Source organism: Microlunatus antarcticus, from assembly GCF_014193425.1.
Taxonomy (GTDB): domain Bacteria; phylum Actinomycetota; class Actinomycetes; order Propionibacteriales; family Propionibacteriaceae; genus Microlunatus; species Microlunatus antarcticus.
The window spans coordinates 1,881,109-1,937,220 of record NZ_JACHZG010000001.1 but is presented as its reverse complement, the minus strand read 5'-3'; the positions used below and the strand labels follow the sequence as shown (position 1 = coordinate 1,937,220).

Below are 56,112 nucleotides of genomic sequence, written 5' to 3'. Positions count from 1 at the left end.
GTGTCCAACCACCTGCTGCACCACCTCGACCCCGTCGCGCTGCAGGCGCTGCTGGCCGACAGCGAACGGCTGGCCGGCCGCCTCGCGCTCCACAGCGACCTGAGCCGGTCGCGGCTGGCCCACCGGGCGTACGGCGTGGTCACCCGGCCGCTGGCCCGCTCCTCGTTCCTCCACGACGACGGCCTGCTCTCGATCCGGCGCAGCTATCGGCCCGCCGAGCTGGCCGACGTGCGCCCGGGCTGGTCGGCCCGTGCGCTCGGCCCGTTCCGGCTGCTGCTGCGGCACGACGCCCAGCAGGACGGCCGGTCCGCCGGGTGAGGCCCCCGCGCCCGGCCACGCTCTTCGCGGCCGCCACCACCGCGTACGCGCTGAACGTCGGCCTCGGCACCGCCGTCGCCCTCCGCCTCGTTGACACGCGACGGTTCCGCTGGGTGCACCACGCCCTCTACGTCGGCACCAGCACCCTCGCCGCCTCGGCCGCCAGCACGCTGCTGTGGAGCGACAGCCGCGCGGGCTGGCGGCTGCTGCCGGCCGCGCTGCCCCTCGTCGTGGTCTCGCAGGTCAGCGCCCGTTCCCGGCGCCACCCGGTCGTCGCGCTGAGCGCCGCGCCCTTCTTCGCCAGCAGCCTCGCCCGAGCCATCCAGGAGCAGCAGCATGGAGTTTCTTGACGTCGTCCGGCGCCGCAAGACCACGAACGGCCCGTTCCGCCCGGACCCGGTCAGCGAGGAGCACCAGCGCCTGCTCATGGAGGTCGCGGGCCGCGCGCCCTCGCAGCTCAACAGCCAGCCGTGGCGCTTCGTGATCATCGACTCGCCCAAGATCATCGAGCAGGTCGCGGAGATCAGCGGCGAGAGCATGACGACGGCCATGTCCAACGGCACGTTCTTCGAGCGCTACCGGCCGTACTTCCGCTTCTCCGCCGACGAGATGGCCGAGAAGCGGAGCGGCATGCTCTTCGACCGGCTGCCCGCGCTGCTGCGGCCGTTCACCAAGCAGGTGTTCACGGCCCGCGGCCAGCAGGTGATGAACCGGCTGCGCGTCCCCCAGTCCTTGGGCGCCGAGAACCGCCGCCTCGTCGCCGGCTCCCCGCTGCTGCTGGCAGTGATGCTCGACCGTGCGGAGTACCGGCCCGGCGAGCTGTCCGGCTTCTACTCCGTCTTCAGCATGGGCGCGGCGATGGAAAACGTCTGGCTGACCACCGTCGAGATCGGCATGGGCATCCAGTTCGTGTCGTTCCCGATGGAGGTCGAGGGCCAGTGGGACCGGCTCGCGCAGCTCTTCGCGGTGCCCGACGACCTCGAGCTGATGGCGGTCTACCGGCTCGGCTACCTCCCCGAGTCGGCGGTGCGTCCGGCCATCGACTGGTCGAGCCACGAGCGCCGGCTGCCGTCGCAGTACGTGTTCCGCGACTCGTGCCGGACGCCCCAGGAGGGCTGGGACTGAGCGCCCACACCTGACGCCGGACGGACAACACCTGGGCCTCGAAACTGTCGGACCCGGCGAACAGAATCGTTCGTATGTTCGATCCGACGGTGACGGTGGCGACCGCCTCCCAGCTTGCCGACCGGATCGCCGCGACCCACGCGCTGCTCCGCGAGACGGAGTGCGAGGAGCTCGTCCTCGCCGCGGCGTGGGCCGACGTGCACTACCTCGACACCGGCGCCGAGGACTACATGCCGCTGGTCCAGCGTGCGCGGGCGTGGGGTGGTGACGGGTGCCCGCAGGTGGCGGAGCACTGCGCGCACGAGCTCGGCGCGCTGCGCGGGACGGGCGTGGTGGCGGCGCGGATGCTGATCGCGGACGCCCTCGATCTGCGTCACCGGCTGCCCCGGCTCTGGGTGCTGGTCACCACAGGCGTGGTGCGCGCGTGGCAGGCGCGTGCGGTGGCGCAGGCGACGCACGCGCTGTCGTGGGAGGCGTGCGCCGAGGTCGACCAGACGTTGAGCAGCTTCCTGCCGATGCTGGCCTGGCCCCGCTTCCAGCGTCTCCTGGCCGCGGCCGTGCTGGAGGCGGACCCCGAGGCCCGTCGGGCGCGGGAGGAGGCGGCGCGGGTCGAGCGGGGGGTGTGGTCGTACGCCGGGGAGGACGGGCTGCGCACGATCGTGGCGAAGGCAGCGTCGGGTGACGTGCGCTGGTTCATGGCCGCGGTGGACCGGCTGGCCGAGGTGCTGCGCCTGGAGGGCGATCTCGACCTGGTCGACGCGCGGCGGGCGAAGGCGGTCGGTCTGCTCGCCCAACCCGCCCGCGCCCTCGAGCTCCTCGCCCGCCACGCCGACGACCCCGACCCGCAGGACCAGCAGGAGTCCGCGACCGACACCCCGGGCGACGAGCCCGGTGCGGAGGAGCCCGGACGGTCCCTCGACCTCACCGTCCCCGACGGACTGACGGCGGCCGACCTGCGCCGGCTGCGTCCGCGGGTCGTGCTGCACCTGCACCTGACCGACGGCGCACTCCGCGCCGGGGACGGGCTCGTCCGGCCCGAGCACGGCGACCCGCTCACCCTCGACCAGGCCCGGGAATGGCTCACCGACACCGGCTGCCACGTCACGGTGCGACCCGTTGTCGACCCCGTCGAGACCGCGCCGGTCGACGCGTACGAGATCCCCTACCGGCTGCGCGACGCCCTGTTCCTGCGCAACCCGGTCGACGTCTTCCCCTTCGGCCAGGCGACCAGTCGGACCCTCGACCTCGACCACACCGTCCCGTACGTGCCCCTCGCCCGCGGTGGTCCACCGGGCCAGACCAGCGTGGACAACCTCGGTCCCCTGACCCGCAGCCACCACCGTGCGGTGACGTTCGGCCGGTGGCGACGACGACAACCCGACCCGGGGACGTACGTCTTCCGATCGCCGAACGGGCACGTGTTCGTCGTGACGAACCAGGGCACCCTCAACCTGGGTCGCACGCCGTTCTCGCACGCCCTGTGGGACGTGTGCTCACGCACCGATCTCCGGAGCTGCGTCGCGCCCGACGCTGCGTGATCAGCAGGGCGGCGAAGGCTCTTCCGGTCGTGGTCCCGTCGCCCTAGGCTCGGGCCACCGTCTCCGGGAGGACATCCCATGGCCGTCGTGACCAGCCGTCGCCTGCTGAGCCGCGCCCTGGTCGCCGCCGTGGTGACGGCGGTCTTCTTCGCGCTGAAGGACTCGACGATCGCCGCCGGCCGCGACGCCTTCGACGACCCTCTGGTCAACGGCTTCTTCTACGTCGGTGCGGTCGCCCTGGCCGTGACCTTCGCCCTGGCGGGAGCCGCCCTCGCCCGTCGCCCTGGACGGCGTGGCCGGCTGCGGGGCGCGGCCCTCGGGCTCGCCGTCGGGGTCGTCGGGGGTGTGGTGATCGCCGCCGTCTTCACCGCCCTGCTGCCGGCGGACGAGAGCTGGGTCTACGGGGAGGTCAACCTCTGGGCGATCGCGGTGCTCACCCTCGTCACGCTCCTCGTCCTGCGCTCCCGCGCGAGCGCACCCCGCCGCGCCGCCTGACCCCGGACCCGTCGCGCGCCAGTTACGTCCCGAGTTCACCGACTGGTGGCCGACCGTTCTTCTCCGGACGGGAACGATGACAGGACCAGCCGCTTCGATCCTGGTGACGCCAGCGCGGGCCGCACCTCCGACGGCCCCGGCGACGACGAAGAGGAGCACCGTGGTCCGAGCACGACGCCGAGTGGCGGGGCTGGTCACCACCGCCCTGCTGGCCGCAGGACTGGCCGGAGCGGGTGGGGTGCCGGCGGCGCAGGCCGCACCTGCCGAGCCGAAGAGCCGCCCCAGCCCGAGCCGGCTGGTCAAGACCCCGACCCTCGAGGCCCGCGCCACGCTGTCGGCCGACTACCAGGCCCCCGGCCCGGCCTCCGGCGCGCTGGCGACACCGAACGGCGCGGTCAACGGCCGTACCGGCCCGTTCCCGGGGCAGGTCGTCCCGGGCTTCTCCGGGGTCGTGGCCAACAAGAACGGCACCTACTGGGCGATGCCGGACAACGGCTTCGGCACGAAAGCGAACTCGGCCGACTTCCTGCTCCGCGTCTACCTCGTGAAGCCCTCGTTCGAGACGTCCGACGGCGGCAGCGGGGCGATCAAGGTCGAGCGGTTCATCTCGCTGCGCGACCCGCAGAAGAAGATCAGGTACCCGATCGTCAACGGAGACACCAAGGAACGGCTGCTGACCGGCGCCGACTTCGACATCGAGTCGATCGTGCAGCAGCCGGACGGCACCTTCTGGGTCGGCGAGGAGTTCGGGCCCTTCCTGCTGCACGTCGATCGCAGCGGCATGCTGCTGTCGGCCCCGGTCCCCTTCGTCGACGGCAAGTCGCCGGACAACCCGACCCTGGCCGCGGGCGAGACCCCGACGATCGGCAGCAGCCGTGGCTTCGAGGCCATGGCCGGGTCCAAGGACGGGCGCTACCTCTACCCGATCCTCGAGGGGGCGTTCACCGCTGACGCGGACCAGCGTCGTCGCGTCGTCTACGAGTTCGACACCAGGAAGGCCCGCTACACGAAGAAGACGTGGGCGTACGAGACCGACACCGACGCCGACTTCGTGGGCGACGCGCACCTGGTGGGCAAGAACAAGCTCGTCGTGCTCGAGCGGGACAACTTCGACGGCCCGCAGGCCGTCGTCAAGCGCGTCTACACCGTCGAGCTGAACCGCACGGAGAACGGCTTCGCGCGCAAGCGCCTCCTGCTGGACCTGCTCAAGATCGCCAACCCGCAGCGGATCGGCACCAAGGCGTCGCCGGGCGCGTACGGGGTGGGGTCGACCTTCTCCTTCGCGTTCCAGTCGACCGAGACCGTGGTCCCGCTGAGCGGCGGGCGCTACCTCTTCGCCAACGACAACAACTACCCGAACAACTCGGCCCGCTACCCGGGCAAGCCGGACGACACCGAGATGATCATCGTCGGCCTCCCGAAGGTCCGCACCGACGCGCCCACCGCGCGCCTGGTCGGCCACCGCGGCGCCAGCGGCTACCGGCCGGAGCACACGCTGGCCAGCTACGAGCTGGCGATCCAGCAGTGCGCGGACTACATCGAGCCCGACGTCGTCCCCACCAAGGACGGCAAGCTCGTCGCCCGGCACGAGCCCAACATCACCGAGACGACGAACGTGTCGACGCACCCCGAGTTCGCCGACCGCAAGACCACCAAGGTCGTCGACGGCACCAGCCAGACCGGCTGGTTCACCGAGGACTTCACCCTCGCCGAGCTCCGCACGCTGCGGGCGAAGGAGCGGCTGCCGCTGGTCCGGCCGGGCAACACGGCCTTCGACGGCCTGTACCCGATCCCCACGCTCGACGAGGTCTTCGACCTGGCCCTGCACTCCCGCACCTGCAGCGGCAAGCCGGTCGGCGTGGCCCCCGAGACGAAGCACCCGACGTACTTCGCCTCGATCGGGCTGCCGACCGACGCGAAGGTGGTGGCCGAGCTCAAGGCCCACGGCTGGACGAAGAAGAGCTCCCCGGTCGTGATCCAGAGCTTCGAGACCGGGAACCTCAAGGCGCTGGCCAAGAAGACGAAGGTGCCGCTGATCCAGCTCGTCGACTGCTCCGGCGCCCCGTACGACCTCAAGGCCGCCGGCCGCACGACGACGTACGCGGACCTCGTGACCCCGCAGGGCCTGAAGGGGATCAAGCGCTACGCCGACCAGGTCGCGCTGTGCAAGGACGTGATGATCCCGCGGGACGCCGACGGACGGCTGCTCGCCCCGACGCCGGTGATCCGCGACGCCCACCGGGCCGGGCTCACGATCACGGGCTGGACGTTCCGCCGCGAGAACCAGTTCCTGCCGCTGCAGTTCCGCAGCAGCACCGTGCCGGCCGAGGTGGGCGACCTGAACGGCGAGATCGAGACGTTCCTCGACGCCGGGATGGACAACTTCTTCACCGACAACCCCGACATCGGGCAGGAGGCCCGGACCTAGGGGTTCGTCCGACGCTCTGAGTCGAAGGGCCGCGTGGTGGTCGGCGAGAACGCTGACTGCTGCGTGGCCCTTCGACGGGCTGGGAGCGTTCTCTACTGATTGCTTATGCAGAGTTGACAATCTATTCATCCCGTTGGCAGCCTGCCGGGATGAGCGACGCACTGCTGCTGGCGATCGACCAGGGCACGAGTGCGACGAAGGCGGTCGTCGTCGACCTCGGGGGTCGGGTGGTCGCGCGGGCCTCGGTGCCGGTCGCGCAGGTCTTCCCGCAGCCCGGCTGGGCCGAGCAGGACGCCCTGGAGATCTGGCGCTCCGTGCAGGAGTCCGTCCGCCTCGCCCTGTCCGAGGTCGACCCGACCCGGGTCGCCGCCGTCGGGCTCAGCACCCAGCGCGAGTCGATGGTGCTGTGGGACCGGGCGACCGGCGAGCCGCTGGGCCCGCTGCTCGGCTGGCAGGACACCCGCGGCGCCGCCCTCTGCGCCCGGCTGCGGGACGAAGGACGTTCCGACAGGGTGCGGGCCCTGACCGGCCTGCCGCTGGACGCGATGTTCTCGGCCTCCAAGGCCTCGGCCCTGCTCGACGTCTTCGACCCGGAACGTGCCCGGAGCCGACGGGGCGAGCTGTGCCTGGGTACGGTCGACTCCTGGCTGCTGTGGCGCATCGGCGGCGAGCACCTGATCGAGGCGGGCAACGCCTCGCGCACGCAGCTCCTCGACATCACCACCCGCACCTGGGACCCCACGCTGCTCGCGCTGTTCGACGTGCCCGTCGAGGCGCTGCCCCGCGTGGTCGCCTCTGCCGGAGCCGACGTCGCGTGCCGGGACCTGGCGCCGCTGTCCCCCGACGTCGGAGTCACCGGTGTCCTCGGCGACAGCCACGCCGCCCTGTTCGCCCACGCCGGCTGGCGGCCCGGGCAGGTCAAGGTCACGTACGGGACCGGCTCGTCGGTCATGGCCGTCACGCATCGCCCGGCCAGCGCCGACACCGGCGTCGCGCGGACGATCGCCTGGGAGCTGGACGAGCCCGCGTACGCCCTCGAGGGCAACATCCGGTCCAGCGGCGCCACCCTGACCTGGCTGGGTGCGCTCTTCGGCCGTACGCCGGCCGAGGTCGCGGCGGCCGCGGGACCGACCAGCGACGGGGTCGTGCTGGTCCCCGCCTTCACCGGGCTCGGCGCCCCCTGGTGGGACGACCAGGTCCGGGCGACCATCACCGGTGTCAGCGCGGGCACGCGTCTCGAGCACCTCGCCCGTGCCGGGCTGGAGGCGATCGCCTTCCAGATCGAGGACGTCGTCGCCGCGGCCGAGGCCGCCGGGGACGCGATCGGGACGATCCTCGCCGACGGCGGTCCCACGACCAACGCCGACCTGATGCAGCTCCAGGCCGACACCTCCGGGCGCCACGTCGCCGCCTCCCACGTCGCCGAGCTCTCGGCGCTCGGTGCGGCCCACGTCGCCGGACTCGGCGCCGGGCTGTGGACGCTCGCCGACCTCGAGGCGCTGCCCCGCCCGAGCACCGCGTACGCGCCGCGGTCCGACGACCCCGGGCGCACCGAGCGGCGGCACCGGTGGCACGCTGCCGTCTCCTCGGCCCTGAGCAGCACCCACCCCCAGGACGGCACCCCGTGACCACCACCCGTTTCGTCGACCAGGTCGTCGTCGTCACCGGCGCGGGTCGCGGCCTCGGCCTGGGGATCGCGTCGCGGTTCGCCGGCGAGGGCGCCTCGGTCGTCCTGCTCGACCGCGACGCCGGCGTCGTCGAGGTCGCGGCGGAGCTCGACGGGCGCAGCGCGGGCGCAGTGCACGGGGCCGTCTGCGACGTGACCGACGAGGCGCAGGTCGCGGCATGCTTCGCCGACGTGGACGACCGGCACGGCCGGGTGGACGTGCTGGTGAACAACGCCGGCACGATCACCATCTCGACCTTCGAGGAGCTCACCCTCGAGGCCTGGAACCAGGTGCTCAGCGTGAACACGACCGGTGCGTTCCTGTGCGCGAAGGCCGCGCTGCCCCTGCTGCGCCGCAGCGCCAGCGGTCGGATCCTCAACGCCGCGTCCGGCCAGGCCCGGCAGGGCTTCATCTACACGCCGCACTACGCGGCCAGCAAGTTCGGCGTCGTCGGGCTGACCCAGAGCCTGGCCAAGGAGCTGGCCAAGGACGGGATCACGGTCAACGCCTACTGCCCCGGCATCGTCGACACCGACATGTGGGACTACAACGACCGGGAGTGGGGCCGGCTGCTCGGCGACTACGCCCCGGGCGAGCTGATGGCGGAGTGGGTCGCCGCGATCCCGCTCGGCCGGGCGGGCACCAGCGACGACGTCGCCGACCTGCTGCTGTTCCTGGCCTCGCGCCAGGCCGGCTACATCACCGGGCAGTCGATCAACGTCGACGGCGGCATGTTCATGAGCTGACCGGTTCGCGCCCGGTCCGCCCCCACCCCAGCGAAAGGCCCTCATGACCCTCCCGGACTTCCGGCTCGACGACCGGGTGGCCCTGGTCACCGGCGCCGCGAGCGGCATCGGCCGTGGCATCGCCCTCGGGCTCGCCGCGAGCGGCGCCGACGTCGCCTGCTTCGACCTCGCCGGACCCGCGCTGGCGGCGGTCGTCGCCGAGATCGAGGAGACCGGCCGTCGGGCGGTCGCGGTGCCCGGGGACGTGACCGACCCCGCGAGCCTGGCCGACGCGGTCGCGCGTACGGAGTCCGACCTCGGGCCGCTGGTGCTCGCCGTGAACAGCGCCGGCATCGCCGATGCCGCACCGGCGGAGGAGATGTCGCTGCGGCAGTGGCAGCGGGTGGTCGACGTCGACTACACCGGGGTGTTCCTGTCCTGCCAGGCCGAGGCCCGCGTGATGCTGCCCCGGGGTCGCGGCGCCATCGTCAACATCGCCTCGATGTCGGGCTCGATCGTCAACCGCGGCCTGCTGCAGGCCCACTACAACTCGGCGAAGGCCGGGGTCGTGCACCTGACCCGCAGCCTGGCGATGGAGTGGGCCGCGCGGGGCATCCGTGTGAACGCGATCAGCCCCGGCTACACCGCCACCCCGATGAACACCCGGCCCGAGGTCGCCGAGCAGGTCGTGCAGTTCGAGGCCGACACCCCGCTCGGGCGGATGGCGAGCGTCGACGAGCTCGTCGGCCCGGCCGTCTTCCTGCTCAGCGACGCGGCGACCTTCTGCACCGGCGTCGACCTGCTCGTCGACGGCGGCTTCACCTGCTGGTGAGCCGGTTCCCGGGGTGAGCTCCGGTCAGGACACCAGGGCGACGTCGTGCGCCAGCGGCGTCGGCAGGTGCTCGACGTTCACCCGGACGGCGGACGGCGCGAGCCCGCGCACCAGGTCGCCGACGTCGGCACGCTCGGAGCGGACGGTGAGGTAGGCGAGGTGGTGGCGCACCCCCGCCCGCGTGGTCAGACCCTCCCGCTGGAGGCTGCGCGCGGCGGCGCAGGCGGCGGCGTGGTCGGGCAGGCGGAAGATCTGCAGCACGGTCGTGACCGTAGGCACCGCGGATGAACGTCCCGGGTCCGCGCGGTGAACGGCCGGGCCAGACCTCGAGACGATGCGTGCAAGAATCTGCGTATGCAGGCAGATAGCAGGATGGCAGTCGCGGAACCGCTCGACGACGAGCTCGTCGAGCTGGCGGTCGAGGTGTTCTCGATGCTGGCCGACCCCACCCGCGTCCGGATCGTGCTGGCTCTACGGGGCGGCGAGCTCTCGGTCAACACGCTGGCCGACGTGGTCGACAAGAGCAACGCCGCGGTCTCCCAGCACCTGGCCAAGATGCGGCTCAGCCGCCTGGTCACCACGCGCCGCGACGGCAACCGGATCTTCTACCGCCTCGCCAACGAGCACGTCGCACAGCTCGTCACCGACGCCCTCTTCCAGGCCGAGCACAGCGTGGTCGACCAGCCCCGGCACCACCACCAGGACGAGAGGACCGATGACTGAGCCGCACCCGCACCCGCACCCGCACGCGGATCACGAGCCGCACGGGCACGCCCACCCGGCCGGGGTCCGGGGCTTCCTCCAGAACCTCTTCGTGCCGCACAGCCACGACGCCTCGGACTCCATCGACGACGCGCTCGAGGCGTCGACGGCCGGCATCCGGGCGCTCAGGACCAGCCTCGTGGTCCTCGCCGTCACCGCGGTCCTGCAGATCGTCGTCGTCGCGTTCAGCGGCTCGGTCGCGCTGCTGGCGGACACGGTCCACAACTTCTCCGACGCGCTGACTGCGGTGCCGCTGTGGGTGGCGTTCGCGCTGAGCCGGCGCGCGGCCACCCGTCGCTACACGTACGGCTACGGCCGCGTCGAGGACCTGGCGGGGCTGTTCGTCGTGGCCATGATCGCGCTCTCCGCGGTGGTCGCCGCCGTCGAGGCCGTGCGTCGGTTCGTCGACCCTCAGCCGATGGATCACCTGGTCTGGGTCCTGGTTGCCGGGCTCGTCGGCTTCGCCGGGAACGAGCTCGTCGCGGTCTACCGCATCCGGGTCGGCCGCCAGATCGGCTCGGCGGCCCTCGTCGCCGACGGGATCCACGCCCGCACCGACGGGTTCACGTCGCTGGCCGTCGTGGTGGGCGTCGTCGGGGTCTGGCTCGGCTTCCCGCTGGCCGACCCGGTCGTCGGCCTGCTGATCAGCCTCGCGATCTTCGTGCTGCTCGTCGGCACCGCCCGGGACATCGGGCGGCGTCTCCTCGACGGGGTCGACCCGTCGCTGACCGACCGGGCCGAGCACGCGATCGCCGAGGTGCCGGGCGTGACCCACGTCGACGACACCCGGGTCCGCTGGGTGGGCCACCGCCTGCACGTCGAGGCCACGGTCGCCAGCGACCCCGCGCTCCCCGTCGGCGAGTTCCACCAGCTCGAGCACCTGGCCGACGCGGCCGTCCGGGGATCGCTCTCGGGGGTGGGCGTCGTCCGGCTCAACCCGTCGGTCCACCCGAGTCGGTAGTCTGGAGCTTCACGCCGAGACGACTCCCCATGCCTGAGCGGGAGCCGGACGTGTCAGGTCAGGATGCTTCGCCGTGTGGTTCGAATGGCTGATGGTCGGCGTCGGCCTGATCTTGACCGTGGGCACGGGGCTCTTCGTCGCCTCCGAGTTCGCCCTGGTCAACCTGGACCGGCACGAGCTGGAGAACCGTCGAGACGACGGCGAGAAGCGCCTCGACACGACGATCGACGCCCTGCGGATCACCTCGACCCACCTGTCGGGCGCGCAGCTGGGCATCACCCTCACCACCCTGCTGACGGGCTTCACCTTCGAGCCGGCCGTCAGCGCCCTGCTCGCCGGCCCGCTCGAGGCCGTGGGACTGCCGCCGGGCGTCGTGCCCGCCGTCGGGACCGTCGTCGGCGTCGCGCTGGCGACCCTGTTCTCGATGGTGGTCGGCGAGCTCGTGCCCAAGAACTTCGCCCTCGCGCTCCCCCTGCCCACCGCCCGGCTGGTGCTGCCGTTCCAGACGGTCTTCACCATGGTCTTCCGGCCGCTGATCGCCCTGTTCAACAACACCGCGAACGCGATCGTGCGCAGCTTCGGCATCGAGCCGAAGGAGGAGCTGTCCGGTGCACGGAGCGCCGAGGAGCTCAGCTCCCTGGTCCGCCGCTCCGCCCTCGAGGGCAGCCTCGACGCCGACCACGCGACGCTGATCAGCCGGACGCTCCGCTTCGGCGACCGGACCGCCGGTGACGTGATGACCCCGCGCGTACGGATGGACAAGCTCCGCCTGGACGACACGGCCGACGACGTGCTCGACCTGTCCCGCCGGACCGGGCGCTCCCGGTTCCCGGTGATCGGGGAGGACGCGGACGACATCCGTGGCGTCGTGCACATCAAGCAGGCCTTCGCGCTCAGCCAGGAGGACCGGCGCCGCGTGCTGGCCTCCTCGCTGGCCGTCGAACCGCCCCGGGTGCCGGAGTCGATGACCACCGAGACGCTGCTCGGGCTGCTGCGCCACCAGAGCTTCCAGCTGGCCGTCGTCTCCGACGAGTACGGCGGCACCGCGGGCCTCGTCACGCTCGAGGACCTGGTCGAGGAGCTCGTCGGCGAGCTCACCGACGAGCACGACCGGGCCCGGGTCGACCTGGTCCGCCAGGGCGACTCCTTCACCTTCGACGCGGCGCTGCGACCCGACGAGCTCCACGACCGGACCGGCGTCGCCGTCCCCGAGGACGAGGAGTACGAGACCGTGGGCGGCTTCGTCACCGACCGGCTCGACCGACTGCCCGACGTGGGCGACGAGGTCGGCATCGACGCGGGCACGCTGCGCGTCGAGCGGATCGACGGGAGCCGGGTCGACCGGGTCCGCTTCACCCCGGCGGAGCCCGACCCCGAGGAGCTGGCCGAGGAGGCCGCCGACGCGGAACGTCGCCAGACGCGGCAGGAGCGCCGGCACGACCGCGAGCAGCGCGAGGCCCAGCAGCAGGCGGAGGTGGAGCGGTGAGCGACGTCGTCCCGGGCCTCGTCTGGCTCGTCGTGCTGCTGGCCGCGAACGCGTTCTTCGTCGGCGCGGAGTTCGCCGTCATCTCCGCCCGTCGCTCGCAGGTGGAGCCGCTGGCCGACGGGGGCAGCCGCGCCGCGAAGACGACGCTGTGGGCGATGGAGCACGCGACGCTGATGCTGGCGACCTCCCAGCTCGGCATCACCATCTGCTCGCTGCTCATCCTCAACGTCTCCGAGCCCGCGATCCACCACCTCTTCGAGCTGGGGCTCGGCCCGACCGGCCTCTCCGAGGACACCATCGACCTGGTGTCGTTCGTCGTCGCGCTGCTGCTCGTCACGTTCCTGCACGTGGTGCTCGGGGAGATGGTGCCCAAGAACCTGTCCTTCTCCGTGCCCACCCGGGCGGCGCTGCTGCTCGCCCCGCCGCTGGTCATGGTGTCGCGGGTCCTGCGCCCGATCATCTGGTCGCTGAACGCGCTGGCCAACGGCGCCGTACGGCTGTTCGGCGTCGAGCCCAAGGACGAGGCGTCCAGCGCCTTCACCCTCGACGAGGTGGCCGGCATCGTGGAGCAGTCGACACGGGAGGGCATGCTCTCCGACCGCTCGGGCACCCTGTCGAACACCTTCGAGTTCACCGAGGCCAAGGTCGGCGACGTCGAGGTCGGGATCGACCAGCTCGTCTGCCTCCCGCCTCGGGCGACCCCGGCCGACGTCCAGCGCGCCGTGGAGGAGGGCGGGTTCTCCCGCTACCCCGTGCAGGACGCGGCCGGCGAGCCCGTCGGCTACGTCCACCTCAAGGACGTGCTCGACCTCGTCGACGGGCCGGCCTCGCGCCTGCCGATCCCGCGGTCGCGCATCCGGCACCTTCGCGCGACCACGCGCTCCGCCGACCTCGAGGACGCGCTGGCGGGCATGCGGCGCGACGGCCTGCACCTCGTCCGCTCGGTCGACGACGACGGCGTCACGACGGGCGTGCTCTTCCTCGAGGACGTGATCGAGGTCCTCGTCGGCGAGGTCGAGGACGCGACCTCGCGCCACGCGCCGGCCTGAGCCGCCCGGGCCCACGGTCTGACCCGGTCGCGACCGTGGACCGGTGCGGACGGCTCGGGGCTCTCCTAGCGTCGTCGCCATGATCACGAACCGGGTCTCCACGGCGCTGGGCGTCGTGGCGACGCTGCTGCTCGTCGCCTCCGTCGCGCTGCTCGTGAGCCGCTACGTCCCGTACGGGGTGCTCCCCCTCGCCGACGACACCTGGGCGATGGCGACCGCCTTCACCGACCTCGCCGCGCCGGGCGCGTTCCTGGCCCTCGTGGTGGCGGGCGTCGCGCTGGTCCTCCGGCGCCGACGTGCAGGGGTCGTGCTCGTGGCGCTGTGCGGGCTGGCCGTCCTGGCGCAGGGCCTGCTCCTGGCCCCGCGCTGGGTCGCGGGACCCCCGCCGGTCTCCGGGACGACGCTCACCGTGCTGGCGCTCAACAGCCGGCTGGGCCAGGCGGACCCGAAGGGCCTCGTCGACGCGGCGCGGACGGCCGACGTCGTCGTGCTGACCGAGGCGACCGCCCCTCAGCTGCGGGCGCTCGCCGGCCTCGGGATGACCGACCGGCTCCCCCACCGCTGCGCCGGGCGGCTCCCCTCCGGGGGCGCGGCGGGCACGGCCGTCCTGTCGAGGTTCCCGGTCACCCGGGCGGTGCCGCTCTCGGCCGACCTGGCCAACCAGAGCCGGGTCTGCTCGGTCGCCGTGCCCGGGACGGCGTCACCGCTCACCGTCGTCGCGGTCCACCCGGGCCGACCACGCCTGGGCGGGACGGGGTGGCTGGGCGAGCAGGAGGACCTCCGGGCCGCGCTGCCGACGTCCGGCCCCCGGGTGCTCGCCGGGGACTTCAACGCCGTCGCCTCGCACCCGACGCAGCGCGCCCTCGTCGAGGACGGCTGGGCGTCGGCGGTCGACGAGGCCGGTGCCGGTTGGGTGCCGACCTACCCGGCCGGCTCGACGCGGGTCCCGCCCCTGATCGACATCGACCACGTCTACGTCGGCGGCGGCGTACGCACGACGAGCGCGCGGGCGGTGACCGTGCCCGGCACCGACCACCGCGGGCTCCTCGTCACCGTCGCCCTGCCCGGCCCCGGCTGAGCCGGAACTTCAGCGAGTGCGCGCGTCCAGGTCGGCGGCGACGACGCGCAGCCAGCCGGAGAAGAGCGGCAGGTCGGCCGACGCGACCAGCTCGAGGCTGGCGATCAGCGAACGCTGGGCCGCGGCGGCCAGCTCCTCCCCGCGGACGGTCAGCCGGATCGTCGTGCGGCGTCGGTCGGTGGGGTGCCGGACCCGCTGGGCCGCGCCGTGCCGCTCGAGCCGGTCCACGAGCGCGGTGGCTGCGCTGCTGGTGAGATTGAGGTCGCGCGCGAGCTCGGACTGACCACGATCCCCGTGCACCGCGAGGTAGGAGATCGCGGAGCTCTCCGTCGCGCCGAGACCGACGGAGCCGGCCGCCGTCAGGCGGTAGCGCTCACCGGCCATGATGAGGGCGCGGAGGTTGCGGACGGCCTCGGCCATCGCGTCGGCGTCCAGCGCGGCGAGACCGTCGCCGTCGGGGGAAGTCGGCAGCAGGTCGTCGACGGAGCGTTGGTCAGCGGCTCGTTCGTCGGTGGGATACAGCATCGGGACTCCTTCCCTCGGGTGTTCGGGGACCGACCTCGTACGGTCGTTGAAGACAGAATCACACAGATCGAGTTCGTTTCTCAGGAAAACGCCAGGTTTGTCGGAGTTGTGACATTGCACTCAGATGGGCTGCGATGTCCATGAGGGCAGCGATCCCGTCGGAAATCAGCCGCACTCACCGGAAGAAGGAGGCCATATGAGCCCGACCGAGCTGACCGCGTTCCTGAACGGGGCGACGATCGACGAGACCGTCGTGGCGCTCCGGCCCGACTACCGCGCGCTGCTGCTGGCCGTCGACGGTCTGGAGCCCGAGGCGGCCGGCGCCGCGACCGACCCGCTCGGCGAGGCGCTGCTCGTCCGCGCCGAGGCCGCCGCCGCCCGGGCGCTCGCGGGACGTCCGGTCGAGGACCTCCCCCACGTGGCCGCGTGGCGGGAGGCCTACCGCGCGTTCGGCGCCAAGCCGCAGCGGACGCGCAACAGCCTGGAGGCGCTCCTGCGCCGGGCCGGTTCCGGGCTGCCGCGGGTGAACCGGCTGACCGACGTCTACAACGCGATCTCGGTGATCCACCAGGTGCCGCTCGGCGGCGAGGACGTGCGGGCGTACGAGGGCCCGCCCCGGCTGGTCCGGGCGGACGGCACCGAGCCCTTTCCCACCACGGCCGACGGGGTCGAGACGGTGGAGCACCCCGAGGTCGGCGAGGTGGTGTGGCGCGACGACGCCGCGGTCACGTGCCGCCGCTGGAACTGGCGCCAGGCCCCACGGACCGCGCTCCGGCCCTCCACCACGACGGCGCTGTTCGTCCTCGACGCCCTACACCCGCTCACCGACGACCAGCTCGACGCGGCCGGGAACGAGCTGGCCGGGCACCTCGCGCACCTGGGTCCGGACGTCACGGTCGTCCGCCGCCGGATCGGCGGGCCTTCCGGCGGGGTGCACTAACGTCGTCCCGGCGACCCCGTCGTGAGGAGAAGACACCTGTGACCGGCTCCACCCAGGCCACCACCGTCCCTGGGAACCGTCTGTCGACGTTCCTGGGCGGGCTGGACCGGGCCGACCGCCGCTCGCTGGTCGGCATGGCCGTCGTCGTCGTCGCGCTCCACGTGGCCGGCTTCGGGATCCTGCTGGGGCTCGTCGTGCCGGCGCACCACCAGCTCGGCGGCGCCACGCCGGTGTTCGGCGTCGGGGTCGGCGTCCTCGCGTACACCTTCGGGCTGCGGCACGCCTTCGACGCCGACCACATCGCGGCGGTGGACAACACCACCCGCAAGCTCCTCGGCGACCGCTCGGTGAGCGGCACGGGCCGGCTCCCGCTGTCGGTGGGCTTCTGGTTCTCCCTCGGGCACTCGACGATCGTCTTCGCCCTCGCGTTCGGGCTCTCGCTCGGCGTCAAGGCCCTGGCCGGGCAGGTCCAGGACGACGGCTCGGCGCTCCGCTCGGTCGCCGGGGTGGTCGGCGCGTCCGTGTCGGGGCTGTTCCTGTGGGTGCTGGGGATCGCCAACCTCGTCGTGCTGGTCGGGATCGTCCGGGTGTTCCGCCGGATGCGCCACGGCGACTTCGACGAGCAGGAGCTGGAGGCCCAGCTCGCCCGCCGCGGGTTCATGAACCGCCTCCTCGGCGGGCTGACCCGGGCCGTGCGCAAGCCGTGGCACATCTACCCGGTCGGCGTGCTCTTCGGCCTCGGCTTCGACACCGCGACCGAGGTCGGCCTGCTCGTGCTCGCCGGCGGTGCCGCGGCCTTCGAGCTGCCGTTCTACGCGATCCTCGTGCTCCCGGTGCTGTTCGCGGCGGGCATGTGCCTGATGGACACGGCCGACGGCGTGCTGATGACCGGGGCGTACGGCTGGGCCACCCGCCGCCCGGTGCGGAAGGTCTACTACAACCTGACGATCACCTCGATCTCGGTGGCCGTGGCCCTGGTCATCGGCACCGTCGAGCTGGTCGGGGTCCTCGCGGAGCAGGTCGGCATCGAGCGGGGTCCGCTGGCCGCGATCGCCGCGATCCCCCTCGACGACGCGGGCTACGCCGTCGTCGGGCTGTTCGTCGTGGTGTGGGTCGCCGCCCTGGTGATCTGGCGCTACGGCCACGTCGAGGAGAGATGGTCGAGGGGCACGGGCAGCCTGCCGGGACGGTGACGCTCTGGGAGGAGCCGCGCAACCGGTGGTGGCCCACGACCCCGGTGCTCTACGCCGCCGGCGGCACCGCCCTCACCGCGCTGCTGGCCGGCACGACGCGGCTGAATCCCTGGTCGTTGCTGGCGATGCTGTTCGTGCCGTACGGGCTGGCCGCGGTCGTCCCGGCGCGGGCCCGCGTCCGGCTCACTCCGGAGGGGGTGGAGGTGCGCGGGCTACGGACGCGGGTGCTGCCGTACGGCGACATCGCGTCCGTCGAGGTCGCGCCGGAGTGGGACGGCGGGCGGGCGGTGTGGATCCGGCTCCGCAGCAGCGTCCCGCAGGCGGAGCCCGAGGTGCTGGCGCCCCCGCCCGAGTGGTGGCACACCCCCGGACGCTCGCTGGACGAGGCCGTCGAGGCGATCCGAGCCCGGGTGGAGGCCGCTCCGCGGACGGGCGGTGCGTGACCTTTCGCCGGGACGCGCAAAACTGGGGGTGCACACCGATCGCCCTCGACCCACCGGAGATCACCGAACCATGACGGACGACCAGACCGAGCGCACCGAGCACGTCGACACCGAGACGCGCGAGGCCAAGATGAACACGCAGGAGGCCGGCGGCTGCCCGGTCGACTTCGGCCGGATCAGCCACCCCACCGAGGGCGGCAACAGCAACCAGCGCTGGTGGCCCAAGTCCCTCAACCTCGCCGTCCTGCGCAAGCACGGCGCCGCCTCCAACCCGCAGGACCCCGACTTCGACTACGCCGCGGCCTTCGCGACGGTCGACCTCGACGAGCTGCGGGCCGACGTCGAGCAGGTCATGACGACCTCGCAGCCCTGGTGGCCGGCCGACTTCGGCCATTACGGCCCGTTCTTCATCCGGATGGCCTGGCACAGCGCCGGCACCTACCGCGTGGCCGACGGCCGCGGCGGGGCCGGGGCGGGCATGCAGCGCTTCGCCCCCCTCAACAGCTGGCCGGACAACGCCAGCCTCGACAAGGCCCGCCGCCTGATCTGGCCGGTCAAGCAGAAGTACGGCCGCCGCCTGTCCTGGGCCGACCTGATCGTCTTCACCGGCACCGTCGCGCTGGAGTCGATGGGGCTCAAGACCTTCGGCTTCGCCGGCGGCCGGATCGACGCGTGGGAGCCCGACCAGGACGTCTACTGGGGCCCGGAGGACACCTGGCTCGGCGACGAGCGCTACACCGGCGACCGTGAGCTCGAGCAGCCGCTCGCGGCGGTCCAGATGGGCCTCATCTACGTCAACCCGGAGGGGCCGAACGGCAACCCCGACCCGATGGCGTCGGCCCGGGACATCCGCGACACGTTCGGCCGCATGGCCATGAACGACGAGGAGACCTTCGCCCTCATCGCCGGCGGCCACACCTTCGGCAAGACCCACGGCGCGGCCGACCCCGAGGGCCACGTCGGCCCGGAGCCGGAGGGCGCCTCCATCGAGCAGCAGGGCCTCGGCTGGGCCAACAGCTACCGCAGCGGCAAGGGCGGCGACACGATCACCAGCGGCCTCGAGGTCACCTGGACCGCGGAGCCGACGCGCTGGGGCCAGAAGTACCTGGAGAACCTCTACGGGCTCGACTGGGAGCTCGGCAAGGGCCCGGGCAACGCCTGGCAGTGGTCGCCGAAGAACGGCGCCGCGGCCGCCACCGTCCCCGACCCCGAGACGAACGAGCCCACGCGGACCCCCGGCATGCTCACCTCCGACATCGCCCTCAAGGTCGACCCGGTCTACAACGAGATCGGGCAGCGCTTCCTGGCCGACCCCGAGGCGTACGGCGACGCGTTCGCCCGCGCCTGGTTCAAGCTCACGCACCGCGACATGGGCCCGATCCAGCGCTACCTCGGCCCGCTGGTCCCGAGCGAGGAGCTCATCTGGCAGGACCGGGTGCCGGACGTCGACCACCCGCTCGTGACCGACGCCGACGTGGCGACGCTCAAGGAGCGCGTGCTGGCCTCGGGTCTCGGCGTCTCCCGCCTCGTGGCGACCGCCTGGGCCTCGGCGTCCACCTACCGCACGAGCGACAAGCGCGGCGGGGCCAACGGGGCCCGCGTCCGGCTGGAGCCGCAGAGCGGCTGGGAGGTCAACGAGCCCGACGAGCTGCACCGGGCCCTTCGCACGCTCGAGCAGGTGCGCGACGAGTTCAACGCGGCGGGCGGGCCGACGAAGGTCTCCCTCGCCGACCTGATCGTGCTGGCCGGTGACGCGGCGGTCGAGAAGGCCGCCGCCGACGCGGGGCACCCGGTGTCGATCCCGTTCACCCCGGGCCGCACCGACGCCACGCAGGAGCAGACCGACGTCGAGTCGTTCGCGCCGCTCGAGCCGAGCGCGGACGGGTTCCGGAACTTCCTCGGCAAGGGCCACCGCCTCCCGGCGGAGTACCTGCTGGTGGACCGGGCCAACCTGCTCGGCCTCACCGCGCCGGAGCTCACGGTCCTCGTCGGCGGCCTCCGGGTCCTCGGCGCCAACGTGGGCGGGTCGTCGTACGGGGTGCTGACCGACCGGGTCGGCACGCTGAGCAACGACTTCTTCGTCAACCTGCTCGCCTTCGGCCACGAGTGGCGCCCCGTCGAGGGGACGCCGGACACGTACGAGGCGGTGGAGGTCGCCAGCGGCTTCGCCCGCTGGACGGGGACGCGCAACGACCTCGTCTTCGGCTCGAACTCCGAGCTGCGGGCCGTCGCCGAGCTCTACGCCAGCGACGACGCGGCCGACAAGTTCGTCGCCGACTTCGCCCGCGCGTGGACGAAGGTCATGATGGCCGACCGCTGGGACCTCGTCGGCTGAGCCGGACCACGAGGACGCCCCCGAGCCTGTCGAAGGACAGGCTCGGGGGCGTCGTCACGTCACGTCCTGCCACCCCGGACCGTCATACTCACCACCAGCCCCCGATCCACCCAGGAGCCGCCGTGAGCACGACCACCGAGACGCGTCCGCCCACCGGTCGGGACGCCGACGACGTGATCCGGGTGATCGGGGCCCGGGTCAACAACCTCCGCGACGTCAGCCTCGAGATCCCCAAGCGGCGCCTCACCGTCTTCACCGGGGTGTCGGGCTCGGGCAAGAGCTCGCTGGTCTTCGACACCGTGGCCGCGGAGTCGCAGCGGCTCATCAACGAGACGTACAGCTCGTTCGTGCAGGGCTTCATGCCCTCCCTGGCCCGGCCCGACGTCGACGTCCTCGAGGGCCTGACGACGGCCATCATCGTCGACCAGCAGCGGATGGGGGCCGACCCCCGCTCGACGGTGGGGACGGCGACCGACGCCAACGCGATGCTCCGCATCCTCTTCAGCCGGCTGGGCCGCCCCTACGTGGGCTCGGCCCAGGCCTTCTCGTTCAACGTCGCCTCGATCAGCGGCAGCGGTGCGGTGACCACGACCCGCGCCGGCCAGGAGGTCAAGGAACGCCGCAGCTTCAGCGTCACCGGCGGGATGTGCCCCCGGTGCGAGGGCCGGGGCGCGGTGAACGACATCGACCTCACCCAGCTCTACGACGCGTCGAAGTCGCTCGGCGGGGGCGCGCTGACCATCCCGGGCTACTCCATGGACGGCTGGTTCGGCCGGATCTTCGCCGGGGCCGGCTTCGACCTCGACCTCCCGATCGCGCGCTACCCCGCGAAGCAGCTGGCCGACCTGCTGCACGCCGCGCCGCGGAAGATCAAGGTCGACGGCGTCAACCTCACGTACGAGGGCCTGATCCCCAGGCTGCGCAAGTCGGTGCTGTCCAAGGACGTCGACGCGCTGCAGCCGCACGTGCGCGCCTTCGTGGACCGGGCGGTGACCTTCACGACCTGCCCGGAGTGCGACGGGACGCGGCTGACCGAGGCGGCGCGCTCCGCCAAGATCGACGGGCTGAGCATCGCCGACGCGTGCGCGATGCAGATCAGCGACCTGGCGGCGTGGGTCCGTCAGCTCGACGAGCCGTCCGTCGCCCCGCTGCTCGGCGTGCTGCGCGGCACGCTCGACTCGTTCGCCGAGATCGGGCTCGGCTACCTCAGCCTGGACCGGGCGTCGGGCACGCTCTCGGGCGGCGAGTCGCAGCGCACCAAGATGGTGCGCCACCTCGGGTCGGCGCTGACCGACGTCACCTACGTCTTCGACGAGCCGACGATCGGGCTGCACCCCCACGACATCGAGCGGATGAACTCCCTGCTGCTCCGGCTGCGGGACAAGGGCAACACGGTGCTCGTGGTCGAGCACAAGCCCGAGGCGATCGTGATCGCCGACCACGTCGTCGACCTGGGCCCGGGTGCCGGGACCGAGGGCGGGCGGATCTGCTTCGAGGGCACCGTGGACGGGCTCCGGGCCAGCGGCACCGTCACCGGCCGCCACCTCGAGGACCGGGCCCGGCTCAAGGACGCGGTCCGGTCGCCGCACGGCGCGATCGAGGTCCGGGGCGCCTCCGAGCACAACCTGCTCGACGTGGACGTCGACGTCCCGCTGGGCGTGCTCGTCGTCGTCACCGGGGTCGCGGGGTCCGGGAAGAGCTCGCTGGTCCACGGCTCCCTGCGGGGACGCGACGGGGTGGTCGTCGTCGACCAGGCCCCGATCCGCGGCTCGCGCCGGAGCAACCCGGCGACCTACACCGGGCTGCTCGACCCGATCCGCAAGGCGTTCGCGAAGGCGAACGGCGTCAAGCCCGCGCTGTTCAGCGCCAACTCCGAGGGCGCCTGCCCGAGCTGCAACGGCGCCGGCGTCGTCTACACCGACCTGGCCATGATGGCGGGGGTCGCCACGACGTGCGAGGTGTGCGAGGGTCGGCGCTTCTCCGCCGACGTGCTCGGGTACACGTTCGGCGGCCGCGACATCAGTGAGGTGCTGGCCATGTCCATCACGCAGGCCGAGGCGTTCTTCGCCGACGGAGACGGGCGGCTGCCGGCCGCCCACACGATCCTGCGCCACCTCGTCGACGTCGGCCTGGGCTACGTGAGCCTCGGCCAGCCGTTGACGACCCTGTCCGGCGGGGAGCGCCAGCGGCTCAAGCTGGCCACCCACCTCGGCGACAAGGGCGTGGTGGTCGTCCTCGACGAGCCGACGACCGGGCTGCACCTGGCCGACGTCGACCAGCTGCTCGCCCTGCTCGACCGCCTGGTCGACGGGGGCAAGTCGCTGGTCGTCATCGAGCACCACCAGGCCGTCATGGCCCACGCCGACTGGATCATCGACCTCGGCCCCGGTGCCGGCCGCGACGGGGGCCGGGTCGTCTTCGAGGGCACGCCGGCCGACCTGGTCGCGGACGCCTCGACCCTGACCGGTCAGCACCTGGCGGGCTACGTCGGTGCCTGAGGACGACGTGCAGCCGGACGCCTCCGGACCCGAGACGCAGGCCGACGTGGAGGAGCAGGCCACACCCGCCCCCGCGACGCCGCCCGCCTGGTACGCCCAGCGGCCCCGACGGCGCTGGCCCTGGGTGGCGGTGCCGGTCGCGGTGGTCCTCCTGGCGACGGGTGGGTTCCTGGTCCAGCACCGGCTCGCCGCGACGACGGACGGCGCGCCGACGGCGACGGTCGCCGACCCGACGGCGGTGGTCCCGGCGGCCCCGGGCGAGCAGGCGACCTTCACGCTGGCCGGTGCCGGCGACGCGGTCGTCTACCTGCAGTCCTCGGGCGCGGTGCAGCGGGCCGACCTGACCAGCGGGGCCGCGACCGTCACGCCGACCCCGGCGCTGGTCGAGCCCGCCCGGTTCTTCGCCGGCGCGGGCTGGGTCGCCTCCAAGACCGACGCCGACCCCTCCGGCTTCGTCGTCCACGACGGCGCCGGGGCGTCGCTCCTGCCCGTCCCGCTGCAGCAGGCCGGCCGCGCGTACCCCGCCGGGCCCGACGCCATCTGGGTGGTGCCGAGCCAGGCGGACCGCAACGGCGGGCGTACGGCGGTGCAGGTCGACGTGGACGGCAACCGGGTCGGCGACGCGAGCATCCGCCTGCCCGGCACCCTCGGGCTCCCGGTCGGTCAGCTCACGGACTCCCTGGTGGCCGTCACCGCGTCGGGGACGTACGAGGCCGGCGCGACCGGGTCCCGCCGCTTGTCCCGGGGCACGCTGCTCGGGGTCGGGACCGACGCCGTGCTCACCTGGGACTGCAACGACAAGCTGCGCTGCGACGCCCGCGTGAACCGTCCGGGTCGCGCCCCGCGCTACCTGCCGGCCGTGCACGCCTCGCTCGAGGGGCTCTACGCCAAGGACGTCACGACCGCCGGCAGCTCGTGGGGGGTGCTCAGCCCGGACCGGCGCTGGGTGGCCCTGGCCCTGCCGAAGCCGACCCGTTCCGGGGCGCGCCTCGTGCTCGTGGAGCTAAAGAGCGGCCACCGGGTCGAGGTGCCGGGGGCGCCGGCCGAGCAGGACGGCGTCGCCCAGGCCGCCTGGACGCCGAACGGGCGCTACCTCCTCGCCCTCACCGACGGCCGGCTGCGGGCCGTCGACACGACGACCGACGTCGTGTCGACGATCGGCGGGACCCCGGCCGGGCTGCGTCACCTCGCCGTCGCGGGGACCGCGACCGGGTAGGCGTGGAGGGGCTGTCGTCTCGCCGTGGGACATGCGGACAGCCTGGCCAGCGGCTACGGTTCCCGCGTGACCACCACGACGTTAGGCGTGACGTCGTCGGAGGTGGGCCCGCGGCTACGCCGTCCCCGCTGGGCCTCCCGCTCGGCCTGGGCGGTGCCCGCGGTGCTGATGCTCTGCCTCGGTCTCGTGGGCCTGGACCGGCACTCGGTCTGGCGCGACGAGGCCGCGACGCTGGTCGCCGTCCGGCGGACGCTGCCCGAGCTCTTCTCGATGCTGACTCAGCTCGAGACCGTGCACGCGCTCTACTACACCCTCCTGCACGGCTGGTTCCAGCTGGGCAGCGGCGAGACGTGGGCGCGCGTCCCGTCGGTGCTGGCGATGGCCGTCGCCGCCGGGCTCGTGGGGGTCCTCGGCACCCGGCTCGTCTCGGCACCGGTCGGCCTCGTCGCCGGGCTGCTCTTCGCGGTGCACCCGTCGGTCTCCTACTACGCGCAGGAGGCGCGGTCGACCGCGATGGTGGCGGCGTGCGCCCTCCTGGCCGCGTACCTCCTGCTGCAGGCGCTCGGGCACCGCCGTGAGCTCGCGCCGGACCGGCGGTGGTGGTGGGCGTACGCGGTCGCCGCCGCCGTCCTCGTCGGGCTGAACGTGCTCGCGGTCCTCGTGCCCGTCGCGCTCGGCGTGACCCTGCTCTGGTGGCGTACCCCACGGGCCACGCTGCTCCGCGCAGCGGCGGCGAGCGCGCCCGCCGTCCTGGTCGCCGGCGTCCTGGTCCTCGTCTCGCGCCAGCAGCCGAACCAGATCGGCTGGATCCCGCGCCCCGGCATCGGCTCGGTGCGCGACCTCGTCCACCTGACCCTCGGACCCACCCTGCCGCTGGCCGCGGTCATGGGCCTCCTCGTGCTGGCGGGCGCCTGGCCGCGCGGGACGGCGTCGGCCCGTCGCCTGCGGGCGCTGGCGGTGCCGCTGCTCGCCGTCCCGTCCGGGCTGCTCCTGGCGGCCTCGTTCGTCCAGCCCGTCTTCGTGCCGCGCTACGTCCTCCCCTCCGTGGCGGGCGTCGCGCTGCTCGCCGGGCTCGGCGTCGTCCGCCTCGGCGAGGCCGCCGCGCGGCGGACCGGACGACCCGCAGCGCTCGCCCTCGTCGCGTCCGCCCTCGTCCTCGTCGTTTCCGCCGCCGGCGTGGGGGCCCAGCGCCTCGAGCGGACGGCCGACTCGCGTCCCGACGACCTCGCGGGGGCCGCGGAGCTCGTCGGCGCCCAGGCGCAGCCCGGCGACGCCGTGCTGTTCCTGCCGGACAACCGGCGGCTCGTCGCGCTCGTCTACCCGGACTCGTTCGCCCAGACGCGCGACGCCTCCCTCTCCGACAGCCCCGAGGCGGCGGGCAACCTCACCGGCCGCCCGCTCCCCCTGGACGCGACGCTGCACAACCTCACCGAGAGCCCGCGCGTGTGGGCCATCGGGCGCCCGGGCCTGTCCCTGCTGCCAACCGAGACCGACGCGAGGGCGGAGCTCGCCCTGCTGGAACGCTCTTTCGACGCCAAGGAGCGCACCGGCACCCACGGGGTCGGCGTCACCCTCTACGTCCGGCGCGACGCCACGCCCTGAGCGCAGCGCTCCGCCGACGTCCGCGAGGATGACGGCCGTGAAGATCATCGGGATCGACGTCCACTCCTACGCGGTCGGCTACGTCCACGGGACGTACGTGATGTCCGGCGGCCGGGCGGCCACGCACGAGGACGGGACGCTCGTCCGGCTGCGGACCGACGAGGGGCTCGACGGGTGGGGCGAGGTCACCACGCTCGGCCGGACCTACCTCCCGACCTCCCCCGGCACCATCCGCGCCGGCCTGGCCGAGCTGGCCCCGTCGCTGCTGGGCCTCGACCCCACGCGGCCGTCGCTCGTCAACCGCGTGATGGACGCGACCCTGCTCGGGCAGCCGTACGCCAAGAGCGCGGTCGACATCGCCTGCTGGGACCTGGCGGGCCGGGCGCTCGACCGCCCGGTCGCCGATCTGCTGGGCGGTGTGCTGACGGAGCGCTGGCCGCTGTACGAAGCGGTGCCGCTGGGGGCGCCGGCGGCGATGGCCGAGTTCGTCCAGGGCCGTCGCGCCGCCGGGATCGAACGGTTCCAGCTCAAGGTCGGCAACGAGCCCCGCACCGACGTCGCCCGGACGCGTGCCTGCGTCGGGGCGGGCGGGGAGAGCACGGTGGTCGTCGCCGACGCGAACGGTGGCTGGGACCTCGCCTCGGCACGCGTGGCCGTGCACGGGATGGCCGACCTGCCGGTGTTCGTCGAGCAGCCCTGCCGCACGACCGCCGACTCCGCGCTGGCCCACCGCGGGTCGCCGCTGCCGCTGGTGCTCGACGAGTCGGTCTCGACCCTAGCCGACCTGTGGGCGGCGAAGCAGGACGCGGGTGCGGTCTCGGTGAATCTCAAGATCAGCCGGGTCGGCGGCCTCACCCGGACGGCGCTGCTGCGCGACGCGATGCAGGAGCTCGGGCTGCGTGTGTCGCTGGAGGACATGTGGGGCGGCGACGTCATCACCGCCGCCGTGAGCCAGCTGGCCGCGAGCACGCGCCCGGAGTCGCTGTTCATGACGTCGTTCTTCAACGACTGGACCGACGGCCACGTCGCCGGGTACCAGCCGCGCTCGGTCGACGGCTTCGGCTCGTTGCCCGACGGACCCGGGCTCGGCGTCACCGTCGACACCGCCCGGCTCGGCGCGCCGATGCTGACGGTCGGGGTCAGGGCAGGAAGCGATGCATGACGTGCAGCCCGACGTAGCCGTGCTCGGGGTGGTCGAAGGCCTCCGGGACGGTGCCGATCACCGTGAAGCCGAGCGAGCGCCACAGGGCGACCGCCGCCGTGTTCGTCTCGACCACCGCGTTGAACTGCACGGCCCGGAAGCCCTCGGCGCCCGCCCAGGCGAGCATGTGCTCCCCCAGCGCGCGACCCACCCCGCGACCGCGGGTGTGCTCGGAGACCATGAAGCTCGCCGTCGCCACGTGGGCGCCCCGTCCCATCCGGTTCGGCCCCATCACCGCCGAGCCCAGGACTGTGCCGTCGGCCGCCTCGTCCTCCTCGACGGCGACCACGACGTGGCCCTGGCCCATCCAGAGGGCTCGGGCCTCCTCCGACGACAGGCCGAGCGGGTAGACGTACGTCGTGCCCGCGGAGACGACCGCGGCGAAGATCGGGTGGATGGCCGACCAGTCACCGGCGGTCGCCTCGCGGATGCGCACGCCTAGGCCGCGTCCGACAGCGCTTGGAACTGCTCGTCGGTGAGCTCGACGTCGGCCGCCGCGAGGTTCTCCTCGAGGTGCGCGACCGACCCGGTCCCGGGGATGGGGACGATGACCGGCGACCGGCGCAGCAGCCAGGCCAGCGCCAGCTGCGAGGTCGTCACGCCGGGGTGCTCCTTCGCCACCTGGTCGAGCGCGCCGCCCGGCTTCGCCAGCGAGCCCGACGCGATCGGGGCCCACGGGATGAAGGCGATGTCGTTGGCCTCGCAGAAGTCGAGGACGTCCTCCGCCGCCCGGTCGGCGAGGTTGTAGCGGTTCTGGACCGACGCGATCGGCAGCCCGGCGTCCTGCGCGGCCTTGATCTCGTCGACGCCGACCTCGGACAGGCCGACCTGCAGGGCCAGGCCCTCGTCGAGGAACGTCTTGATCTCGGCGAACTGCTCCTCGCGCGGCGTCTTCGCGTCGATGCGGTGCAGCTGCCACAGGTCGATCTGCTCGACCTCGAGCCGCCGCAGCGACATGAGGATGCACTGCCGCAGGTACTCCGGGCGCCCCAGCGGCGGCCACACGTTCGGCCCGTGCCGGGTGAGACCACCCTTGGTCGCGACGACGACGTCGCCGTAGCCCTCGCCCCCGACCTGCCCGTGCAGGGCCTCGTGGATCAGGTCCTCCGAGACGTACGGCCCGTACGAGTCGGCCGTGTCGATGAGCGTCACCCCGAGCTCGACCGCGCGGCGCAGCACCGCGAGCGCCTCGTCGTGGTCCTTCGGCGGCCCCCAGATCCCGTCCCCGGTGATCCGCATCGCGCCGAACCCCAACCGGTTGACCGTCTTCCCACCGAGCTCGATCGTGCCCGCGTCCGCTACTGCCACGTGATCATCTCCTGCTGGTCGTCTCTGTCCTCCCGAGCCTAGAACTGCCCCCGAACGGCCCGCGCACGGCCTCGCGCAGCCGTGGAGCGAAGCAGGACGGAGAGCGGGTGACCACGGGAGAAAGCTGAGGCTCGGGTGCCGGGGACGGGGGCGCCGCGCGTGGATGGGTCTGGCGGGAGCCCGGGCGCTGCGGGCGGAGGTGGGCGATCACGAGGGACGGCGCCCGGGCGGATGGTTGTGCGGCGCCCCCGTCCCCGGCGCCCGGGCCGGAGACGAAGCAGACCCCTAACGTGAGCCCATGCGCATCTACATCCTCGGAGCGACCGGGCATATCGGCACCCACCTCACCCCCCGCCTGATCCGCGCGGGTCACGAGGTCGTCGCCGCGAGCCGTGGCACGCGCGAGCCGTACCACCTTGACGAGGCCTGGGGGCAGGCCGAGCGGGTGGTGCTGGACCGTGACGCGTCCGACGCCGACGGGACCACGGCGGAGCAGATCCTGGCCCACCGGCCCGACGCCGTGGTCGATCTCGTCTGCTTCACCCCCGCGTCCGCGACCCAGCTGGTCGAGGGGCTGCGCGGCCACGTCGGCCTGCACGCGCACTGCGGCTCGGTCTGGTCGCACGGGCTGAGCACGAGCCTGCCGATGCTGGAGGAAGACCCGAAGTTCCCGTTCGGTGAGTACGGCACGGCCAAGCACGCCATCGAGGAACTGCTCTTCGCCGAGACGGCCGCCGGCGGCCTGGCGTCCACCGTCGTCCACCCCGGCCACATCAGTGGGGCGGGTTGGCCGGTGATCAACCCCGTCGGCAACGTCGACCCCCGGGTCTGGGCGACGATCGCGCGCGGCGAGGAGCTCGTCGTCCCGGGCGACGCGTCCGCGACGATGCACCACGTGCACGCCGACGACGTGGCCCAGGTGTTCGAGCGGGTGCTGGAGGTGCCCGAGGCCTCGGTCGGCGAGTCGTTCCACGCGGTCAGCGCGCGGGCGCTGACGGTGCGCGGCTTCGCCGAGGCGGCGTACGGCTGGTGGGGTCACGAGCCGGCGCTGCGGTCGGTGCCGTGGCCGGAGTTCGAGGAGCTGGCCGGGGCGGAGCACGCCTCGACGAGCTGGGAGCACCTGCACCGCAGCCAGGTCTGCTCGATCGCCAAGGGCGTCGACCGACTCGGTTACGCGCCCGGCTGGACGTCGCAGGCCGCGGCGCGCGAGGCGGTGGCCTGGCTGGCCGAGCACGACGCCGACCACGACCTGCTGCCGCTCGTCGCGCCGTAGCCCGGCGCGAGCGCTGGCGCGGTCAGGACCTGGTCAGGAGTCCGTCAGGGGCCGGTCGGCCGTGAGCGCCCAGATGGACTCGCACGTCTCCAGGTCGTCGTGCGCGCGGCGATGGGTGGAGGCGTCCTCCCACAGGATCCACGTGACGCCGGCGATCATCGCCAGCACGGCACCCAGGGCGAACACCAGCAGGGCTGTGGTTCCCATCTCGTCCTTCCGATCGTCGTCGACCAGACCCGGTCCGCCCCATTGTTACGAGCATGTTTCCGAGCTGCGCCCATCGTGCCAGATCCCTCGAGCGCCCGGGGGCGCGGGGACGGAACCCGGGCACCTGGTCTTCGCCCCGACGCCTGTGGTCGGATGACGGGAGCGACGGTCGAGCCCAGACCGTCGCCCCCCGAGTGGAAGGACCCATCCCCATGAGCCTGTCCGACAAGGCCGACGACCTCGGCAGCACGGCCAAGAGCGCCGCGAACGACGCCGTCAAGACCGTCAAGTCCGGGGGCGGCGTGGTCGCCGCCCTCAGCAACGCCGGCTTCAAGAGCGAGTACGCGTACGCCGCCGGCTTCGCCTCGATCGCCGCCTCCTGGGTGGCGCACTACGCGAGCCGCGGCAAGAAGGGCGACTCCAAGGCGCAGGCGGACCGCTGGGGCATCTTCGTCGGGCACTGGGCGCCGACGTTCTTCGCCCTCGGCGTCGCGCTCAAGCTGGAGGAGAACAGCTGATCTCGCCCAGCTGATCCCGCGGTGCCCGGGACCCCGACGGGGCCCGGGCACCAGCGCAGATCCGCAGCACCTGTGGTGGGGCTGAGAAACATAGCCCGTCAACAGGTCCGCGCCTTACCGTGCTGACGTGAACCGACGACGCATCGCGGTCAACGGCGTCATCGTGCTGGCGCTGGCCGGCGTGGGGGCCGGGACGTACGCCTCCCTCGCCGCGACCAGGCCCGTCCCGCTGACGGCCGGGCAGGTCGTCGCCGTGACGCGCGGCACCGTCGTCGCGACGGTCACCGCGAGCGGCAACGCCGAGGCCCGTTCCACCGTGGCGCAGAGCATGGGCAGCGGCGCCAGCGGGACCGTCGAGAAGATCTACGTGCACACCGGGCAGCGGGTGACGAAGGGGCAGCGGCTGCTCGTCGTCGACGACGGCGACGCCCGCGACGCCGTCGACAACGCCGAGTCCGACCTCCGCTCGGCGCAGGCCCAGCTGCAGACCGCGACCCGGGGTCGCACCCTCGCCGAGCAGCAGCAGGACCAGGCCAGCGTCGCCTCGGCGGAGACGTCGGTGAAGAACGCGCGGACCTCGTTGGACGGCGCCGAGGACACCGCCGACCTCGACGCCAAGCAGCAGGACCAGCTCGTGCACCGCGCGAAGGAGGCGCTCGACGACGCCGAGGACGCGACCTACGCGACCGACGACGCGAAGGACTCGGCCGTGACGCAGGCCGAGACCTCGTACCTGCAAGCGAAGCAGGGCCGGGACGCGACGAAGCTGAAGGACCGCCAGTCGGTCGCCTCCGCCAAGGGACAGGTCAGCTCCGCGCAGCGCACCCTGGCCTCGCAGCAGGCCACCGTCGCGGTCAACGACCAGCCGGCCGACCCCGACACCGTCGCCTCCGCGCAGACCGCGGTGGACAAGGACGAGGTCGCGCTCGAGCGGGCGAAGGCCACGCTGGCCGCCACCACGCTGCGGGCCTCGCTGGCCGGCACGGTCGGCACGATCAGCGCCGTCCAGGGTCAGTCCTCGTCGGGCTCGAGCGGCAGCAGCGGGAGCACCTCGACGTCGTCGACCTCCGGCTCGACCGGCTCGACCGGGTCCACGGGGTCGTCGAGCGCGGGGTCCTCGAGCTCGTCGGGCGCGGGGCTGGTCGAGATCGTCGACGCCGCCCACCTGCAGGTCACCGCCGACGTCGCGGAGGCCGACATCGTCAAGGTGAAGGACGGCCAGCCCGCCACGGTCGTCTTCGCCGCCTCGAACAAGACCGTGCAGGGCAAGGTCAGCGCGATCGACACGACCAGCACGGTCACCAACAACGTCGTGGAGTACGGCGTGACGATCACCCTGGACGCCTCCGCCGCGAGCCTCCGGGTCGGGCAGACCGCCACGGTCACCGTCACCACCGGTACGCGGCAGGACGCCCTCAGCGTCCCCACCAGCGCGCTGACGAAGGCCGGCGACCGCTACACGGTGCTGCGTCGGGCCAACGGTGCCGACTCCACCGTCGAGGTGCAGACGGGCCTCGTCGGCACGACCGACACCGAGATCACCAGCGGGCTGGCCGAGGGCGACCAGGTCGTCATCGCCCTCACCACCGCCGCCACCACCACCGGTGGTGGCGGTCCGCGCCGCGGGGGCGGCTGATGGACGCCGCGCGCCCGGTCATCGACCTCTGGGGCATCACCAAGACCTACGGCGAGGGCGAGACCGCCGTGCACGCCGTCGCCGGGGTGAGCCTGGAGGTCGAGCGCGGCGACTACGTCGCGATCATGGGCGCGTCCGGCTCCGGGAAGTCCACGCTGATGAACATCATCGGCTGCCTCGACCTGCCGACCCGTGGCGTGTACCGGCTGGACGGCATCGACGTGCGCCGGCTGGACGACCGCCAGCAGTCCCGGGTGCGCAACCGCAAGATCGGCTTCATCTTCCAGTCGTTCAACCTGATCCCGCGCACGACCGCCCTGCGCAACGTCGAGCTGCCGCTGGCGTACGCGGGGGTCAAGGGCGCGGAGCGCCGGGAACGGGCGGCGGCGGCGCTGGAGACCGTGGGCCTGGCCAGCCGGCTCGACCACACCCCCGCGCAGCTCTCCGGCGGTCAGCAGCAGCGCGTCGCCGTCGCCCGGGCCATCGTCACCGAGCCCGCCCTGCTGCTCGCCGACGAGCCGACCGGGGCCCTGGACAGCCACAGCACCGAGGAGGTCCTGCAGCTGTTCGACAGCCTGTCGGCGGGCGGGCGCTCCATCGTGGTGATCACGCACGAGGCCGAGGTCGCCGAGCACGCCAAGCGCACCCTGCAGATGCGCGACGGCCTCGTCTCGAGCGACACCCGTACGGTCGGCGTCCGCGATCTGCCGCCCCGGTGGCGCAGGCCCGAGGCCGCATGAACCTCGCCGAGAGCTTCCGCTTCGCGCTGCAGGGCATCGCGGCCAACAAGGCCCGGTCGGCGCTGACCATGCTCGGCGTCCTGATCGGGGTCGCGTCGGTCATCGTGCTCGTGTCCTTCGGCACGGGCGCGGGCAACGGCATCCGGGGCCAGGTGAGCGGGCTCGGGGCCAACACGCTGACCGTGACCCCGACCTCCGGCGGCGGGGGCGGGCGCGGCGGCGGGGGTGCCGGTGGTGGCGCGGGCAGCTCGACGACCGACACCGGCACGCAGACCCGCGTCGCGCAGCTCACCATGGCCGACGCGGAGGCGCTGCAGAGCACCGAGCTCGCCCCCGACGTCACGGCCGTGGCGGCCGTCGTGTCACCGACCTCGGTCGCGGCGACGTACGAGGGCGCCTCCCACACCGTCGGAAGCACGAACGGCGCGACGGCGAACTACCTGGCGATCAACAACGACACCGTGGCCAGCGGCCGGGCCTTCTCGGAGCAGGACGACACGGCCCACTCGCGGGTGGCCCTTGTCGGTCCGACCGTGGCCAAGGACCTCGCGGGCGGCGACGGCACGGGCCTGCTGAACCAGACGATCCAGCTGAACGGGAAGTCGTTCGTCGTCGTCGGCATCCTCACGGCCAAGGGCAGCTCCGGCTTCCAGGACTCCGACGACCGTCTGCTGGCCCCGCTGAGCGCCGTGCAGGACACCCTGTCCGGCTACGGCTCGATCAACGTGATCTCGGTGGCGGCGACCAGCGCGGACACGGTGGCCGACGCGACGTCGGAGGTCGAGGGGATCCTCGACGCCCGGCACGGCGTGACCGCCGCGGACCGTGACTACTCGATCTTCAGCGCGGCGTCGTTCCTGTCGGCGCTCGGCACGGTGACGACCTTGATCACCGTGCTGCTGGCGGCGGTGGCGAGCATCTCGCTCCTGGTCGGCGGCATCGGGGTCATGAACATCATGCTGGTCACGGTGACCGAGCGCACCCGCGAGATCGGGCTCCGGAAGGCGATCGGGGCTCCGCAGAGCGTGATCATCGCCCAGTTCATGTTCGAGGCCGTGCTGCTGTCGATGATGGGCGGGCTCGCCGGGGTCGTGGTCGGCCTGCTCGGTTCGCAGATCACGATCTCGTCGGTGGTCCCGGCCGTCGCCCCGTGGTCGGTCTTCGTGTCGTTCGGCTTCTCGGTCGCCATCGGGCTGGTCTTCGGCATCTATCCGGCCCGACGAGCGGCGCGCCTCAAACCGATCGACGCGCTGCGCTATGAGTGAGGACCTCGAGGTGGACCACGACCGTCAGGCCCCGCCGCCGTACTCCGACGACGACGACGGGCTGGACGAGGAGCTGCTGTTGTCGGCCGGACGCCGGCCGAGCCTGCTGACCCGTGTCCTGCTCGGCCTGCTGATCCTGGCCGTCGGGGTCTTCGTCGGTGTCCAGGTGGCCCGGGTGGCGGGAGGGTCCGCCGGTGCGGCCGGGGCCGGAGCGGGCCAGGCTCGGCGGTCGGGTGCCGCGGGCTCGACGGCACCCCGAGCGGGGGCGGCCAGCACGGCACCGGCCGCGGCGGGCGAGGTCACCGCGATCAAGGCTCACACCCTCGTCCTGGCCGACCAGGGGGCCAGCAGGACGGTGACGTTCACCGACACCACCACGGTGACCGAGCCGTACGCCCACGGAGAGCTCGCGGTCGGGGACGTCGTCACCGTGCTCGGGTCGCGCGCGGCCGACGGCTCGGTGAACGCGACGAGCATCGTCGTGCGCTGACCGACGTCTGCGGACCTCACACCTCGACGGCGGCCACTGCCGCCCGCAGGTCGGTGACGAAGTCCGCGTAGCCCTGGTCCCGGACGTCGGCGTCCATCCGCAGGATCGCCGAGGGATGGATCGTGGCGAAGAACCGTCGCGCGCCCACCGGTGTCTCGCGCTCCATGACGACGCCCCGGTCCCGGGTGACCCGGAAGCCGCTGCCCAGCAGCGCCTTGCCGGCGGTGGCGCCGAGCACGACGATCAGCTCGGGGTCCACGCGGGCGATCTCGGCCTCGAGCCAGGGACGGCAGGCGTTGACGTTCCCGGCGTCCGGGGTCTGGTGCAGGCGCCGCTTGCCCTGCCAGGTGAAGCGGAAGTGCTTGACCGCGTTCGTCACGTAGAGCATCGACCGGTCCGCCCCGGCCTCGTCGAGCCCCTTCTGCAGCAGCTGGCCCGCCGGCCCCACGAACGGGAGGCCGCGCTGGTCCTCGACATCGCCCGGCTGCTCCCCCACCAGCATGATCCGCGCGCCCGGGCTGCCCGCGCCGAAGACCGTCTGCGTCGCGGGCTCCCACAGCTCGCAGCCGTGGCAGTCCTTGGCCGCGGCCCTCAGCTCGGCGACGCCTCCGGACTCCGGCACGAACTCCGCTGCACTCATGGGTCGTCCTTATCCCGTACGCGGCCGGTCAGCCCTCAGGAGCCGACGCCCTACCCCAGACGCCCCCTCGCTTGCGAAGGGCCTCGAAGAGGTGGGCTCCAGATCTTGGCTCGGTAGGTGCGCACTTCTGCACCCGTTTCACGGCGTGTCACGTGCGGAACTGCGCACCTGCGACGCGTGCGGCCCCTTCCGTCCGACCGCTCCGGACCCATCCGTCTCGCGGCAGTACCGTCGCGCCCATGGCGATCAGCAAGGGCGACACCGTCCACTGGAACACCCCGCAGGGCACGACCGAGGGCAAGGCGGTCGAGAAGAAGACGAAGGAGTTCCACCTCGACGGGCAGAAGTTCAACGCCTCCGACGACGAGCCGTACTGGGTCGTCGAGTCGAGCAAGAGCGGCAAGCAGGCCGCCCACAAGGAGTCCTCGCTCTCCTGACGCTGCGGCCCCGACTTCGCGGCCGGGCCCGGTTCCGAGGAACGGCGCGATCGGGGCGGGCCCGGGCGATTCGGCTAGGTTCGGGGCATGGTGAAGAAGGTTGCCCTCCTGACCGCCGGCGGGTTCGCCCCCTGCCTGTCCTCCGCCGTCGGGGGGTTGATCCAGCGCTACACCGAGCTCGCCCCCGAGGTCGAGATCATCGCGTACCGCTACGGCTACCAGGGCCTGTTGCAGGGCGACTCTCTGGTCGTGACGGACGTCGTCCGCGAGCACGCGGACCGGCTGCACGCCTTCGGCGGCTCGCCGATCGGCAACTCGCGGGTCAAGCTCACCAACGCCAAGGACTGCGTCAAGCGCGGCCTCGTGGCCGAGGGCGTCGACCCGCTGCGGGCCGCGGCCGACCGGCTGACGGAGGACGGCATCGACGTCCTGCACACCATCGGCGGCGACGACACGAACACCACCGCGGCCGACCTGGCCGCGTTCCTGGCCGAGCACGACTACGCGCTGACCGTCGTCGGGCTGCCGAAGACCATCGACAACGACGTGATCCCGATCCGGCAGTCGCTCGGCGCCTGGACGGCGGCCGAGCAGGGCGCCCGCTTCGCCGAGAACGTGATCGCCGAGCACAACTCCGGCACCCGCAAGCTCATCGTGCACGAGGTCATGGGCCGGTCCTGCGGCTGGCTGACCGCCGCCACGGCGCAGGCCTACCGCGACTGGCTCGACACCCGCGCCTGGCTGCCCGAGATCGGGCTCGCCCGCGAGGCGTGGGACGTCCACGCGATCTACGTGCCCGAGGCGGACTTCGACCTCGAGACCGAGGGCAAGCGGCTGCGCGAGGTCATGGACTCCGTCGGCGCGGTCAACATCTTCCTCTCCGAGGGCGCCGGGCTGAGCACCATCGTGGCCGACCTGGAGAGCTCGGGCCAGGAGGTCGACCGCGACGCCTTCGGCCACGTCAAGATCGATACGATCAACCCGGGCCAGTGGTTCGCGAAGCAGTTCGCCGAGCTGCTCGGGGCGGAGAAGGTCCTCGTCCAGAAGTCGGGCTACTTCTCGCGCTCCGCCCCGGCGAACGACGCCGACCTCGAGCTCATCCGCTCGATGACCGACCTGGCGGTCGACTGCGCGCTGCGCGGCGAGCCCGGTGTGATCGGCCACGACGAGGAGCGCGGCGACGAGCTGCGGGCGATCGAGTTCGACCGCATCAAGGGGGGCAAGGCGTTCGACATCACCGTGCCCTGGTACGGCGAGCTGCTGAGCGGCATCGGGCAGCCGCCGGCGAAGCCCGCCCCGCCGACCGAGCACTGACCGTGTCACCGGACCGGGTGCTCACGCTGCAGCACCCGGTCCGTACGGAACGGCTCGTGCTGCGCCCGATCGACCCGGTCGGCGACGTCGACGCGATCCACGCGTACGCGTCCCGCGAGGACGTCTGCCGCTACATCCCGTGGACGCCGAAGGCCCGCCACGAGGTCGCGGCCTGGCTCCCCCGTCGCGCGATCACCACGATCGAGGCCCCCGGGAACGGCGCGAGCCTGGCGATCACGCTCGCCGCGACGGGCGAGCTCGTCGGCGACACCATGATCATCTGGACGAGCGACGAGCACCGGACGGGCGAGATCGGGTACGTCGTCAATCCGGCGTACGCGGGCCACGGGTACGCGACCGAGGCCGCCCGCGCGATGCTGGCGATGGCCTTCGACCGCCTGGGCCTGCGCCGCGTGGTTGCCCGCGTCGACGCCCGGAACCCGGCCTCCGCCGCCGTCCTGCGCAAGCTCGGGATGCGGCAGGAGGCCGTGCTCGTGGAGAACGAGTGGTTCAAGGGCGCGTGGTCGACCGAGATCGACTTCGCGGTCCTCGAGCGCGAGTGGCGCGCGCTCGCGACCTAGACGAACGCGAGGGCGAGCGTCGCCGTCACCAGGAGCACGGGGACGAGCACCAGGCCGCGCAGCGCGAACTGGCCCCACGAGACGGTCACGCCCGCCGAGCGGCAGCGCGCCGCCCACAGCAGCGTGGCGAGGCTGGCCCACGGCGTGATGAGCGGGCCGGCGTTCACGCCGACGAGGAGGGCGACGAGGCGTACGGGGCTGTCGAGCGCGACGGGCTCGAGCGCGAGGTAGGCGGGCAGGTTGTCGAGCAGGTTGGCTCCCAGTGCACCCAGGCCGGCGAGGCGCAGGAGCTCGAGCCATGACGACCCGGTGCCGGCCAGGTGCCCGAGCACGTCGCTGAGGCCGTGGTCGTGGGCCAGCTGCACGAGGACGAAGAGCACGGAGACGCCGACCACGAGCTGCCAGGGCAGCATCCGCCAGTGCAGCAGGTGGCGTGCGCCGACCGCGCACGCGACGACCAGGATCGCCGCCCCGACGGCAGAGACGACGAGCACGTTGCCGACGATCACGAACGCCGGCCCCAGCAGGGCGCAGACGACCACGCCGAGCCAGAGCAGACGGGGGTGCTCCCACCGCGGGGCGTCGCCGAGGACGTACGTGCCGCGCAGGGCACGGCGGAAGAAGAGCGCCAGCGCCACGACGGTGACCACCGTGCAGGCGACGGCCGCCGGCCAGGTGAGCGCGAGGAACGCGGGCACGCCCGAGCTCGGCAGCCGGGTGAGGGCGAGCAGGTTCGTCAGGTTGGAGACGGGCAGGAAGAGCGACGCCGTGTTCGCCAGCCAGACGGCCGTGTAGGCGAAGAGCATCCGGTCCAGCCGCAGCTGCCCGGCGAGCGCCAGGACGACCGGGGTGAGCAGCACCGCCGTCGTGTCGAGCGACAGGACCGCGGTCGCCAGGACGGCGACGAGCACGACGAGGAGCCAGAGCCGGACGACCGAACCACGGGCGAGCCGGGCCGTCCCGCGGGCCAGCAGGGCGAAGACGCCCAGGCCGTCGGCCAGCTCCGCGACGACGGTGATGCAGACGACGAATCCCAGGATCGGGCCGACCCGACCGGCCAGCTCGGCTAGATCCACGGTGCGCGTCCCACGGCGGCGAGACTAACGTGACCGGGTGCCCCGACTCCTCGCGTCCGACGATCTGTTGGCCCAGCTCGCCGACCTCCCCGACTGGCGCCTGGAGGACGACCGGCTCGTGCGCGCGGTCGAGCGGCCCGACTTCGCCGCCGGGCTGGCCCTCGTCGTCGCGGTGGGCGAGGAGGCCGAGGCGATGAACCACCACCCCGACGTCGACCTCCGCTCCACGCGGGTCCGCTTCGCGCTCTGGACCCACGTCGCGAACGGCGTGACCCAGTACGACGTCGAGCTCGCGCACCGCATCGACGACCTGCTCTGAACTCGGCGGGGAGTCCGAGCCCGTGAGCCTGTCGAACGCCCGGAGTCGCTGAACCTGGCCTCCGGCGGCCACACAGGTCGGGTCGTTCCGCATGCCCCTCTGGCGGTCTGTGTCGCGGCATCCGACGCCGTCGCGGCCTCGACCGCCGAGCTGCGGGCAGCCAGTTCTGTTAAGGCTTCGATGGTCCCCTCGCTTGTTAGGGTCACCGCGTGCCTCGCCTCTGGTCCAGGCCCTCGGCGCTCCTCGTCGGGCTCACCTTCCTGGTGACGGGCAGCCTGGGTGGCTGCGCTGCGCCGGGGGTCCCGGCTAGGTCGCCGGGTCCGGGTACGTCGAATCCGACGTTCAGTGCGAGCGGGCCGTGCGACCTGGTCTTCGGTCCGAGCTGTGGGCCCACCCCGACGCCTGCTGAGTCGGCGTCACCCAGCCGCCGCGACGTGACCGGTCAGTGGAAAGGCATGTACACCTGTGGTCAGGGCCTGACGGGCTTCAACCTGGCTATCTCCGACGAGGGCAGCGGGGCGTTGTCGGCGGTCTTCAGCTTCGGGCCGATCGAGAGCAACCCCGGGGTTCCGAACGGCAGCTATTCGATGACGGGTCGGCTCGATTCGCGGTCGCTGACCTTGACTCCGAAGGCCTGGATCGAGAAGCCGTCGGGGTACGTGATGGTCGGGCTGGTCGCTGAGCTACCGGGCGAGGATCCCGACGTTCTCTCCGGGACCGTGACGAACCCGGCCTGCACAACGTTCCGCATCGCTCGCTGACGGCCACAGCCCAGCTGCGGGACGAATCCAGTGCCGACCGTCGTATCTCCAAGCCGCGCGCCAGAGCACGACGTAGCTCTCGTCGTCCCAGACCGACGTCAGCAACCCCGTCACACTGTCGACGACACGCCTGACGATGCCGTCAGACAGGTCAGCCCCGACGCTCAGTCCGAGCGACTCCTCGCTCCCGGTGCACACGAGTGCGTTGCACGGGTAGCCCCCGGAGCCGTACCTCAGCAGTCACGAGCCAGCTCCGTCGAGACGCTTTGAGGGAAGCGGTGTCCGGTGCCGTCGAGCACGAGGTCGTCGCTCGTCTCGGCGGCCACGAGCGCTCGAGCCCGGGGCAAGGTGTCCAAGCGGGAGACGACCTGCTCGAGCAGGACAGACATGCCGGCGAACTGGTGGCGAACCCAGGCTCTCGCCGCGCCAGGATCGACTTCCTGCCCGGGAAACGGCGAGCCGCCCTGGTCGCTCTTGACGACCAGGCCGACCGCATCGTCAGCGGACGGAGGTCGCTCGTCCTTCGGGCGTGGCGGCACGCAACTCAGTCTGCCGGTCGCCAGCAGGACACATCGCCAGGTGCGGTGCGGCAGGCCGTCGACCACACCACATGCTCACGGACGCCGAGCCCACGAGTGAGTCGTACGCGACACGACTGTTACCGCCGTCATCGGGGCTTGTTCCTGACGTAACCGGCTTGGAATCGCTCCGGCCGCAGGATCGAAGGAGAGGTCGGACCGGGGCGCATGGGGCGCCCCGGCCCCCTCCTTCACCGGACCCAGGAGCCACCGTGCCGCTGTTCGACGACGACATCCTCGCCAAGATCGAGACCTCCCGCAACGAGATCCCGCACCCCTCGCTGGAGAAGGGGAGCTCGATCTACGGGTCGACCAAGATCTTCCCCGACATCCAGGCCGAGCCCGGCCAGTCCTACCTGACCCTCGTCCACGGCATCGCGCACGAGTCGAGCGTCAGCTTCGTCGCCTGCCTGCAGGCCCTGCGCGCGCTGCGCAAGGGCTTCGACTCGGTCGTCTACTTCTACGGCCCCGGCTCGATGAACGCCATCGCCACGCGCGGCTTCCCGACCACCGGCGACTCCGCCTTCCCGGGCGAGCAGAACATCAACAACACGCTGCAGACGTTCATGGACGAGGGCGGGCACGTCTTCGTCTGCCGCTTCGGCCTCTCGCTGCACGGCCTGCGCGAGGAGGACCTGATGCCGGGGACGATCCCCTGCCACCCGCTCGACGTGCAGGACGCGCTCATCTACTTCGCCAACAAGGGCGCCGTCATCAACTCCACCTACATGGTCTGACGGGCCCGGCGGCCGGAGGACGGGCATGAGCGTCACGACGCGGGTCGACCTCGCGATCCTGGGCATCCGCGGCGGGACTTCGGTGAGCCGGCCTGCCGGGGCGGGGCCGAGCGCCGACGGGCACCTGGTGCTCGACGGTGCGAGCGTCGCCGTCCCGCTGAACGACGCCAGCCCGTACTGGCTCGACGGCGACCGGCTGATGCGCGACGGGTTCGTCGTCGAGGACGCCGAGGTCGCGCCGGTGCGGCGGCCGCGCTTCTACGACCTCGCGACGGCGGACGGCACCTCGTACGAGATGCTCGCCCGCCTCCACGGGCGCGACGTCCTCGCAACCACCGTCGTGCAGACCTGCATCCGCTACGACGCCGCGGAACGGTGCCGCTTCTGCGCCATCGAGGCCTCGCTCGAGGCCGGCTCGACGGTCGCGGTCAAGCGTCCGTACGACCTCGCGGAGGTCGCCGAGGCGGCCGTGCGCCTGGACGGGGTGCGGCAGATGGTCATGACGACCGGCACCTCGGCCGGCCGCGACCGGGGCGCGACCCACCTGGCGCGCTGCGTCCGGGCGGTCAAGGCCCGGGTGCCCGACCTGCCGATCCAGGTGCAGTGCGAGCCTCCGGGCGACCTGGTCACGATCACCGAGCTGCGCGAGGCGGGCGCGGACGCGATCGGCATCCACGTCGAGTCGCTGGACGACGACGTACGCCGCCGCTGGATGCCGGGCAAGTCGCGGGTGCCGCTGACCGAGTACCGCGCCGCGTGGGCCGAGGCCGTGCGCGTCTTCGGCCGCAACCAGGTGTCGACCTACCTGCTCGTCGGCCTGGGCGAGGACCCCGACGAGCTCGTCGCCGGGGCCCGCGAACTCATCGCGATGGGCGTCTACCCATTCGTGGTGCCGTTCCGGCCCCTCGCCGGGACGTTGGCCTCCGCCGACGGCGCGACCGCGCCGGACGCGGCCGTGCTCGAGGACGTGACCCGGCGGGTCGCCCGCGACCTCGTGGCCGCTGGCATGACCTCGGACGGCCAGTCCGCGGGCTGCGCGGCCTGCGGCGCCTGCAGCACGCTCAAGCAGCAGGGGGCCTAGGTGTCCTCCGTGTCGGTCTTCGACGTCGAGCTGCTGACCCGCGCCGCCGCTCGACCGGCCACGCCCGCCTTCACGGTGGCCGTGGCCGAGGGCGGGCGGGTCCTCGAGGCGGCCCGACGCCTGCGGCACGAGACCTTCGTGACCGAGCAGGGCCTGTTCGCGGGCTCCGACCACGACGAGGTCGACGACGACTCCCGAGCCCTGACGCTGGTCGCGCAGGACACCGACGGCACGGTCGTTGGCACCGTCCGCCTGGCGCCCGCCACGAACGGACGCGACCTCGGCTGGTGGGTCGGCAGCCGGCTGGCCGTCACCCGGGCCTCCCGTGGCCACACCGCCGGGGTCGGCGCGGCGCTCGTCCGCGCGGCCTGCGCCCACGCGGAGCGGCTCGGCGTGCTGCGCTTCGACGCCCACGTGCAGCGGGCGAACGCCCCGCTCTTCCGCCGGCTCGGCTGGGACCGGCTCGCGGACGAGGACGCGTACGGCCACCCGCACGTCCTGATGACGTGGCCCGTCGACCGCATCGCCCGCCTCGCCGCCCGGACGAAGAGCCCGCTCGGCCCGCTGCTCGCGCCCCTCGCCACCGGCCCGCACGGGCTGGGCGGAACCGGGTTCGTCGGTGACGACGCCGCTCCGGTGCCCGGCTCCGACCTCGTGGCCGCGACCGACGCGATCCTGCCGTCGATGGTCGAGCGCGACCCGACCTGGGCGGGCTGGTGCGCCGTGCTCGTCAACCTCAACGACCTCGCCGCCATGGGCGCCACCCCCGTCGCGCTGCTCGACGCCCTCGGCGCCCGGGACACGAGCTTCGCCAGCCGGGTCGTCCGCGGTGTCGCCGCCGCCGCGCAGGCCTGGGACGTGCCGGTGCTCGGGGGCCACACCCAGCTCGGCGTACCGGCGTCGTTGTCGGTCACGGCCCTCGGACGCACCTCCACGCCGGTCCCGGCCGGCGGCGGGCAGCCGGGCCACTCGGTGACCGTCACCGCCGACCTCGGCGGCGGCTGGCGACCCGGCTACACCGGGGCGCAGTGGGACTCGACGAGCGGACGGACCACCACCGAGCTCCAGGCCCTCGGCTCGTTCGTCGGCCGCACCCGGCCGGCGGCGGCCAAGGACGTGAGCATGGCCGGGCTCGTCGGGACGCTCGGGATGCTGGCCGAGGCCAGCGGCTGCGGCGCCGAGCTCGACGTCGCCGACGTCCCGGCTCCCGAGGGCGCGACCACGGGCGACTGGCTCACCTGCTTCCCGGGCTTCGCGATGCTCACGGCCGACGTCCCCGGCCGTGCCTCCGCACCGGCCGGTCCCGCCACGAGCCGGGCCTGCGGCGCACTCACGGACGACCCCGGCGTACGCCTGCGCTGGCCTGACGGCCGCTCGACCACCGCTCTCACCTCTCCCGTCACCGGACTAGGACCCGCATGAGCCAGACCACCATCACCGTCGTCGCCGACGAGTTCGGACGCGACCTCGAGGCCGCGTACGCGACGATCGACCGCATCGTCACCGAGGCCAGGGCCCGCGGCACCGACCTGCTGGTGCTGCCCGAGGCGTGCCTCGGCGGCTACCTGCCGAGCCTCGGCAGCGTCGACGACGACGAGGAGACGCGGGCCCGGCGCCGCCGGAACATGCCCCCCGCGTTCCGCGTCGACGGCCCCGAGGTGGCGCGCGTGCGAGCCCTGGCGGGCGACATGACCGTGCTCTTCGGGATGTGCGAGGCGGCCGCGGACGAGCTGGACGCCGACGGGCGGGTGGTCCGCTACAACACCGCCGTCGCGGTCACCGGCGACGGCGTCCTGGCCGCGCACCGCAAGGTCCACCAGCCGCTCGGGGAGAACCTCAGCTACTCCGCCGCCTCCGCCTTCGAGGCCTTCGACTCCCCGGTCGGACGGATCGGGATGCTCATCTGCTACGACAAGGCGTTCCCCGAGGCCTCGCGGACGCTCGCCCTCGACGGGGCCGAGATCATCGCCGCGCTGTCCGCCTGGCCGACCGCGCGGACCGCCGCGGCCGACCGCATCGAGGACGACCGCTGGAAGAAGCGCTTCGACCTCTACGACGCGGCCCGCGCGCTCGACAACCAGGTGGTCTGGGCGGCGTCCAACCAGACCGGCACCTTCGGCTCGCTGCGCTTCGTCGGCAACGCCAAGATCGTCGGCCCGGGCGGCGACGTGCGGGCCGAGACCGGCGTCGAGGGCGGGCTGGCCACGGTCACCCTCGACGTCCACGCCGAGCTGGCCGCCGTGCGCCAGGGCATGTACGCGCTGCGCGACCGCCGGCCGGGCGCGTACCGGCTCGACGCGGTGCTCCCGAACTACCCCTCCGAGCGAGAGCCCGTCCATGCCTGAGCTGACCTTTACCACCCGCTGGCCCGACGGCCGGTCCCTGCAGACCTACTCGCCCTCGCTGGTGGTCCACGACCACCTCCAGGCCGGGGCGTCGTACGAGGTCGCCGACTTCGTCGACCGGGCCACGACGGCGCTCACGCAGGCCAGCGACCGGGTCGAGGCCCGCTGGGGCCGCCCGTGCACCGCGGCGCGGGCCTCGATGGACACCATCCGGCTCGCCGCCGCCGACCAGCCCGAGGGGCTCGTCACGGTCGTGGCGTTCGACCCGCCGGCCCACCCCTTCACCGGGAGCGCGTCGTGAGCGCCCGCCTCCCGGGCGCCGGACCCGTCGAGCGGGTGGAGGTCGCGGTCATCGGCGGGGGGCAGGCGGGCCTCACCGCGAGCTGGTTCCTCGCGCAGGCCGGCCTCGAGCACGTGGTCCTCGAGCGGCAGACCGCGGCGCACGCGTGGCACGACCAGCGCTGGGACTCCTTCACCCTCGTCACGCCCAACGTCCAGTGCCGGCTCCCCGGCTTCCCCTACCCGGGCGACCAGCCGTACGGCTTCATGACCCGCGACGAGACCTCGGCCTACCTCGCCGAGTACGTCCGCCGCACGGCTCCCCCGCTGCGCGAGCGCACGACGGTGCGCGAGCTCCGTCAGGACGACGGCGGCGGCTTCGTGCTCGAGCTCGAGACGCCCGAGGGGCCGGCGACGCTGGCGGCCGAGCAGGTCGTCGTGGCCGTGGGCGGCTACCACGACCCCAAGGTCCCGCGGCTGGCGGAACGCCTGCCGGCCGGAGTCACGCAGGTGCACTCCTCGGCCTACAAGAACCCGGAGAGCCTCCCTGCGGGTGCGGTGCTCGTGGTGGGCACGGGCCAGTCGGGCGCCCAGATCGCGGAGGACCTCCACCTGGCCGGGCGGCAGGTGCACCTGGTCGTCGGGTCGGCGCCGCGCTGCGCCCGCCGCTACCGCGGACGGGACTCGATCGACTGGCTCGAGGAGATGGGCCTCTACGACGTCGCCGTCGAGGACTCCCCCGGCGGCCTGCGCGAGCGCGAGAAGACGAACCACTACATGACCGGTCGCGACGGCGGCCACGACATCGACCTGCGCCGGTTCGCGCTCGAGGGCATGGGGCTCTACGGCCGGCTCGTCGACGTCGCCGGCCCGCGGCTCGCCTTCGCTCCCACGCTCGAGGCGTCGCTCGACCGCGCGGACCGCGTGGCCGAGGACATCAAGGACGCCATCGACGGGCACGTCGCCCGACTCGGACTCGACGCGCCCCTCGAGGAGCGCTACACCCCGGTCTGGCGGCCCGACTCCGAGCCGACGTCGCTCGACCTCGAGGACGCCGGCGTGACCTCCGTCGTCTGGGCGACCGGCTTCGTGCCCGACTTCCGCTGGGTGCGCGTGCCGGTCTTCGACGGCCGGGGCACGGTCGGGCACCACCGTGGCGTCACCGCCGTCGACGGCCTGCACTTCCTCGGGCTGCCGTGGCTGCACACCTGGGGCTCGGGCCGCTTCGCCGGCCTGACCCGGGACGCCGAGCACGTGGTCGACCACGTGGTCGAGACGCTCCGGCCGCCGGTGCGGCTCCGCCTGACGTCGTGACCCGGATCGGCGCCGTCGCGGCTCACTTCGGTCGCGACGTCGAGCGGACCCTGGGCAAGCTCGGGGCGATGCTCGACGGCGCGCGGCGCGACGGGGTCGACCTCCTCGTGCTGCCGGGGGCCACCCTCGGCGGCTACGTGCCGGACCTGCAGCGACCGTGGACCACTGCGCCCGCACGCGAGCCCGACGTCCAGGACCTCCCGCCCGCCTTCGCGCTGGACGCGGACGTCGTCCGTCGCGTGTGCGCCCTCGCGGGCGACCTCGTCGTCTGCCTCGGCCTCTGCGAGCTGGAGGACGGGCTCCGCTACAACACGGCGGTCTGCGTCACCGGCGACGGCGTGCTGGGGCGGCACCGCAAGGTCCACCAGCCCCTGGGCGAGCAGGCGGCGTACGCGGCGGGCGACCGGTTCGCCGCCTTCGACACCCCGGTCGGGCGGATGGGCCTGCTGATCGACTACGACAAGACGTTCCCGGAGTCGTCCCGGGCGCTGGCCCTCGACGGCGCTCAGCTCGTCGCCGCGCTGTCGGCCTGGCCCGCCAACGTCACCAACCGTGCCGCGCGGCTGACCGACGACCGGCAGTCGCGGCTGTTCGACATCTACGACGCCGCCCGGGCCGCGGAGAACCAGATCGTCTGGGTCTCGTCCAACCAGACCGGCGTGTTCGGCGACCTGCGGTTCCTCGGTCAGGCCAAGGTCGTCGGGCCCGGGGGCCAGACGCTGGCCCGGACCGGGTCGAAGGGCGGGATGGCTTCCGTCGAGCTGGACGTCGAGGCCGAGGTCGCCCGGGCCCGACGGGTGCTCCACCACCTCGTCGAGCGGCGCCCGGCCGCATACGCGGTGGCGGACCAGTGAGGGTCGCGCTGCTGACCTACTCGACCAAGCCCCGGGGCGGGGTCGTGCACACCCTCGCGCTCGCCGAGGCCCTCGTCGAGCTCGGTGTCGACGTGAGCGTGTGGACCCTGGGCCGCGGCGGAGACGACGGCTTCTTCCGCCGCGTCGACCCTCGGGTGGACGTCGAGGTCGTCCCTCTGCCTCACCTCGAGGGTGAGACCGTCGGCGACCGCATCGTGCGCTCGATCGGGGTCCTGGGCGCGGCCTTTGCGGAGCGGGTCGCGGCGGGGACCGCGTACGACGTCGTCCACGCGCAGGACTGCATCAGCGCGAACGCGGTGCCCCGGTGCGTGCGGACGATCCACCACCTCGACCAGTTCACGACGCCCGAGCTCGTCGCCTGCCACGAGCGCGCGATCGTCCGCCCGCACGCCCACGTCTGCGTCTCGGCGGCCGTCGCGACCGAGGTGACGGCGGGCTGGGGCCTGCACCCCGTCGTGATCCCGAACGGTGTGGACGCCGCCCGGTTCGCCGCCGCGGCGCTCGACCCGGCGGCCTCGGCCCCGTGGCGCGGCCGGTTCGGGCGCTACGTGCTCGCGGTCGGCGGGATCGAGCCCCGCAAGGGGACGCTCGACCTGCTCGAGGCGTTCGCGGTCGCGCGGCGGACGCTGCCCGACCTGGAGCTGGTCGTCGCCGGTGGCGAGACGTTGTTCGACTACCGCGACTACCGCGCGGCGTTCGACGCGCGGGCCGTCGAGCTGGGTGTCGAGGCCCACGTGCTGGGCCCGGTCGACCACGACGTCCTGCCCGGGCTGGTCGCCGGCTGCGCCGCCCTGGGGTTCGTCTCGACCAAGGAGGGGTTCGGTCTCGCGGCCATGGAGGCGCTGGCCGCCGGCGTTCCCGTGGTCGCCCGGCCGCTGCCGGTCCTGCGGGAAGTGTTCGGCGAGCACGTCCGCTACGGCGAGGACGCGCCGGGCATCGCCGCCGCCCTGCTGGCTGCCGTCGCCGACGGCCCGTTGCCGGGCGGGGCGGAGCTGGCCCTGCGTCACACCTGGCGCGCCGCTGCCGACCAGCACCTCGACCTATACCGCAGCCTCACGACCGAGGGGGCGTAGGGGTCAGCGACCGCCGGGACGCTGCTTCTGGCCGTACCGGTTGTCGGTCGTCCGGTCGCTCGCGTCGCCGCGGACGAGGTCGGCCGGCGGGGTCGGGAAGCTCTCGGCCGGGAGGTCCTTGAGGTACTTGTCCATCACCGGCTTCCAGATCCGCCGGCCGGCGTCACCGCTGCCGGACCCCTCCAGGTAGAGGCCCGACGACGCGACGGTGTAGCCCTTCAGGCTGCGCGGCGACTTGCGCTCGTTGTCGATGCTGATCATGGCCGCACCGGCGATCTGCGGCGTGTAGCCGACGTACCAGACGGCGGCGTTGCTGTCGATCGTGCCGGTCTTGCCGGCCTGCGGACGACCGTCGGCCGTCCGGGCCCGGGCGCCGGTCCCCTTGGTGACGACGCTGGAGAGCATGGAGTCCACCGCGCTGGCCACGTCCTCGGAGATCACCCGCTTGCAGTCGGCCCCGGGGACGTCGCGGTCCTTGCCGCTGCCGTCGGTGATCTTGGAGACGATCACCGGGTTGCAGTGGATGCCGCCGGAGGCGAAGGTCGCGTACGCGTTGGCCACCGACAGTGGGCTGACCTCGGCCGTGCCGAGCGTGAACGAGGGCTTGTCGTCGTACGAGCTGATCGGGGCGTCCGGGGTGTTGGACTCCGCACCCAGCTTCGCGGCCATCTTGGTCACGTCGCACATGCCGACGTCGAGCGCGAGCTGCACGAAGTAGGTGTTCACCGAGAACTCGGCGGCGCGGACCATGTCCATGGAGCCGTTGACGCCGGTCGAGTTCTTGACCGGGAAGTCGCCCACGATCGGCACGTTCCCGCTGCAGCTGTCGAACCGGTCCCCGGAGAAGTCCATCGAGGCGCGGGCGTCGTAGCGCTTGGAGAGCGGGATGCCGTTCTCGAGCGCCGCGGCCGCGGTGAAGGCCTTGAACGTCGACCCGGCCTGGAAGCCCTGGTTGCCGCCGAGGTCGCGCGGAGCCGAGTAGTTCCAGTAGGTCTGGCCCTTCTTGGCGTCCGCACCCATCACCGGTCGGCTCTGCGCCATCGCCACGATCTTGCCGGTGCCGGGCTCGACCATGTCCATGACCGAGATGACCGGGTCCTTGGCGCCGACGGCGTCGCTGACCTTCTCCTGCACGTTCTCCTGGATGTCGGGGTCGATGCCCGTCCGGATCGTGAGGCCGCCCTGCATGAGCAGCTTCTCGCGGTCCGCCGTGGTCTTGCCCAGGCTCGACATCTGCAGCACCGAGCGCTTGACGTAGTCGCAGATGAAGGGCAGGTCGCTGCTCTGGCAACCGCTGGACATGTTCTCGACGTCACCGTTCGAGAACTTCGTCTTCTTGGCCTTCGCCACGGCGGCCGTGCTCGCCGTCCCGAGCTCGCCCATGCGGTCGAGGACGACGTTGCGCCGCTCGATGCCGGCGCCCGGGTGGGTCACGGGGTCGAAGCTGGCGGGGTTCTGGACCAGCCCGGCCAGCATCGCGGCCTGCGGCAGCGTCAGCTTCTTGGCGGTGGTGCCGAAGTAGTGCTCCGAGGCGGCCTCGATGCCGTACGCCCCGTCGCCGAAGTAGGCGATGTTGAGGTAGCGCTCGAGGATCTGGTCCTTGCTCATCGTGTTCTCGACCGAGACGGCGTAGCGGAGCTCGCGGAGCTTGCGCTGGTAGCTGCTGTCCGTGGCGGCCTCGACGGCGGCCTCGTTCCCGCTCAACGCCGCCGCGTTGACCTGGACCTGCTTCACGTACTGCTGGGTGAGGGTCGACCCGCCCTGCGTGACGCCGCCGGCGAAGAAGTTCTTGACGAACGCGCGCAGCGTGCCCTGGGCGTCGAGCGGACCGTGCTCGTAGAAGCGGTGGTCCTCGATCGAGACGATCGCCGTCCGCATCACCGGGGCGATGTCGGCCAGGTCCACGTAGGTGCGGTTCTGGTCGTAGAAGTAGGCGAGGACCTTGCCGTCGCCGTCCAGGACGGTCGAGCGCTGAGCCTGCGCCGGGGTGGCGAAGGCCAGCGGCAGGCTGGACATGCCGTCGCGCGCCGCCTTGGCGCCCCAGGCGGCCCCACCGACGAACGGCAGGGTCGCGGCGGTCACGAGCAGGCCGCAGACCACGCTCACCACGACGAACAGCCCACCGACCTTCAGCAGGGAGCGAGGGCGGCGGGCAGCGGCAAGCGTCGGAGGAGTCATCGGGGGCACAACGCTCGGCAGCGGCTCAAGGTTTCCCGTCCTGACTGTGATCCCGGTCGCCCAGGGTCTTCGACAAGCGTAGGGGACGTGGGCGAGGATCCTGCGCATGCACGAGCGTGTGACGTTCCCGAGCACCAGCGGACCGAGGCTGGCGGGCGTCGTCGACCTGCCCGAGGGGCCGGTCCGGGGCTGGGCGGTGCTGTCGCACGGCTTCACGCTCGGCAAGGACTCGCCGGCCGCCAGCCGGATCGCCAAGCAGCTGGCCCGCGACGGCGTCGGGGTGCTGCGCTTCGACAACCTCGGGCTCGGCGACTCCGAGGGCGACTGGGGCGACGGCTCGTTCTCCCGCAAGGTCGAGGACACCGCACAGGCCGTGCGCTTCATGGAGGACGCAGGCCGGCCCGTACGGCTGCTCGTCGGCCACTCGTTCGGCGGGGCGGCCGCCATCGCCGCTGCCCACCTGACCGACGGGGTCCGCGCGGTCGCCAGCATCGGGGCGCCGTACGAGCCGAAGCACGTCGAGCACAACTACGACGCGCTGCTCGAGCGGATCGAGGCGGAGGGCGAGGCGCCGTTCCTCGCCGGCGGCAAGGCGCTGACGCTGCGGCGTCACTTCATCCACGACGTGCGCACGACCGACCTGCGCGACCGCATCCGCACCCTGCACCGGGCACTGCTGGTCATGCACTCCCCCACCGACAACACGGTCGGAGTGCGCAACGCGAGCCTGATCTTCCAGACCGCGCGGCACCCGCGCAGCTTCGTCGCGCTGGAGGGGGCCGACCACCTGCTCACCGGCAAGGGCCAGGCGGCCCGCGCCGCCCGCATCATCAGCGCCTGGGCCGACCCCTACCTGACCTGAAGTCGGAGCTCCGGCGAGCCGGAGGGGGCTACGCCCGCGTCGACCACTGGTCGCTCCCGGGCCTGCCGCACCCTCTTGACCAGCCGCTGCTGACCACTGGTCACTCCGGGCGGCGCGGGAGTGACCAGTGGTCGAGGGCGCGGAACGGCTCAGGCGCCTCAGTCCTCGAACGACTCCGGCGGCGGGCAGGTGCAGACCAGGTTCCGGTCGCCGAAGCCACCGTCGATCCGGCCGACCGGCGGCCAGTACTTGTCGCTGCCGGTGGCGTAGATCGGGCCGGCGTGCAGGCCGGCCGGGAAGGCGCCGAGGCGGCGCGGGTACGGGTGCTCCCACTCGTCGACCATGACCGCGCCCTGCGTATGCGGGGCGTTGACCAGCGGGTTGTCGTCCGCGGGCCACTCGCCGGCCTCGACGCGCGCGATCTCGTCGCGGATCGCGAGCATGGCGTCGCAGAAGCGGTCGATCTCGCCCAGGTTCTCCGACTCCGTCGGCTCGACCATGAGGGTGCCGGCGACCGGGAAGCTCATGGTCGGGGCGTGGAAGCCGAAGTCGACGAGCCGCTTGGCCACGTCGTCGACGGTCACGCCGCTCGACTTCGTGAGGGGCCGCAGGTCGAGGATGCACTCATGGGCGACCCGGCCGTCGCGCCCCGCGTAGAGCACCGGGTAGGCCGCACCGAGTCGGGCGGCGACGTAGTTGGCGGCGAGCAGCGCGTGCTCGGTCGCCGACGTCAGCCCGTCCGGGCCCATCATCGCGATGTAGGCCCAGCTGATCGGCAGGATGCCGGCCGAGCCGAAGGGCGCGCCCGAGACCGGACCGACGCCGTTCCCGACGCGTCCCGTCCGAGGGTCGCCGGGCACGAAGGGCGCGAGGTGCGCGCCGACCGCGACCGGGCCCACCCCGGGACCGCCGCCGCCGTGCGGGATGCAGAACGTCTTGTGAAGGTTGAGGTGGCTGACGTCCGCCCCGAAGCGGCCCGGCTGAGCGAGCCCGAGCAGCGCGTTGAGGTTGGCCCCGTCCACGTAGACCTGACCGCCCGCGTCGTGCACCAGCGCGCAGAGGTCGGTGATCGTCTCCTCGAACACCCCGTGGGTCGAGGGGTAGGTGACCATGATCGCGGCGAGCGCGTCGGCGTGGAGCTCGATCTTGGCCCGCAGGTCGTCGAGGTCGACCGAGCCGTCGTCGGTCGCCTTGACCACGACGACTTTCATGCCGGCCATGACGGCGGAGGCGGCGTTGGTGCCGTGGGCCGAGGACGGGATGAGGCACACGCGGCGGTCGGTGTCGCCGCGGGACTCGTGGTAGGCCCGGATGGCCAGCAGCCCCGCGAGCTCGCCCTGGCTGCCGGCGTTCGGCTGGATCGAGACCCGCGCGTAGCCGGTCACCTCGGCCAGCCAGCCCTCGAGGGTGCCGACGAGCTCGGCGTAGCCCTCGGCGTCCTCGGCCGGGGCCAGCGGGTGCAGGTTGGCGAAGCCGTCGTACGAGATCGGCTCCATCTCCGTCGTCGCGTTGAGCTTCATCGTGCAGGAGCCGAGCGGGATCATGCCGCGGTCGAGCGCGAAGTCGCGGTCCGACAGCGCACGCAGGTAGCGCAGCATCGCCGTTTCGCTGTGGTGCGTACGGAACACGGGGTGCTGCAGGTACGACGTCGTCCGCGCGCTGGCGGAGAGGTCGCCGTACGCGCCCAGGTCGCCGTGGGCCGTGCCGTCGGTGCTCCCGTGGTCGATGCCGAACGCCGCGCGGACCGCGTCGAGGTCGGCCGGCGTGGTGTCCTCCCCGACCGAGATCCCGACCCGGCCGGCGTCGATCAGCCGGAGGTGGACGCCGCCGCGGCGGGCGCGCTCGACGACCTCGGCGGCCTCGCCGGGGACGGCCACGGTCAGGGTGTCGAAGAACGTCGCGTGATCGGGGGCCAGCTTGGCCGCGGCGAGGTCGGCGGCCAGCGCCGTCGTGTCGGCGTGGACCCGCTCCGCGATCGTCCGGAGCCCCTCGGGGCCGTGGTAGACGGCGTACATGCTGGCCGCGACGGCGAGCAGGACCTGCGCGGTGCAGATGTTGGACGTGGCCTTCTCGCGGCGGATGTGCTGCTCGCGGGTCTGCAGGGCGAGCCGGAAGGCAGCCGTCCCGTGGACGTCGCGCGAGACGCCGACCAGGCGCCCGGGCAGGGTGCGCTCGAGCCCGGCGCGCACCGACATGAAGGCGGCGTGCGGGCCGCCGTAGAAGAGCGGGACGCCGAAGCGCTGGCTCGAGCCGACCGCGATGTCGGCGCCCCACTCCCCCGGCGGCGTGACGAGGGTGAGGGCGAGCAGGTCGCAGGCGGCGATGACCAGGGCGCCCTGCTCGTGGGCCAGGGCGGCGAGCGCGGCCAGCTCCTCGGTGGGCGCGAGGCGGCCGTCGGCGGCGGGCGTCTGCACGACGACGGCGAACGCGTCGGTCTCGCGCAGGGCGGCGGTCAGGTCGTCGGCGAGCTGGACCTCGATGCCGAGCGGCTCGGCCCGGGTGCGGACCACCCCGATGGTCTGCGGCAGGCTCGCGGCGTCGAGGAGCAGGACGCGGCCCGTCTTGGTGGAGCGGCGGGCGACGGTCATCGCCTCGGCGACCGCGGTGGCCTCGTCCAGCAGGCTGGCGCCCGCGGTCGGCAGGCCGGTGAGGTCGCTCACCATGGTCTGGAAGTTCAGCAGCGCCTCGAGCCGGCCCTGGCTGATCTCGGGCTGGTAGGGCGTGTAGGCGGTGTACCAGGCCGGGTCCTCGAGCACGTTCCGCCGGATCACCGACGGGGTGACGGTGCCGTGGTAGCCCTGGCCGATCATGGCCCGGCGGGGGTTGTTCCGGGCGGCGAGGCCGCGGAGCGCGGTCAGGGCCTCGGTCTCCGACAGCGCCGGCGGCAGGTTCAGGGGCTCACGCATCCGGATCCCGGCCGGCAGGGCCTGCGCGACCAGGTCCTCGAGCGAGCCGAGGCCGAGGGTGGCGAGCATCTTGTCGCGCTCGTCGGCGCGCGGACCGATGTGCCGGTCGGCGAAGACGGTGGGTGCGCTGCTGGCGGTTGCTGCGGGCTGGGCCATGAGGGGTGCTCCCGGGGAACGGCTCGGCTGAGCGGTGACCGCGTGCGCGGACACCGTTCCCCCTCTGTCGCCCGATGGGCTCCAGAGCTGTCGTTCCCCGCGCGGTCTGGGTGCCTGAGAGGTTCCGGGGATGTTGCCCCTTCGGCGGCACGCACTCAACCCTGAGTCGTGCGCTCTCCCGCGCGGTCGCTGGACGTCGTCAGGCTACCCGAGCCCGTACGAGGCCCCCGGGACGGTCAGCCGGCGGCGCGGGCGCGGCGGCGCAGCGAGAGCTCGTCGCCCGCGTTCGGGGTCGCCTCGGGCTCGGGCTCGGCGCGCTCGGCGGGCAGCGAGGACAGCGTGCCCTCGATGGAGCGCCAGACGCCGCCGAGGGCGATGCCGAACACGCCCTGCCCACCGCTGAGCAGGTCGATGACCTCGTCGTTGCTCGTGCACTCGTAGACCGAGATGCCGTCGCTCATCAGGGTCACCTGCGTCAGGTCGTCGACGCCGCGGGCCCGGAGGTGCGTGATCGCGGTGCGGATCTGCTGCAGCGAGATGCCCGCGTCGATGAGCTTCTTGATGACCTTGAGGATGAGGATGTCGCGAAAGCTGTAGAGCCGCTGCGAGCCGGAGCCGCTGGCCCCGCGGATCTCGGGGACGACCAGGCCCGTACGCGCCCAGTAGTCGAGCTGGCGGTAGGTGATGCCGGCGGCGCTGCAGGCCACCGGGCCGCGGAAGCCGAGGTCGCGCGGCATCGGGGAGAAGTCGCCCTCGAACAGCAGGTCCTGGGCGGCGTCGACCACCTCGGGGCGCACGGCCTCGTCGGGGCTGGCCGAGGCCGGCAGATCGGTGCTGCTCACGGACACCTCCGGTGGTGATCCGTCCGGGTCGGGCGACGGATGCTGGCGGGCGGAGGACTCGTCCCCCGAGTCTTCCTCACAGGTCGTACGGGTCGGGCTGCGTACGACCGTGTAATTCCGCGGTGGTACTTCCGGAAACCTAGGCCCGGGCCGCCGCCGAGGCGACCGACACGCCGTCGTCGCACCCGACCGACCTCAAGTCTCGAGAGCGGGTCGAGGGTGCCCGAGCGGGTCAGGCCTTCGGCTCCTCGCCGGTCACGAAGTCGTCCGGGTCGACGTTGTCGAGGAACTCGCGGAACTTCTCCACCTCGTCCTCCTCGGCCTCCGGCATCTCGATCCCGGCCACGTCGAGGACGTCCTCGGCGCAGAAGATGTCCGAGCCGACCCGGAGCGCCAGGGCGATCGCGTCGGAGGGCCGGGCGCTGATCTCGGTCTCGTCGATCACCAGCACGGCGTAGAACGTGCCGCCCTCGAGCTCGGTGATGCGCACCGCCGTCAGCTTGTGCTGGAGCCCGGCGAGCACGTCGACCATGAGGTCGTGGGTGAGGGGCCGGGGCGGCACGACGCCCTCCTGGGCGTTGGCGATCGCCGAGGCCTCGTTCGCCCCGATCCAGATCGGCAGGAACCTGCTCCCGCCCACCTCGCGCAGCAGCACCATCGGTGCGTTGGACGGCATCTCGACCCGCACGCCGACCACATCGAGTTCGCGCATGTCACTCACCCTACGTCCGCTCGTCCGGACCGCGGAGGGACGCCGACTTCTGACGCGAGTGGTCGCTCCGAAGGCCGTCCAAGCGCTCCCAGGAGCCCGGACCGACCACTTTCCGCAGAGGGTGGAGCGCTCAGCGCTCCATCGCGGTGCGGACCAGGGCGGCGTGGAAGCTGATGACGAGCTGGGTGACCTCGCCCGAGACGTCGGTGTTGCCGCCTGCGCGACGCACGTACGGCGCGATCGCCTGCTCGACGAGGCCAACCTCGCGGTCGGCCGACATCTTGAAGGCCCGCAGGTGCCGGCCGTCGATGCCGTACTCCCCCAGCCGCCGGGCCGCGATGGCCAGCGTGAGGGCGTCGCGGCCGTAGAAGCTGCCGCCCCGGCGGGGCACGACGATGCCGGTGCGCTCGAGCTCGACCAGCCCGGCCTCGCTCAGCCCGCTGGCCTCGAGCAGGTCCTGGCGCGAGAGGCGCAGCGCCTTCTTGGGGGCCGCGGGCGGTGCGGTCGGGGTCGGGGCGACCGGCGCGCTGGTGGTGCTGGTCGCCGTCGACCCTGACTCCAGGGTCTTGGGTTCGGGCGGCGTCTGGCCGCGGTCCATCATCTCGAGGTGCTCGCGGATCACCTTGAGCGGCAGGTAATGCTCCCGCTGCACGGACAGCACGTAGCGGAGGCGCTCGACGTCGTGCTCGGCGTAGCGGCGGTAGCCCGACGGCGCACGCTGCGGGGTGATCAGCCCCTCCGACTCCAGGAAGCGGATCTTGGAGATCGAGACGTCGGGGAACTCCTGGGTCAGCGCGGTGAGGACCTGGCCGATGCTGCGGGTGACCTCGCGCCCGCTGCCCGGCCGGCGCGGCTCGGGGGCCGCCGTCACCGCCGCCTCACCGGTCCGCGTCCTTGGCGCTGGCGTAGTACACGAGCCGGAACTTGCCGATCTGGACCTCGTCCTCGGGCGCCAGCAGCGCCTCGTCGACGAGCTCGCGGTTGACGTAGGTCCCGTTCAGGCTGCCGAGGTCCTTGACCCGCACCCCGTCGACCGTGCGGCGGAACTCCACGTGGCGCCGCGACACGGAGATGTCGTCGAGGAAGATGTCGGAGTCCACGTGGCGCCCGGCGACGGTCTCGTCGTGGTCGAGCAGGAAGCGGCTGCCCGCGTTGGGCCCGCGCTGCACGATGAGCAGCGCCGAGCCCTGGG

Annotated in this window: 56 protein-coding genes and 1 riboswitch (2 of these 57 cut by a window edge); of the genes, 42 read left to right on the top strand and 14 right to left on the bottom strand. The window is 73.0% G+C overall.

Features of this window, described 5'->3' with window-relative positions; genetic code table 11:
- The 9 genes from FHX39_RS08955 to FHX39_RS08915 all read left to right on the top strand — a co-directional run.
- Window positions 1-318: the end of a methyltransferase domain-containing protein gene (locus FHX39_RS08955; protein ID WP_183337720.1), read on the top strand. 390 nt of this gene lie to the left of the window's left edge; the window shows 318 of its 708 coding nt (coding positions 391-708); its start codon lies beyond the left edge, outside the window; its stop codon occupies window positions 316-318.
- Window positions 315-668 carry a hypothetical protein gene (locus FHX39_RS08950; RefSeq protein ID WP_183337719.1) on the top strand — a complete coding sequence of 118 codons (354 nt, stop codon included), beginning with the start codon at window positions 315-317 and terminating at the stop codon, window positions 666-668. The genes FHX39_RS08955 and FHX39_RS08950 overlap by 4 nt, the downstream gene beginning before the upstream one ends.
- Complete coding sequence (locus tag FHX39_RS08945) at window positions 655-1,443, top strand: nitroreductase family protein (RefSeq protein ID WP_183337718.1); 789 nt, start codon at window positions 655-657, stop codon at window positions 1,441-1,443. Before FHX39_RS08950 ends, FHX39_RS08945 begins: the two co-directional genes overlap by 14 nt.
- Before the next feature lie 74 nt (window positions 1,444-1,517).
- Window positions 1,518-2,981 (top strand): HNH endonuclease signature motif containing protein, encoded by a 1,464-nt coding sequence (locus FHX39_RS08940; RefSeq protein ID WP_183337717.1) that lies wholly within the window; start codon window positions 1,518-1,520, stop codon window positions 2,979-2,981.
- A gap of 78 nt (window positions 2,982-3,059) precedes the next feature.
- Entirely contained in the window at window positions 3,060-3,476 is a 417-nt protein-coding gene (locus FHX39_RS08935; RefSeq protein WP_183337716.1) for a hypothetical protein, read from the top strand.
- A gap of 160 nt (window positions 3,477-3,636) precedes the next feature.
- Entirely contained in the window at window positions 3,637-5,904 is a 2,268-nt protein-coding gene (locus tag FHX39_RS08930) for an esterase-like activity of phytase family protein (protein WP_198423314.1), read from the top strand.
- A gap of 149 nt (window positions 5,905-6,053) precedes the next feature.
- Window positions 6,054-7,532, top strand: coding sequence for an FGGY-family carbohydrate kinase (locus FHX39_RS08925; RefSeq protein ID WP_183337714.1), 1,479 nt, complete (start codon window positions 6,054-6,056; stop codon window positions 7,530-7,532).
- A complete protein-coding gene (locus FHX39_RS08920; protein WP_183337713.1) occupies window positions 7,529-8,317 on the top strand; it encodes an SDR family NAD(P)-dependent oxidoreductase in 789 nt (262 codons plus the stop codon). The genes FHX39_RS08925 and FHX39_RS08920 overlap by 4 nt, the downstream gene beginning before the upstream one ends.
- A gap of 43 nt (window positions 8,318-8,360) precedes the next feature.
- The gene (locus FHX39_RS08915) at window positions 8,361-9,128 is read left to right on the top strand and encodes an SDR family oxidoreductase (protein ID WP_183337712.1); all 768 of its coding nucleotides are present in this window, start codon (window positions 8,361-8,363) and stop codon (window positions 9,126-9,128) included.
- Between the two features lie 24 nt (window positions 9,129-9,152).
- On the opposite strand, the gene FHX39_RS08910 is transcribed toward FHX39_RS08915, so the two are convergent.
- A complete protein-coding gene (locus tag FHX39_RS08910) occupies window positions 9,153-9,389 on the bottom strand; it encodes a hypothetical protein (protein ID WP_183337711.1) in 237 nt (78 codons plus the stop codon).
- A 111-nt stretch (window positions 9,390-9,500) separates the two neighbouring features.
- On the opposite strand from FHX39_RS08910, the gene FHX39_RS08905 reads away from it, so the two are divergent.
- The 5 genes from FHX39_RS08905 to FHX39_RS08885 all read left to right on the top strand — a co-directional run bounded on the left by FHX39_RS08905 (window position 9,501) and on the right by FHX39_RS08885 (window position 14,464).
- The gene (locus FHX39_RS08905) at window positions 9,501-9,851 is read left to right on the top strand and encodes an ArsR/SmtB family transcription factor (RefSeq protein WP_269778513.1); all 351 of its coding nucleotides are present in this window, start codon (window positions 9,501-9,503) and stop codon (window positions 9,849-9,851) included.
- Window positions 9,844-10,851, top strand: a complete 1,008-nt coding sequence (locus FHX39_RS08900; RefSeq protein ID WP_183337709.1) for a cation diffusion facilitator family transporter — start codon at window positions 9,844-9,846, stop codon at window positions 10,849-10,851. Before FHX39_RS08905 ends, FHX39_RS08900 begins: the two co-directional genes overlap by 8 nt.
- A 73-nt stretch (window positions 10,852-10,924) precedes the next feature.
- The gene (locus tag FHX39_RS08895) at window positions 10,925-12,337 is read left to right on the top strand and encodes a hemolysin family protein (protein ID WP_332836750.1); all 1,413 of its coding nucleotides are present in this window, start codon (window positions 10,925-10,927) and stop codon (window positions 12,335-12,337) included.
- Window positions 12,334-13,386, top strand: coding sequence for a hemolysin family protein (locus FHX39_RS08890; protein ID WP_183337708.1), 1,053 nt, complete (start codon window positions 12,334-12,336; stop codon window positions 13,384-13,386). Before FHX39_RS08895 ends, FHX39_RS08890 begins: the two co-directional genes overlap by 4 nt.
- A gap of 79 nt (window positions 13,387-13,465) precedes the next feature.
- A complete protein-coding gene (locus tag FHX39_RS08885; protein ID WP_183337707.1) occupies window positions 13,466-14,464 on the top strand; it encodes an endonuclease/exonuclease/phosphatase family protein in 999 nt (332 codons plus the stop codon).
- Window positions 14,465-14,473: 9 nt separating this feature from the next.
- On the opposite strand, the gene FHX39_RS08880 is transcribed toward FHX39_RS08885, so the two are convergent.
- On the bottom strand, window positions 14,474-14,989 hold the full coding sequence (locus FHX39_RS08880) for a MarR family winged helix-turn-helix transcriptional regulator (protein ID WP_183337706.1): 516 nt from the start codon (window positions 14,987-14,989) through the stop codon (window positions 14,474-14,476).
- A gap of 196 nt (window positions 14,990-15,185) precedes the next feature.
- Between FHX39_RS08880 and FHX39_RS08875 the strand changes: the two genes are divergently transcribed.
- From FHX39_RS08875 to FHX39_RS08840, 8 genes are all read left to right on the top strand, one after another.
- On the top strand, window positions 15,186-15,929 hold the full coding sequence (locus FHX39_RS08875) for a B3/B4 domain-containing protein (RefSeq protein ID WP_183337705.1): 744 nt from the start codon (window positions 15,186-15,188) through the stop codon (window positions 15,927-15,929).
- Between the two features lie 38 nt (window positions 15,930-15,967).
- Window positions 15,968-17,122, top strand: a complete 1,155-nt coding sequence (gene nicT, locus FHX39_RS08870; RefSeq protein ID WP_332836749.1) for a Nickel transporter NicT — start codon at window positions 15,968-15,970, stop codon at window positions 17,120-17,122.
- On the top strand, window positions 17,119-17,565 hold the full coding sequence (locus FHX39_RS08865) for a hypothetical protein (RefSeq protein WP_183337704.1): 447 nt from the start codon (window positions 17,119-17,121) through the stop codon (window positions 17,563-17,565). Before nicT ends, FHX39_RS08865 begins: the two co-directional genes overlap by 4 nt.
- Before the next feature lie 70 nt (window positions 17,566-17,635).
- Entirely contained in the window at window positions 17,636-19,900 is a 2,265-nt protein-coding gene (gene katG, locus FHX39_RS08860) for a catalase/peroxidase HPI (RefSeq protein ID WP_408631485.1), read from the top strand.
- A gap of 122 nt (window positions 19,901-20,022) precedes the next feature.
- Complete coding sequence (locus FHX39_RS08855; RefSeq protein WP_183337703.1) at window positions 20,023-22,398, top strand: ATP-binding cassette domain-containing protein; 2,376 nt, start codon at window positions 20,023-20,025, stop codon at window positions 22,396-22,398.
- Window positions 22,391-23,614: a hypothetical protein gene (locus FHX39_RS08850; RefSeq protein ID WP_183337702.1), complete on the top strand. Its 1,224-nt coding sequence runs from the start codon at window positions 22,391-22,393 to the stop codon at window positions 23,612-23,614. Before FHX39_RS08855 ends, FHX39_RS08850 begins: the two co-directional genes overlap by 8 nt.
- Before the next feature lie 66 nt (window positions 23,615-23,680).
- The gene (locus tag FHX39_RS08845) at window positions 23,681-25,216 is read left to right on the top strand and encodes a glycosyltransferase family 39 protein (RefSeq protein ID WP_183337701.1); all 1,536 of its coding nucleotides are present in this window, start codon (window positions 23,681-23,683) and stop codon (window positions 25,214-25,216) included.
- Between the two features lie 37 nt (window positions 25,217-25,253).
- Entirely contained in the window at window positions 25,254-26,378 is a 1,125-nt protein-coding gene (locus FHX39_RS08840; protein WP_183337700.1) for a mandelate racemase/muconate lactonizing enzyme family protein, read from the top strand.
- Here FHX39_RS08840 and FHX39_RS08835 read toward each other — a convergent pair.
- Both FHX39_RS08835 and FHX39_RS08830 read right to left on the bottom strand, forming a co-directional pair.
- Window positions 26,356-26,853, bottom strand: coding sequence for a GNAT family N-acetyltransferase (locus FHX39_RS08835; RefSeq protein ID WP_183337699.1), 498 nt, complete (start codon window positions 26,851-26,853; stop codon window positions 26,356-26,358). The two genes, FHX39_RS08840 and FHX39_RS08835, sit on opposite strands and share 23 nt — an antisense overlap.
- Window positions 26,854-26,855: 2 nt before the next feature.
- Window positions 26,856-27,725 (bottom strand): aldo/keto reductase, encoded by an 870-nt coding sequence (locus FHX39_RS08830; protein ID WP_183337698.1) that lies wholly within the window; start codon window positions 27,723-27,725, stop codon window positions 26,856-26,858.
- Window positions 27,726-28,023: 298 nt separating this feature from the next.
- On the opposite strand from FHX39_RS08830, the gene FHX39_RS08825 reads away from it, so the two are divergent.
- Window positions 28,024-28,998 (top strand): NAD-dependent epimerase/dehydratase family protein, encoded by a 975-nt coding sequence (locus FHX39_RS08825; RefSeq protein ID WP_183337697.1) that lies wholly within the window; start codon window positions 28,024-28,026, stop codon window positions 28,996-28,998.
- Between the two features lie 33 nt (window positions 28,999-29,031).
- On the opposite strand, the gene FHX39_RS08820 is transcribed toward FHX39_RS08825, so the two are convergent.
- Window positions 29,032-29,205: a hypothetical protein gene (locus FHX39_RS08820; protein WP_183337696.1), complete on the bottom strand. Its 174-nt coding sequence runs from the start codon at window positions 29,203-29,205 to the stop codon at window positions 29,032-29,034.
- A 212-nt stretch (window positions 29,206-29,417) separates the two neighbouring features.
- Between FHX39_RS08820 and FHX39_RS08815 the strand changes: the two genes are divergently transcribed.
- The 5 genes from FHX39_RS08815 to FHX39_RS08795 all read left to right on the top strand — a co-directional run bounded on the left by FHX39_RS08815 (window position 29,418) and on the right by FHX39_RS08795 (window position 33,854).
- The gene (locus FHX39_RS08815; protein ID WP_198423313.1) at window positions 29,418-29,723 is read left to right on the top strand and encodes a hypothetical protein; all 306 of its coding nucleotides are present in this window, start codon (window positions 29,418-29,420) and stop codon (window positions 29,721-29,723) included.
- A 127-nt stretch (window positions 29,724-29,850) separates the two neighbouring features.
- Window positions 29,851-31,359, top strand: a complete 1,509-nt coding sequence (locus tag FHX39_RS08810; RefSeq protein ID WP_183337695.1) for an efflux RND transporter periplasmic adaptor subunit — start codon at window positions 29,851-29,853, stop codon at window positions 31,357-31,359.
- Window positions 31,359-32,099: an ABC transporter ATP-binding protein gene (locus tag FHX39_RS08805; RefSeq protein WP_183337694.1), complete on the top strand. Its 741-nt coding sequence runs from the start codon at window positions 31,359-31,361 to the stop codon at window positions 32,097-32,099. Before FHX39_RS08810 ends, FHX39_RS08805 begins: the two co-directional genes overlap by 1 nt.
- Window positions 32,096-33,364 (top strand): ABC transporter permease, encoded by a 1,269-nt coding sequence (locus FHX39_RS08800; protein WP_183337693.1) that lies wholly within the window; start codon window positions 32,096-32,098, stop codon window positions 33,362-33,364. The genes FHX39_RS08805 and FHX39_RS08800 overlap by 4 nt, the downstream gene beginning before the upstream one ends.
- Window positions 33,357-33,854 carry a DUF5666 domain-containing protein gene (locus tag FHX39_RS08795; RefSeq protein WP_183337692.1) on the top strand — a complete coding sequence of 166 codons (498 nt, stop codon included), beginning with the start codon at window positions 33,357-33,359 and terminating at the stop codon, window positions 33,852-33,854. The genes FHX39_RS08800 and FHX39_RS08795 overlap by 8 nt, the downstream gene beginning before the upstream one ends.
- 16 nt (window positions 33,855-33,870) lie before the next feature.
- Here FHX39_RS08795 and FHX39_RS08790 read toward each other — a convergent pair whose 3' ends face one another.
- Window positions 33,871-34,494 (bottom strand): UdgX family uracil-DNA binding protein, encoded by a 624-nt coding sequence (locus tag FHX39_RS08790; RefSeq protein ID WP_183337691.1) that lies wholly within the window; start codon window positions 34,492-34,494, stop codon window positions 33,871-33,873.
- Window positions 34,495-34,733: 239 nt separating this feature from the next.
- Here FHX39_RS08790 and FHX39_RS08785 point away from each other — a divergent pair, with 239 nt between their 5' ends.
- The 3 genes from FHX39_RS08785 to FHX39_RS08775 all read left to right on the top strand — a co-directional run bounded on the left by FHX39_RS08785 (window position 34,734) and on the right by FHX39_RS08775 (window position 36,826).
- A complete protein-coding gene (locus FHX39_RS08785) occupies window positions 34,734-34,931 on the top strand; it encodes a hypervirulence associated TUDOR domain-containing protein (protein ID WP_183337690.1) in 198 nt (65 codons plus the stop codon).
- An 87-nt stretch (window positions 34,932-35,018) separates the two neighbouring features.
- The gene (locus tag FHX39_RS08780; RefSeq protein WP_183337689.1) at window positions 35,019-36,245 is read left to right on the top strand and encodes a pyrophosphate--fructose-6-phosphate 1-phosphotransferase; all 1,227 of its coding nucleotides are present in this window, start codon (window positions 35,019-35,021) and stop codon (window positions 36,243-36,245) included.
- A 2-nt stretch (window positions 36,246-36,247) separates the two neighbouring features.
- On the top strand, window positions 36,248-36,826 hold the full coding sequence (locus FHX39_RS08775) for a GNAT family N-acetyltransferase (RefSeq protein WP_332836748.1): 579 nt from the start codon (window positions 36,248-36,250) through the stop codon (window positions 36,824-36,826).
- Here FHX39_RS08775 and FHX39_RS08770 read toward each other — a convergent pair.
- Window positions 36,823-37,902 carry an ArsB/NhaD family transporter gene (locus FHX39_RS08770; protein ID WP_183337688.1) on the bottom strand — a complete coding sequence of 360 codons (1,080 nt, stop codon included), beginning with the start codon at window positions 37,900-37,902 and terminating at the stop codon, window positions 36,823-36,825. The two genes, FHX39_RS08775 and FHX39_RS08770, sit on opposite strands and share 4 nt — an antisense overlap.
- Window positions 37,903-37,939: 37 nt before the next feature.
- Between FHX39_RS08770 and FHX39_RS08765 the strand changes: the two genes are divergently transcribed.
- Window positions 37,940-38,221, top strand: a complete 282-nt coding sequence (locus FHX39_RS08765; RefSeq protein WP_183337687.1) for a 4a-hydroxytetrahydrobiopterin dehydratase — start codon at window positions 37,940-37,942, stop codon at window positions 38,219-38,221.
- 434 nt (window positions 38,222-38,655) lie between these two features.
- Window positions 38,656-38,982 carry a hypothetical protein gene (locus FHX39_RS08760; RefSeq protein ID WP_183337686.1) on the top strand — a complete coding sequence of 109 codons (327 nt, stop codon included), beginning with the start codon at window positions 38,656-38,658 and terminating at the stop codon, window positions 38,980-38,982.
- A 233-nt stretch (window positions 38,983-39,215) separates the two neighbouring features.
- On the opposite strand, the gene FHX39_RS08755 is transcribed toward FHX39_RS08760, so the two are convergent.
- Window positions 39,216-39,587 (bottom strand): hypothetical protein, encoded by a 372-nt coding sequence (locus FHX39_RS08755; protein ID WP_183337685.1) that lies wholly within the window; start codon window positions 39,585-39,587, stop codon window positions 39,216-39,218.
- A gap of 185 nt (window positions 39,588-39,772) precedes the next feature.
- Between FHX39_RS08755 and FHX39_RS08750 the strand changes: the two genes are divergently transcribed.
- Genes FHX39_RS08750 through FHX39_RS08715 form a run of 8 tightly spaced genes read left to right on the top strand, consistent with a single transcriptional unit; the run spans window position 39,773 to window position 47,264 of the window.
- Entirely contained in the window at window positions 39,773-40,297 is a 525-nt protein-coding gene (locus tag FHX39_RS08750; RefSeq protein ID WP_332836747.1) for an MSMEG_0572/Sll0783 family nitrogen starvation response protein, read from the top strand.
- Window positions 40,298-40,322: 25 nt separating this feature from the next.
- Entirely contained in the window at window positions 40,323-41,378 is a 1,056-nt protein-coding gene (locus tag FHX39_RS08745; protein WP_183337683.1) for an MSMEG_0568 family radical SAM protein, read from the top strand.
- Window positions 41,379-41,387: 9 nt separating this feature from the next.
- A complete protein-coding gene (locus FHX39_RS08740) occupies window positions 41,388-42,800 on the top strand; it encodes an MSMEG_0567/sll0787 family protein (protein WP_332836746.1) in 1,413 nt (470 codons plus the stop codon).
- A complete protein-coding gene (locus tag FHX39_RS08735) occupies window positions 42,797-43,723 on the top strand; it encodes a carbon-nitrogen hydrolase family protein (protein WP_183337682.1) in 927 nt (308 codons plus the stop codon). Before FHX39_RS08740 ends, FHX39_RS08735 begins: the two co-directional genes overlap by 4 nt.
- Complete coding sequence (locus FHX39_RS08730; protein WP_183337681.1) at window positions 43,716-44,024, top strand: MSMEG_0570 family nitrogen starvation response protein; 309 nt, start codon at window positions 43,716-43,718, stop codon at window positions 44,022-44,024. The genes FHX39_RS08735 and FHX39_RS08730 overlap by 8 nt, the downstream gene beginning before the upstream one ends.
- Window positions 44,021-45,316: an MSMEG_0569 family flavin-dependent oxidoreductase gene (locus FHX39_RS08725; RefSeq protein ID WP_183337680.1), complete on the top strand. Its 1,296-nt coding sequence runs from the start codon at window positions 44,021-44,023 to the stop codon at window positions 45,314-45,316. Before FHX39_RS08730 ends, FHX39_RS08725 begins: the two co-directional genes overlap by 4 nt.
- Window positions 45,313-46,170 (top strand): carbon-nitrogen hydrolase family protein, encoded by an 858-nt coding sequence (locus tag FHX39_RS08720; RefSeq protein ID WP_183337679.1) that lies wholly within the window; start codon window positions 45,313-45,315, stop codon window positions 46,168-46,170. Before FHX39_RS08725 ends, FHX39_RS08720 begins: the two co-directional genes overlap by 4 nt.
- Entirely contained in the window at window positions 46,167-47,264 is a 1,098-nt protein-coding gene (locus tag FHX39_RS08715) for an MSMEG_0565 family glycosyltransferase (RefSeq protein ID WP_183337678.1), read from the top strand. The genes FHX39_RS08720 and FHX39_RS08715 overlap by 4 nt, the downstream gene beginning before the upstream one ends.
- A 3-nt stretch (window positions 47,265-47,267) precedes the next feature.
- On the opposite strand, the gene FHX39_RS08710 is transcribed toward FHX39_RS08715, so the two are convergent.
- Window positions 47,268-49,442, bottom strand: a complete 2,175-nt coding sequence (locus tag FHX39_RS08710) for a transglycosylase domain-containing protein (protein WP_232530602.1) — start codon at window positions 49,440-49,442, stop codon at window positions 47,268-47,270.
- 106 nt (window positions 49,443-49,548) lie between these two features.
- Between FHX39_RS08710 and FHX39_RS08705 the strand changes: the two genes are divergently transcribed.
- Entirely contained in the window at window positions 49,549-50,304 is a 756-nt protein-coding gene (locus FHX39_RS08705; RefSeq protein WP_183337676.1) for an alpha/beta hydrolase family protein, read from the top strand.
- Window positions 50,305-50,462: 158 nt separating this feature from the next.
- Here the strand turns inward: FHX39_RS08705 and gcvP are convergent, their stop codons facing one another.
- The 5 genes from gcvP to FHX39_RS08680 all read right to left on the bottom strand — a co-directional run.
- Window positions 50,463-53,366, bottom strand: coding sequence for an aminomethyl-transferring glycine dehydrogenase (gene gcvP, locus FHX39_RS08700; RefSeq protein WP_183341147.1), 2,904 nt, complete (start codon window positions 53,364-53,366; stop codon window positions 50,463-50,465).
- Window positions 53,367-53,458: 92 nt separating this feature from the next.
- Window positions 53,459-53,557: riboswitch (glycine riboswitch) on the bottom strand.
- 45 nt (window positions 53,558-53,602) lie between these two features.
- Entirely contained in the window at window positions 53,603-54,193 is a 591-nt protein-coding gene (locus FHX39_RS08695; RefSeq protein WP_269778642.1) for a MerR family transcriptional regulator, read from the bottom strand.
- A gap of 247 nt (window positions 54,194-54,440) precedes the next feature.
- The gene (locus FHX39_RS08690; protein ID WP_183337675.1) at window positions 54,441-54,920 is read right to left on the bottom strand and encodes a bifunctional nuclease family protein; all 480 of its coding nucleotides are present in this window, start codon (window positions 54,918-54,920) and stop codon (window positions 54,441-54,443) included.
- A 130-nt stretch (window positions 54,921-55,050) separates the two neighbouring features.
- The gene (ftsR, locus tag FHX39_RS08685) at window positions 55,051-55,791 is read right to left on the bottom strand and encodes a transcriptional regulator FtsR (protein WP_183337674.1); all 741 of its coding nucleotides are present in this window, start codon (window positions 55,789-55,791) and stop codon (window positions 55,051-55,053) included.
- 7 nt (window positions 55,792-55,798) lie between these two features.
- On the bottom strand, window positions 55,799-56,112 hold the 3' portion of the coding sequence (locus FHX39_RS08680) for an FHA domain-containing protein (protein WP_183337673.1). Its footprint extends 205 nt past the window's final position; only the last 314 of its 519 coding nucleotides appear in the window; its start codon lies off the right edge, out of view; its stop codon occupies window positions 55,799-55,801.

Excerpts from the sequence above, each read along its gene's own strand:
- FHX39_RS08785 (WP_183337690.1), top strand. The coding sequence starts at position 34,734 with ATGGCGATCAGCAAGGGCGACACCGTCCACTGGAACACCCCGCAGGGC.
- FHX39_RS08945 (WP_183337718.1), top strand. The coding sequence starts at position 655 with ATGGAGTTTCTTGACGTCGTCCGGCGCCGCAAGACCACGAACGGCCCG.
- FHX39_RS08795 (WP_183337692.1), top strand. The coding sequence starts at position 33,357 with ATGAGTGAGGACCTCGAGGTGGACCACGACCGTCAGGCCCCGCCGCCG.
- FHX39_RS08805 (WP_183337694.1), top strand. The coding sequence starts at position 31,359 with ATGGACGCCGCGCGCCCGGTCATCGACCTCTGGGGCATCACCAAGACC.
- FHX39_RS08940 (WP_183337717.1), top strand. The coding sequence starts at position 1,518 with ATGTTCGATCCGACGGTGACGGTGGCGACCGCCTCCCAGCTTGCCGAC.
- FHX39_RS08735 (WP_183337682.1), top strand. The coding sequence starts at position 42,797 with ATGAGCCAGACCACCATCACCGTCGTCGCCGACGAGTTCGGACGCGAC.
- FHX39_RS08800 (WP_183337693.1), top strand. The coding sequence starts at position 32,096 with ATGAACCTCGCCGAGAGCTTCCGCTTCGCGCTGCAGGGCATCGCGGCC.
- FHX39_RS08875 (WP_183337705.1), top strand. The coding sequence starts at position 15,186 with ATGAGCCCGACCGAGCTGACCGCGTTCCTGAACGGGGCGACGATCGAC.
- FHX39_RS08690 (WP_183337675.1), bottom strand. The coding sequence starts at position 54,920 with ATGCGCGAACTCGATGTGGTCGGCGTGCGGGTCGAGATGCCGTCCAAC.
- FHX39_RS08790 (WP_183337691.1), bottom strand. The coding sequence starts at position 34,494 with ATGAGTGCAGCGGAGTTCGTGCCGGAGTCCGGAGGCGTCGCCGAGCTG.
- gcvP (WP_183341147.1), bottom strand. The coding sequence starts at position 53,366 with ATGGCCCAGCCCGCAGCAACCGCCAGCAGCGCACCCACCGTCTTCGCC.
- FHX39_RS08820 (WP_183337696.1), bottom strand. The coding sequence starts at position 29,205 with ATGGGAACCACAGCCCTGCTGGTGTTCGCCCTGGGTGCCGTGCTGGCG.
- FHX39_RS08915 (WP_183337712.1), top strand. The coding sequence starts at position 8,361 with ATGACCCTCCCGGACTTCCGGCTCGACGACCGGGTGGCCCTGGTCACC.
- katG (WP_408631485.1), top strand. The coding sequence starts at position 17,636 with ATGACGGACGACCAGACCGAGCGCACCGAGCACGTCGACACCGAGACG.
- FHX39_RS08885 (WP_183337707.1), top strand. The coding sequence starts at position 13,466 with ATGATCACGAACCGGGTCTCCACGGCGCTGGGCGTCGTGGCGACGCTG.
- FHX39_RS08935 (WP_183337716.1), top strand. The coding sequence starts at position 3,060 with ATGGCCGTCGTGACCAGCCGTCGCCTGCTGAGCCGCGCCCTGGTCGCC.
- FHX39_RS08900 (WP_183337709.1), top strand. The coding sequence starts at position 9,844 with ATGACTGAGCCGCACCCGCACCCGCACCCGCACGCGGATCACGAGCCG.
- FHX39_RS08925 (WP_183337714.1), top strand. The coding sequence starts at position 6,054 with ATGAGCGACGCACTGCTGCTGGCGATCGACCAGGGCACGAGTGCGACG.
- FHX39_RS08815 (WP_198423313.1), top strand. The coding sequence starts at position 29,418 with ATGAGCCTGTCCGACAAGGCCGACGACCTCGGCAGCACGGCCAAGAGC.
- FHX39_RS08710 (WP_232530602.1), bottom strand. The coding sequence starts at position 49,442 with ATGACTCCTCCGACGCTTGCCGCTGCCCGCCGCCCTCGCTCCCTGCTG.
- FHX39_RS08730 (WP_183337681.1), top strand. The coding sequence starts at position 43,716 with ATGCCTGAGCTGACCTTTACCACCCGCTGGCCCGACGGCCGGTCCCTG.
- FHX39_RS08780 (WP_183337689.1), top strand. The coding sequence starts at position 35,019 with ATGGTGAAGAAGGTTGCCCTCCTGACCGCCGGCGGGTTCGCCCCCTGC.
- FHX39_RS08745 (WP_183337683.1), top strand. The coding sequence starts at position 40,323 with ATGAGCGTCACGACGCGGGTCGACCTCGCGATCCTGGGCATCCGCGGC.
- FHX39_RS08880 (WP_183337706.1), bottom strand. The coding sequence starts at position 14,989 with ATGCTGTATCCCACCGACGAACGAGCCGCTGACCAACGCTCCGTCGAC.
- FHX39_RS08825 (WP_183337697.1), top strand. The coding sequence starts at position 28,024 with ATGCGCATCTACATCCTCGGAGCGACCGGGCATATCGGCACCCACCTC.
- FHX39_RS08705 (WP_183337676.1), top strand. The coding sequence starts at position 49,549 with ATGCACGAGCGTGTGACGTTCCCGAGCACCAGCGGACCGAGGCTGGCG.
- FHX39_RS08905 (WP_269778513.1), top strand. The coding sequence starts at position 9,501 with ATGGCAGTCGCGGAACCGCTCGACGACGAGCTCGTCGAGCTGGCGGTC.